This is a genomic window from Prauserella halophila (assembly GCF_024171895.1).
GTDB lineage: Bacteria > Actinomycetota > Actinomycetes > Mycobacteriales > Pseudonocardiaceae > Prauserella > Prauserella halophila.
The window spans coordinates 1,203,306-1,260,976 of record NZ_JAMTCQ010000008.1 but is presented as its reverse complement, the minus strand read 5'-3'; the positions used below and the strand labels follow the sequence as shown (position 1 = coordinate 1,260,976).

At 69.8% G+C, this 57,671-nt stretch carries 36 protein-coding genes and 1 pseudogene (2 of these 37 cut by a window edge); 11 read left to right on the top strand and 26 right to left on the bottom strand.

What is annotated here, in order from left to right; all coding sequences use genetic code 11:
• On the bottom strand, positions 1-1,176 hold the 5' portion of the coding sequence (gene uxaC / locus LY41_RS05895; protein WP_253862763.1) for a glucuronate isomerase. It extends 369 nt beyond the left edge of the window; only the first 1,176 of its 1,545 coding nucleotides appear in the window; its start codon is at positions 1,174-1,176; its stop codon lies beyond the left edge, outside the window.
• A 71-nt stretch (positions 1,177-1,247) separates the two neighbouring features.
• Positions 1,248-2,252 (bottom strand): LacI family DNA-binding transcriptional regulator, encoded by a 1,005-nt coding sequence (locus LY41_RS05890; RefSeq protein WP_253862762.1) that lies wholly within the window; start codon positions 2,250-2,252, stop codon positions 1,248-1,250.
• Between the two features lie 171 nt (positions 2,253-2,423).
• Here LY41_RS05890 and manD point away from each other — a divergent pair, with 171 nt between their 5' ends.
• The 5 genes from manD (at position 2,424) to LY41_RS05865 (ending at position 9,186) form a co-directional block, all read left to right on the top strand.
• A complete protein-coding gene (manD, locus tag LY41_RS05885) occupies positions 2,424-3,671 on the top strand; it encodes a D-mannonate dehydratase ManD (protein ID WP_253862761.1) in 1,248 nt (415 codons plus the stop codon).
• A gap of 124 nt (positions 3,672-3,795) precedes the next feature.
• The gene (locus LY41_RS05880; RefSeq protein ID WP_253862760.1) at positions 3,796-6,315 is read left to right on the top strand and encodes a glycoside hydrolase family 31 protein; all 2,520 of its coding nucleotides are present in this window, start codon (positions 3,796-3,798) and stop codon (positions 6,313-6,315) included.
• An 11-nt stretch (positions 6,316-6,326) separates the two neighbouring features.
• Complete coding sequence (locus LY41_RS05875; RefSeq protein WP_253862759.1) at positions 6,327-7,361, top strand: TRAP transporter substrate-binding protein; 1,035 nt, start codon at positions 6,327-6,329, stop codon at positions 7,359-7,361.
• An 8-nt stretch (positions 7,362-7,369) separates the two neighbouring features.
• The gene (locus LY41_RS05870; protein ID WP_253862758.1) at positions 7,370-7,882 is read left to right on the top strand and encodes a TRAP transporter small permease; all 513 of its coding nucleotides are present in this window, start codon (positions 7,370-7,372) and stop codon (positions 7,880-7,882) included.
• The gene (locus LY41_RS05865; protein WP_253862757.1) at positions 7,882-9,186 is read left to right on the top strand and encodes a TRAP transporter large permease; all 1,305 of its coding nucleotides are present in this window, start codon (positions 7,882-7,884) and stop codon (positions 9,184-9,186) included. The genes LY41_RS05870 and LY41_RS05865 overlap by 1 nt, the downstream gene beginning before the upstream one ends.
• A gap of 28 nt (positions 9,187-9,214) precedes the next feature.
• Here the strand turns inward: LY41_RS05865 and LY41_RS05860 are convergent, their stop codons facing one another.
• Both LY41_RS05860 and LY41_RS05855 read right to left on the bottom strand, forming a co-directional pair.
• Positions 9,215-11,164: an arabinofuranosyltransferase gene (locus tag LY41_RS05860; RefSeq protein WP_253862756.1), complete on the bottom strand. Its 1,950-nt coding sequence runs from the start codon at positions 11,162-11,164 to the stop codon at positions 9,215-9,217.
• Positions 11,165-11,231: 67 nt separating this feature from the next.
• The gene (locus LY41_RS05855) at positions 11,232-12,281 is read right to left on the bottom strand and encodes an NAD(P)-dependent alcohol dehydrogenase (RefSeq protein WP_253862755.1); all 1,050 of its coding nucleotides are present in this window, start codon (positions 12,279-12,281) and stop codon (positions 11,232-11,234) included.
• A gap of 93 nt (positions 12,282-12,374) precedes the next feature.
• Between LY41_RS05855 and LY41_RS05850 the strand changes: the two genes are divergently transcribed.
• The 3 genes and pseudogenes from LY41_RS05850 to LY41_RS05840 form a co-directional block, all read left to right on the top strand.
• Positions 12,375-12,989 carry a TetR/AcrR family transcriptional regulator gene (locus LY41_RS05850; protein WP_253862754.1) on the top strand — a complete coding sequence of 205 codons (615 nt, stop codon included), beginning with the start codon at positions 12,375-12,377 and terminating at the stop codon, positions 12,987-12,989.
• Positions 12,990-13,087: 98 nt separating this feature from the next.
• Positions 13,088-14,137 carry a 2,3-diaminopropionate biosynthesis protein SbnB gene (gene sbnB / locus LY41_RS05845; protein WP_253862753.1) on the top strand — a complete coding sequence of 350 codons (1,050 nt, stop codon included), beginning with the start codon at positions 13,088-13,090 and terminating at the stop codon, positions 14,135-14,137.
• Between the two features lie 104 nt (positions 14,138-14,241).
• A pseudogene (locus LY41_RS05840) lies at positions 14,242-14,373 on the top strand (SigE family RNA polymerase sigma factor); the annotation flags it as partial.
• A gap of 172 nt (positions 14,374-14,545) precedes the next feature.
• Here the strand turns inward: LY41_RS05840 and LY41_RS05835 are convergent.
• The 22 genes from LY41_RS05835 to LY41_RS05730 form a co-directional block, all read right to left on the bottom strand.
• Positions 14,546-15,835, bottom strand: a complete 1,290-nt coding sequence (locus tag LY41_RS05835; RefSeq protein WP_253862752.1) for a DUF222 domain-containing protein — start codon at positions 15,833-15,835, stop codon at positions 14,546-14,548.
• 723 nt (positions 15,836-16,558) lie between these two features.
• Positions 16,559-17,455 (bottom strand): hypothetical protein, encoded by an 897-nt coding sequence (locus LY41_RS05830; protein ID WP_253862751.1) that lies wholly within the window; start codon positions 17,453-17,455, stop codon positions 16,559-16,561.
• Between the two features lie 6 nt (positions 17,456-17,461).
• Positions 17,462-18,823 carry a hypothetical protein gene (locus tag LY41_RS05825; protein ID WP_253862750.1) on the bottom strand — a complete coding sequence of 454 codons (1,362 nt, stop codon included), beginning with the start codon at positions 18,821-18,823 and terminating at the stop codon, positions 17,462-17,464.
• Positions 18,816-19,103 (bottom strand): DUF6403 family protein, encoded by a 288-nt coding sequence (locus LY41_RS05820; protein ID WP_301296757.1) that lies wholly within the window; start codon positions 19,101-19,103, stop codon positions 18,816-18,818. The genes LY41_RS05825 and LY41_RS05820 overlap by 8 nt, the downstream gene beginning before the upstream one ends.
• A gap of 93 nt (positions 19,104-19,196) precedes the next feature.
• Entirely contained in the window at positions 19,197-19,706 is a 510-nt protein-coding gene (locus tag LY41_RS05815) for a DUF3995 domain-containing protein (protein WP_253862748.1), read from the bottom strand.
• A 37-nt stretch (positions 19,707-19,743) separates the two neighbouring features.
• Positions 19,744-20,310, bottom strand: a complete 567-nt coding sequence (locus tag LY41_RS05810) for a hypothetical protein (RefSeq protein WP_253862747.1) — start codon at positions 20,308-20,310, stop codon at positions 19,744-19,746.
• On the bottom strand, positions 20,264-21,604 hold the full coding sequence (locus LY41_RS05805) for a methylaspartate mutase (RefSeq protein WP_253862746.1): 1,341 nt from the start codon (positions 21,602-21,604) through the stop codon (positions 20,264-20,266). Before LY41_RS05805 ends, LY41_RS05810 begins: the two co-directional genes overlap by 47 nt.
• A complete protein-coding gene (locus tag LY41_RS05800) occupies positions 21,601-22,050 on the bottom strand; it encodes a cobalamin B12-binding domain-containing protein (protein ID WP_253862745.1) in 450 nt (149 codons plus the stop codon). The genes LY41_RS05805 and LY41_RS05800 overlap by 4 nt, the downstream gene beginning before the upstream one ends.
• 19 nt (positions 22,051-22,069) lie before the next feature.
• On the bottom strand, positions 22,070-22,801 hold the full coding sequence (locus LY41_RS05795) for a 2-hydroxychromene-2-carboxylate isomerase (protein ID WP_253862744.1): 732 nt from the start codon (positions 22,799-22,801) through the stop codon (positions 22,070-22,072).
• Positions 22,798-23,751, bottom strand: coding sequence for a thioesterase family protein (locus tag LY41_RS05790; RefSeq protein WP_253862743.1), 954 nt, complete (start codon positions 23,749-23,751; stop codon positions 22,798-22,800). Before LY41_RS05790 ends, LY41_RS05795 begins: the two co-directional genes overlap by 4 nt.
• Complete coding sequence (locus LY41_RS05785) at positions 23,748-24,545, bottom strand: alpha/beta fold hydrolase (RefSeq protein ID WP_253862742.1); 798 nt, start codon at positions 24,543-24,545, stop codon at positions 23,748-23,750. The genes LY41_RS05790 and LY41_RS05785 overlap by 4 nt, the downstream gene beginning before the upstream one ends.
• On the bottom strand, positions 24,542-25,360 hold the full coding sequence (locus tag LY41_RS05780; RefSeq protein WP_253862741.1) for a beta-ketoacyl synthase N-terminal-like domain-containing protein: 819 nt from the start codon (positions 25,358-25,360) through the stop codon (positions 24,542-24,544). Before LY41_RS05780 ends, LY41_RS05785 begins: the two co-directional genes overlap by 4 nt.
• Positions 25,360-26,433 carry a beta-ketoacyl synthase N-terminal-like domain-containing protein gene (locus tag LY41_RS05775; protein WP_253862740.1) on the bottom strand — a complete coding sequence of 358 codons (1,074 nt, stop codon included), beginning with the start codon at positions 26,431-26,433 and terminating at the stop codon, positions 25,360-25,362. The genes LY41_RS05780 and LY41_RS05775 overlap by 1 nt, the downstream gene beginning before the upstream one ends.
• A gap of 34 nt (positions 26,434-26,467) precedes the next feature.
• The gene (locus tag LY41_RS05770) at positions 26,468-27,619 is read right to left on the bottom strand and encodes a beta-ketoacyl synthase N-terminal-like domain-containing protein (protein ID WP_253862739.1); all 1,152 of its coding nucleotides are present in this window, start codon (positions 27,617-27,619) and stop codon (positions 26,468-26,470) included.
• The gene (locus LY41_RS05765; protein WP_253862738.1) at positions 27,616-28,824 is read right to left on the bottom strand and encodes a beta-ketoacyl-[acyl-carrier-protein] synthase family protein; all 1,209 of its coding nucleotides are present in this window, start codon (positions 28,822-28,824) and stop codon (positions 27,616-27,618) included. The genes LY41_RS05770 and LY41_RS05765 overlap by 4 nt, the downstream gene beginning before the upstream one ends.
• Positions 28,825-28,827: 3 nt before the next feature.
• Positions 28,828-29,088, bottom strand: a complete 261-nt coding sequence (locus LY41_RS05760; RefSeq protein ID WP_253862737.1) for an acyl carrier protein — start codon at positions 29,086-29,088, stop codon at positions 28,828-28,830.
• A 52-nt stretch (positions 29,089-29,140) separates the two neighbouring features.
• Positions 29,141-29,653: a 3-hydroxyacyl-ACP dehydratase FabZ family protein gene (locus LY41_RS05755; RefSeq protein ID WP_253862736.1), complete on the bottom strand. Its 513-nt coding sequence runs from the start codon at positions 29,651-29,653 to the stop codon at positions 29,141-29,143.
• Positions 29,650-30,141, bottom strand: coding sequence for an ApeI family dehydratase (locus LY41_RS05750; RefSeq protein WP_253862735.1), 492 nt, complete (start codon positions 30,139-30,141; stop codon positions 29,650-29,652). The genes LY41_RS05755 and LY41_RS05750 overlap by 4 nt, the downstream gene beginning before the upstream one ends.
• Positions 30,141-30,881, bottom strand: coding sequence for a 3-oxoacyl-[acyl-carrier-protein] reductase (gene fabG, locus LY41_RS05745; RefSeq protein WP_253862734.1), 741 nt, complete (start codon positions 30,879-30,881; stop codon positions 30,141-30,143). The genes LY41_RS05750 and fabG overlap by 1 nt, the downstream gene beginning before the upstream one ends.
• 196 nt (positions 30,882-31,077) lie before the next feature.
• The gene (locus LY41_RS05740; protein WP_253862733.1) at positions 31,078-31,287 is read right to left on the bottom strand and encodes an MbtH family protein; all 210 of its coding nucleotides are present in this window, start codon (positions 31,285-31,287) and stop codon (positions 31,078-31,080) included.
• A complete protein-coding gene (locus tag LY41_RS05735; RefSeq protein WP_253862732.1) occupies positions 31,284-46,325 on the bottom strand; it encodes a non-ribosomal peptide synthetase in 15,042 nt (5,013 codons plus the stop codon). The genes LY41_RS05740 and LY41_RS05735 overlap by 4 nt, the downstream gene beginning before the upstream one ends.
• Before the next feature lie 2 nt (positions 46,326-46,327).
• Positions 46,328-55,492 carry a non-ribosomal peptide synthetase gene (locus LY41_RS05730; RefSeq protein ID WP_253862731.1) on the bottom strand — a complete coding sequence of 3,055 codons (9,165 nt, stop codon included), beginning with the start codon at positions 55,490-55,492 and terminating at the stop codon, positions 46,328-46,330.
• 228 nt (positions 55,493-55,720) lie between these two features.
• Between LY41_RS05730 and LY41_RS05725 the strand changes: the two genes are divergently transcribed.
• The 3 genes from LY41_RS05725 to LY41_RS05715 all read left to right on the top strand — a co-directional run.
• Entirely contained in the window at positions 55,721-56,674 is a 954-nt protein-coding gene (locus tag LY41_RS05725) for an ATP-binding cassette domain-containing protein (RefSeq protein WP_253862730.1), read from the top strand.
• Positions 56,671-57,489 (top strand): ABC transporter permease, encoded by an 819-nt coding sequence (locus LY41_RS05720; protein ID WP_253862729.1) that lies wholly within the window; start codon positions 56,671-56,673, stop codon positions 57,487-57,489. Before LY41_RS05725 ends, LY41_RS05720 begins: the two co-directional genes overlap by 4 nt.
• Before the next feature lie 113 nt (positions 57,490-57,602).
• Positions 57,603-57,671, top strand: partial view of a PLP-dependent aminotransferase family protein gene (locus tag LY41_RS05715; RefSeq protein ID WP_253862728.1) — the 5' portion only. It continues 1,131 nt past the right edge of the window; the window shows 69 of its 1,200 coding nt (coding positions 1-69); the start codon lies at positions 57,603-57,605; the stop codon falls past the right edge of the window.

The following is a 57,671-nucleotide window of genomic DNA, read 5'->3' as shown; positions in this document are numbered from 1 at the left end:
GCCGAACCGTTCCAGCATCGGCTGCAGCGCCTGCGTGAACTCGGCCTGCAACGGGATGTCGTGGCCGGTGTCGGGACCGAAGCGGCGCAACGTCTCGGGGTGGTGGTTCCGCCTGCTTCCGGTGTGCAGCGCCATGACCATGCCGTCCTCACTGGACATTCGCGCCATCTCGCCGAGCAGCTGCTGCGACAGCAATCGCGCGTCGTCGGCGCTGCCGGTGCCGGACCGGACCCGCTGGAACAGTCGCTGCGCCTCGTCGGCGTCCAGGAACGCCATGCGGGCGTCGGGCGCACTGTGATCGGTGGCCGTGGCTCCGTGCGCGCGGAAGTACTCGCGGCGATTCTCCAGCGCCCGGACGAGTCCGATGTAGTCACCCGTGTCGATGCCACTCGCCGCTGCGAGATCGGCCAGCGCCGCGGCCCAACCCGCGCCGGTGGCGTCGAGGTGGCGGTCGGGACGGAAAGTGGGAACGACGCGGCCCTGCCACGACGGGTCCTCGGTCAGGGCGCGGTGGTGAGCGAGGTCGTCGGCGGGATCGTCCGTGGTGGCCAGCGCTTCGAGGGCGAACGAGTCGTACAGCGCGCGCGGCCGGAACTCGGGCCGCTGCAGCCGCTCGGTGAGCTCGTCGAAGAGCTCGTCGGCCGTCCCGGCCGACGGCTGCACCGTCACGCCGAGCACGTCGTGCAGCTGCGCCTCCAGCCACTGCCGCGACGCGGTGCCGAGGAACAGGTGCCAGTGTTCGCAGAAGGCCCGCCAGACCTCGCGCGGTGCGGCCGGTTCGGCACCGTCGCCGTCGGGATCGTCGCGGTCGCGCAGGCCGAGGTCGTTCATGGACACGCCGTGGGCGTGCAGCAGCCGCGTGACGTAATGGTCCGGCGTGACCAGCAGTGACGCCGGATCGGTGAACGCCGCGTTCTCGGCGAGCAGGCGGGCCTCGACGTGGCCGTGCGGACTGATCAGCGGCAGGTCACGGACGTTCTCGTAGAGCCGTCGTGCGATGGCGCGCTGCGTGGGCTCCGGCGGCAGCAGCCGGTCCGGGTGCGGAGCCAGCGGCGCCCGCCCGCCGCGTGCGGCGTCGCGTGGAGTGGTCGCCGACCCGAGGTCCCGGGGCGCGTGGCCGGGACGGGGTGCCGGACCTGATTCGGATGCGGAAGTGTCTGCCGTGCCGCCGTGCATGCGGGCAGCCTCGCCGTCGCACGCAGCCTATGCAACTTGTTGCCGTCAGTTGTCGTCGTGAGCTCGCGCTGTCACCGGGTGGTGTCGTCGGCCGGCGGGGGAGCGGTGGACCCACGGGTCACGAGGTGTGCGTCGAAGAGCGCCGATTCCGGCACGGTGTGATGGGCGAGCTGCGCGTGCAGTACGTCCACGGCCGACCTGCCGAGCCGCTCGGTGGGTCCCGAGATCGTGGTCAGCGCGGGCACGGTCAGATCGGCGCCGAAGATGTCGTCGCATCCGATGAGGCTGAAGTCCGCGGGCACACTGACCCCGGCGGCCTGCAGCCGTTGCAGGGTGCCGATCGCGATCAGGTCGTTGTAGGCGATCGCCGCGGTGGCGTGCTGCAGCATCAGCGCGTCGGCGGCCTCGTGGCCACCCTGGCGGGTCGGCGGGTGCGGCCCCAGGAACGCCGCGTCGAGCCCGAGTGCGGTCGACTCCTCGCGCACGGCCTGCCAGCGGGCGCCGTTGATCCAGGAGTTGCGCGGACCGGACAGATACGCGATGCGGCGATGACCGACGGCGGCCAGGTGGCGGACGGCCTTGCGCATCCCGCCCGCCGTGTCGACCACGAGGCCGGGAATGCCGTCGATCTCGCGGTTGACGATGGCCAGCGGGCGATGCTGGGCGAGTTGGCGGATGACCTCGTCGGACAGCCGGGAGGTGGCCAGGATCGCGCCGCTGGTGGTTGCCAGCAGTTGCCGCAGGTTGCTGACCTCGACGTGCGGCGACTCGTCGCTGTCGGTCAGCGCGAGCGTGTAGTCACTCGCCAGTGCCTGGGCCTGAGCAGCCTTGATCAGTGGCGCGTAGTACGGGTTGGCGATGTCGGTGACCACCAGGGTCATCGTCCGTGCCCGCCCCGGCGCCTCCGCGCGGGCGAGCGGCCGTGGCACGTAGCCGATCTCGTCGGCGGCGCCGCGGACCTTCTCGCGGGTGTCCGGGTTGACCCGGCTGGGATGCGAGAACGTGCGGGACACGGTCGACGCCGCGACCCCGCAGTGCCGCGCCACGTCGTAGATCGTCGGCCTGGGCTCGCCCACTGCTGGTACCTCCGCGGCGGTCGTGACTGGTGGCAACAAATGGCAACTGATTGCCAGTCTACGGGGCGGCTCTTACGTTGAACCGATCACGAGCCCTCCGGAACACCGCACCGGCCGATACGAGCCCGGTGGACCGGCGGCCACCTCGTCGTCTGCTGTCAAGGAGGACCAGTGCTCATCGAGCGCGCGGACGTGATCGTCACCAGCCCTGGGCGTAACTTCGTCACGCTCAAGATCACCACGGATGACGGGGTGATCGGCTACGGCGACGGCACGCTGAACGGCCGGGAGCTGGCCGTGGCCGGCTATCTCACCGACCACGTCGTGCCGCTGTTGACCGGGCGCGACGCGCACGCCATCGAGGACACCTGGCAGTACCTGTACCGCGGTGCGTACTGGCGGCGCGGTCCGGTGACCATGGCGGCGATCGCGGCCGTGGACACGGCCCTGTGGGACATCAAGGCCAAGGTCGCCGGGCTGCCGCTCTACCAGCTGCTCGGCGGGGCCAGCCGCGAGCGGTGCCTGGTCTACGGCCACGCCAGTGGCACGGACATCCCCGAACTGTTCGACTCCGTCCGCAGGCACCTCGACGAGGGGTTCCGCGCGATCCGCATCCAGACCGGCGTGCCGGGGTTGGACTCGGTGTACGGCGTCGCCTCCAGTGCGGCCGCCTCGGTCGGCGGTGCCGGCAGCAACACCCGCTACGACTACGAACCCGCCCGCCGCTCGGCTCTGCCCGCCGAGGAGACGTGGGACACCCGTGCCTACCTGCGGCACGTGCCGTCGGTGTTCGAGGCCGTGCGCGGTGAGTTCGGTGACGACATCGCGCTGCTGCACGACGCGCACCACCGCCTCACCCCGATCCAGGCGGCGAAACTCGGCAAGTCGCTGGAGCCCTACGACCTGTTCTGGCTCGAGGACGTCACACCCGCCGAGAACCAGGAAGCACTGCGCTGGGTGCGCCATCACACGACCACGCCGCTGGCGATCGGCGAAGTGTTCAACTCCGTCTGGGACTACCAGCACCTGATCCGCGAGCAGCTCATCGACTACGTGCGCTCACCGATCACGCACGCGGGTGGCATCACCAGCGTGCGCCGGATCATGGACTACGCGGCCATGTATCAGATCAAGTCCGGCATGCACGGCCCGACGGACGTCTCGCCGGTCGGACTGGCCGCCGCGGTGCACCTCGGCCTGGCACTGCACAACTTCGGCATCCAGGAGTACATGGTCCACAGTGAACAGACCAGGGAGGTTTTCGGCCCTGCGTACGAGTTCGCCCACGGCGGCCTGCGCCCGGGCGAGGAGCCCGGTCTCGGTGTTCACCTCGACGAGGACCTGGCGGCGACGTACCCGTACGAGCGGGCGTACCTGCCGGTGAACCGCCTGCGGGACGGAACCGTTCACGATTGGTGAGGCGTGCCGTGCTCGGTGAGCGCGTCATGATGAACGAGGCGAACCCGCGTGCCGCCGTTGCCGCGGCGGCACGCGGCACCGTCTGCCGAACAGTAATCAATTCGTCGGATCGAGAGAAGTTCCCGTGCGTGTCACATCACGAGTCGAACGAGTACAGCGGGCAGGCGAGTGGGTCCGCATTCACACCGACGGCGTCGAAATCCGCCTCATCATCGTGGCCGACGGAATTCTGCGCATTCGCGCCGGTTTCGACGGCGAGTTCGCCGAGGAATCGTACACGCTGACCACGACGGCGTGGCCGGACCGGCTCGACGCGTTCTTCGGGGCCGAGCGCACCCGGGTGGGCCCGCCGTCGTTCGAGCTCGACGACCGGGGCGAGACCGTCCGGATGACCGGCGGGAACCTGCGGGTGGACATCGAGAAGGAGCCGTTCCGGATCCGTGTCCACGACGACGAGGGCAGCCTGTTGCATTCCGATGTGGCCGGCCTCGGTTATCTGGAGGACGCGAACGGCCGCCGCAGTCACACGAGCGAGATCTCCGGCGGTGACGCGTTCTACGGTTTCGGCGAGACCACGGGACCGTTGAACAAGGCGCAGCAGCTCATCAGGATGAGCCCGAAGGACGCCCTCGGTTACGACCCGCGCGAAACCGATCCGCTGTACAAACACATCCCGTTCCATCTCAAACTGAACCGGGAGAACCGGAAAGCGGTCGGCTACTTCTACCACAACACCTACGACTGCGAATTCGATCTCGGCAGGCAGCGGAGCAACTACTGGCCCCCGCACAGTCGCTACCGCGCCGACGGCGGCGACATCGACCTCTTCCTGATCGCAGGCCCGCGCATGCGCGACGTCGTGCAGCGTTACACCACACTGACCGGCAGGCCGCCGCTGCTGCCCAAGTACGCGCTGGGCTATCTGGCCTCGTCGATGTACTACTCCGAAGTGGACTCCGGCAGCGACCGCGCGATCACCGAGTTCATCGACATCGCCAGGGAAGAGGACATTCCCGTAGACGGGTTCCAGCTCTCGTCGGGTTACACCACCCGCGACACCGAGGCCGGGCCGAAGCGGTGCGTCTTCACGTGGAACGAGCGCCGATTCCCCGACCCGGAGGGATTCTTCGCCGCGATGGCCGAGCGCGGCGTCACGGTCTCGCCCAACGTCAAACCCGGCGTACTCGACGTCCATCCCGGACTCGACGAGTTCCACGGTGAGGACGTGTTCGTCACCCGCAGCGCCGACGCCGCCGCGACCTCCGGCGAGGGCCCCGCGGCCGGGGCCTGGTGGGGCGGGCCGGGCCGGTTCGTCGACTTCACCAAGCCCGCCGCGCGGGAGGCGTGGCGGCGGTGGCTCACCGAGGCGGTGCTGGCCAAGGGCACCACGTCGGTCTGGAACGACAACTGCGAGTACGACGGCATCGTCGACACCGATTCCGGCGTCGACTTCGAGGGCGCGGGCGCGACGATCGGCAGGCTGCGCAGCGTCATGGCGAACCTCATGTGCCACGTGGCCCGCGACGCCGTCGCCGAGGCGGCTCCGAACGCCCGCCCCTACATCGTCTGCCGCTCCGGTCACGCCGGCATCCAGCGCTACGCGCAGAGCTGGGCGGGCGACAATTCGACGTCGTGGGAGTCGTTGCGGCACAACGTCGCCACGATCCTCGGGATGGGCCTGTCCGGCTTCCCGCACCACGGCTGCGACGTCGGCGGATTCCACGGACCCGCACCCGATCCCGAGCTGCTGGTCCGCTGGGTGCAGCACGGCGTGTTCCAGCCGCGGTTCTCGATCCACTCGGTCAACTCCGACAACACGGTGACCGAGCCATGGATGTACCCCGGCCACACGCACTACGTCCGGGACGCCATCAAACTGCGCTACCGGTTGTCCCCCTACCTGTACTCGCTCACGGCACGGGCTGCGGCGACGGGCGAGCCGATCATGGAACCGCTGGTCAGCGCCTTCCAGCACGATCCGGACGTCGACGAGATCTTCGAGGACTTCATGCTCGGCGACGCGCTGCTCGTCGCGACCGTGCTCGACCCGGGAGCCCGATCGCGCGCCGTGCGCCTGCCCGCGGGCGAGACGTTCTACGACTTCTGGACCCGTGAACGTCACGAGGGCGGCCGGGTCGTGGACACGGCGGTGGACCTCGGCTCGATCCCGCTGCTGCTGCGCGGCGGCGGCATCGTGCCGCTCGCGGAGAACCGGGTGGACAGCCTCACCCGGGACGCGGTGACGGACCTGCGGCTGATCTGCGTCCCGGACCGGGACGGCCGGTTCACGCTCTACGAGGACGACGGTCTCACCCGGGACCACGAACACGGCGCGTTCCGCGAGACCGAGGTCCGCATGAGCGCGGGGGAGCGAGTGCGGCTGCAGCTGTCCCGGCGCGGGGAGTACGACAGCCCCGTCGAGCGGCTGCTGTTCGACGTCGTCCGGCCGGGGCAGTGCCCGCACCGGGTCGAGCTCGACGGCCGGCGCCTCCCGCAGTACCTGCATCGCGGCCGGTTCGACGCCGCGGAGGAGGGCTGGCACTACGACATCGGGCTCGGCTCCGTGCTCGTCAAGACTCCCGACCCCGGCGGCGATCTCGCCGTCGACATCTCGTTCGAGCCCGTCGACATGATCGGCATGTGAGGAAGGCAGGCATGAGGAACCGACTGATCAGCGGTATCAGTGGAATTGTCGCCCTGATCCTCGTCGCGGCCGTGGGCGCGTGCGCGCCCGCGTCGGGCGCGCGGACGAGCGCCGAGGCGACGCCGGAGAACCCGCTGGTGCTGACGTTGGCGAACAACCTCGGAGACGACCACGTCACCTCCCGGGCGCTCGCCTCGTTCGCCGAGGACGTCGAGCGGCGCAGCGGCGGCCGCATCGTGGTGAAGATCTACGGCAGCGGCCAGTTGGGTGCCGAACCGGACGTGCTCGGCCAGCTCCACGAGGGCATCGTGGACATGACGCGGGTCAGCGCTCCGGGTCTGGCGACCTACGACCCGGGTTATCACACCTTCGGCCTGCCGTACCTGTTCGACTCCGAGCAGGAGTTCTACGAGGTGATGGATTCGGCGGAGATGGCGGAGTACTTCCGCTCGACCGCCGACGAGGGCTTCCTCGGTCTCACCTACTACAGCTCGGGGGCACGGTCGTTCTACACGCGGAACACGCCGGTGCGGACCCCGGCGGACCTGCGCGGACTGAAGACCCGGGTGCAGGACATGCGTTCACAGACGGACTTCGTCGGTGCGCTGGGAGCGGCGCCGGTCGTGATGGCCTTCGGCGACACCTACACCTCGCTGCAGACCGGTCTGATCGACGGCGCCGAGAGCAACGAAACGGTGCTGACCGACGGCGCACACGGTGAGGTGGCCCACGTGTTCTCGATGACCGAGCACACCTGGATCCCCGACGTCCTCGTGATCAGTACCGAGACCTGGGACCGGCTCGGTCCTGCCGACGAGAAGCTGCTCTCCGAGGCCGCCCGCGCCTCGACCGAGCGGCAGAAGGCCGCGTGGGCGCAGCGCATCGACGATTCGGTGGCCGAGGCGAAGGAGATGGGCGTCCGGTTCGTCACCGACGTCGACACCGAGGCCTTCCGCAACGCCACCCGGCCGGTCGTGGACCGGTACGCCGAGGAGTACCCGGAGGTCGCGCAGCTCCTCTCCGTCATCGAGTCGGGAAGGAGCTGAGGATCGCTATGACCACACACGATCGTCTGAACCGGGTGCGACGGGTACTCGGCGGCGTCCTCGCCGCCCTCGCAGGCGCTCTGCTCGTCGTCATGACCCTGCTGGTGCTGTACCAGGTGTTCACCCGCTACGTGCTGGGAACGCCCGCGGCCTTCACCGAGGAACTCGTGCGCTACGCGCTCATCTGGACGTCGATGATCAGTGCCGCGTACGCCTTCCTCCACCGCAAACACATGGCGCTGCTGTTCCTGCGGGACCGGTTCCCGCAGGCGGCGCAGCGCACGCTGATCATCGGCACGGACGTCCTCGTGCTCGTGTTCGCGGTCGTCGTGCTGGTGATCGGCGGCACCATGCTGGCGCTGAGCGCGGCCACCAACTATTCGGCGCTGCTGGGGATCTCCCGCGGGCTGGTCTACACGATCGGTCCGGTCGCAGGGCTCGCGATCGCGTTCGCGCAGGTGCTCAACATCTGGGAGGACCTCACCGGTGAGGTCCCGATCGAGACGGAGAGGACAGACTGATGGGCGCTCTGATCGCCGCCGCCATCCTGTTCGGCGCCTTCTTCATCCTGCTGTTCTCCGGTGTGCCGATCGCGGTCTCGCTCGGCGTCGCCTCGCTGGCCACCGCGTTGATGTTCCTGCCGGTCGACGACGCCACCTACATCGTCGGCCAGCAGATGAACGTCGGCATCGAGAGTTTCTCGTTGCTGGCCGTCCCGCTGTTCGTCTTCGCGGGCAACATCATGAACACCGGTGGCATCGCCCGCAGGCTCGTCGACCTCGCGCTCGTGGCGGTGGGCCGCGTGCCCGGCGCGCTCGCGCACACCAACGTGCTGGCCAACACCCTGTTCGGTTCGTTGTCCGGCTCGGCAGTGGCGTCGGCCGCCGCGGTCGGCAGCACGCTGCACGACCGGCAGAAGGAGGCGGGTTACGACCCGGCGTTCGGGGCCGCGGTGAACGTTGCGTCGGCTCCGACCGGGCTGCTCATCCCGCCGACGACGGCCGCGATCGTCTACTCGAGCGTCGCGGGCAGCGTGTCGGTCTCGGCGCTGTTCGTGGCCGGCTACGTACCGGGCATCCTCATGGGCCTCGTGATCATGGCGATCGCGTACGTGTTCACGCGGCGGCAGGGGTACCCGAAGCTGGGCCGCGTCGGAGTGGCCGAGGCTGCACGGGTGTTTCTCCGGGCGGTGCCGGGGCTGCTGCTGATCGTCGTCGTGGTGGGCGGCATCGTGTTCGGTGTTTTCACCGCGACCGAGGGTGCCGGCATCGCGGTGCTGTACACCCTGGCGCTGGCGCTGGCGTATCGCAGCATGCCGTGGCGGGCCTTCAAGGAAGTCGTGACCCGCACGGTCGTCGCGACCGGCATCGTCATGTTCCTCATCGCGGCGTCCGCGGGCATGTCGTGGGTGATGGCCTACACCGGTATCCCGGGCGCGATCACGGACACGTTGCTGTCGGTCGCGGACTCGAAGGCGGTCATCCTGCTGCTGATGCTGGTCGTGCTGCTGGTGGTGGGCACGTTCATGGACATCACGCCGGCGATCCTCATCTTCACGCCCATCCTGCTGCCGATCTCCGCCGAGCTCGGCATGGACCCGGTCCACTTCGGCATGGTGCTCGTCCTCGCGATGTGCATCGGCACCATGACGCCGCCGGTGGGCTCGGTCCTGTTCGTCGGGTCCGGCGTGAGCGGGGTGTCGATCGAGCGGATCGTGCCGAAACTGCTGCCGTACTTCGCCGGGCTCATCCTGGTGCTGCTGGCCGTCACGTTCGTGCCCGCGCTGTCGCTCGGGCTGCCGGGCATGTTGGGTCTGCTCGAGTGACGCCCGTTCGCCGTGCGGATCCCGTGGCTCACGGGGTCCGCACGGCGAGCACGAGGTCGGCGGGGAGGTCGTCGACGATGTCGAACGCGCCGCCGCGGAAGGAGTCGGGCTCGAAGGTGATGCGGTTGTCGAACAGCCATCCGTCCTCGTTCTTGCGCAGCACGAACACGTCGATGCCGCCGAATCGGGTGTTCGCCGAGGCGCGTGCGAACTGCTGCGGATCCTCGATCGCGGCGAGCTCCGTCAGCTCGGCCGAGCGCTCGGTGTAGCGCATGAGGCTGTTCGCCGAGTAGTGCCCGCGCTGCAGATAGCCCCACCAGAGCTCGTAGGCGTAGAGCCGCATGTCCGTCGACAGCGACATCGGCCTCGCATCGGCACCCAGCCGCGTCTCGACCTCGGCGGCGAGCCGGTCCGCGGGCACCGGTGTCGCCACCAGGCCGGGCGGGACGAACTCGGTACGTTCGCCGTCGGGGCCGGGCTGCATGTGGGCACGCAGGGCGGGGTTCGGCTCGACGGCGGAATGCGGCACGTGCGGTTCGATGTCGGCGAATCCCTTGGGGTTGCCCGGGGTCCACTTGTCCCACGCCGTGAGCCCCGACGACACCAGCAGCACGGCCAGCGCGGCGACACCCACGCTGCGCGGTGGTGTCAACCGGAGTCTCGTGGCAAGGGCCCCGGCCGTGCGTGCGAGCGTGAGCACGCCCGCGGTCACCAGGACCATGGTCACCATGCGCGGCGTCTTCACGAGGAACCCGGTGTGCCCGTCGGCCACCAGTTGCAGCATGTAACCGGCCCAGTACAGGTAGATGCCACCGACCAGCAGGAGCGTGGGCTGTGCCCACCACTCCCGCGTGCGGTACCAGAACACCCCGAAGAGCCCCGCCAGTGCGAGCAGCCCGATCGGGGTGGCCTCCAGGAACGGCAGCGGCACCGGATCCTCGGTGATCACGGCGTTCGGGTAGGTGTCGGCAACGACGTTGCGCGTCTCGGTCAGGTACGCCCACACCAGCGGGACGACGTACCACGAGGACACGACCACCGACGTCACCAGCACACCGAGAAGGTGGAGCAGGTACGGGCGCCGGTCCGGCCGCAGCAACCGCGCGACGATGATCGCCAGCCCGCCGATCACGCCGAACATCAGGTAACCGGTGTAGGTGCAGACGAACAGGCCACCGACGATGCCGGCGGGCAGCCAGTGCAGCCCGCCCGCCTTGCGGGGCAGGCCCGCGAAGGTCGCCAGCGCCCACGGCACGAACACCGCGAGCGTGAGGATCTCGTAGCTCTTGTGGCCGTGCATGAACACGATCGGCGCGACCGCGGCCATGGCGAGCGCGATCGGCGGGCTCGTCAACCGCCGCCACAGCAGGAAGGCCACGAGGGCCGAGGCGGAGATGAACAGCACCTCCATGTCCCCGATCAGGGTCCACGTCGGCCGATCGAGGAGTTCGGAGGCCCGTGCGACCAGCCACGGGTACAGCACCGGGTATTCCGAGGGCAGCCCCGGAAGGAACGCGTCGGTGCTGCCCCATGTCGTGGTCAACCGGTTGGCCAGCGCCGACATCCGGAGGGTGTCCCAGTTGTGCAGCTCGTTGTGCCCGAACGGCGTGCCGTTCAGCGCGTTCATGAGCATCATGCCGATCCAGCCCGCGTACACGCCGGCGATCGCGCCCACGAGGCGGTCGGAGGCGAAGCGCACCGCGAGGGCGATCGCGATGACGGCGACCGCCGCGCCGACCGCGACCGGGGTGACCGCACCCCGGAGGGTGAGCGGGTCGAGCCCCACGGCGTCGATCACCAGCCACGACAACACCATCGCGGCGAGGTAGCACGCCACTGCCGTGGTGGAGGGTCCGATGTGGCGCGTCAGCCGCCGCAGGACACCCGGTCCGGCCACGGTGCCCGTCGAGGGACGTGCGTCGAGGTCCTCGTCGGCGACGTCCTCGTTCACGTCGGTTCCCGGTCCGGTGGTACTCACGCCGGGCACTCTATAGGCGCCCGGCACCGCGGCCCGGCGGACGACTCGCCGGGCCGCGGTGGCGCGATCAGGCGCCGATCGTGGCGGTGTCGATCACGAAGCGGTAGCGCACGTCGCTGGCCGCCACGCGCTCGTAGGCGTCGTTGACGTCCGCCGCCGAGATCGTCTCGATGTCGGCGCCGATCCCGTGCTCGGCACAGAAGTCCAGCATCTCCTGGGTTTCCGCGATGCCGCCGATCATCGAACCCGCCAGCGCCTTGTTGCCCGCGATCAGCGAGAACGCGTTGTAGGACAACGGTTCGCCGGGCGCGCCGACGTTCACCATCGCTCCGCCGACCCGCAGCAGGCCGAGGTAGGCGTCGACGGGGATCTGCGCCGACACCGTGTTGAGGATCAGGTCGAACCGCCCGCGCAGCACGTCGAAGGTCGCCTCGTCGGCGGTGGCGTGGTACTCGGCCGCGCCGAGCCGCTTGCCGTCCTCCTGCTTCTTCAGGCTCTGGCTCAGCACCGTCACCTCGGCGCCCATCGCGGCCGCCAGCTTCACGGCTACGTGGCCGAGCCCGCCCAGGCCGACCACCGCCACCTTCTTGCCGGGTCCTGCGCCCCACTGGCGCAGCGGCGAGTACGTGGTGATGCCGGCGCAGAGCAGCGGCGCGGCGACGTCGAGGCCGATGCCCTCCGGGATGCGGCAGACGAAGGCATCCTTGACCACGACCTGCCTGCTGTAGCCGCCGTAGGTGTTCTCACCGTCGAAGCCCACGCCGTTGTAGGTCTGGACATTGCCCTTGACGCAGAACTGCTCGGTGTCGGCGAGGCAGTAATCGCACTCGCCGCACGAGTCGACCATGCAGCCGACCCCGACCCGGTCGCCGACCTGGTACTCGGTCACGGCGGATCCCACCGCGGCGACCGTGCCGGCGATCTCGTGTCCCGGCACCATCGGGAAGATCGCCTCGCCCCATTCACCCCGCGCCTGGTGGATGTCGCTGTGGCAGATACCGGCGTAGGCGATGTCGATCAGAACGTCGTCGGGGCGCAGGTCACGCCGCTGGATCGTCGTCTGCTCGAGCGGTGCGCCCGGGCCCGGTGCAGCGATGGCGTGCGCCGTTGTGCTCATCAGAACTCCTGCGATAATCGATCACGTGCCCCGCTGTAAGAGGCCTCTTACACGTCTACGTGAGAGGGCTCTTACATATTCCGACCGAGAGACGTGATCCAGGCCATGGGCGAGCGGTATCACCGCGGCGAGCTGCGCGACGAACTCGTGCGCGTCGCGCTCGACCTGATCGCGGAGGAGGGGGTCGCCGCCTTCTCGGTGGCCGAGGTGGCCCGGCGCGCACAGGTCAGTCCCGGCGCCCCGTACCGGCACTTTCCCGAGCGGGAGAGTCTGCTCGCCGCCGTCGCCACGGCCGTCGCGAGCCAGCTCGCGGACCGGGTCGCCGCGGCCGCCGAGGGTGTGTCCGACCCGGTCGACGCGCTCTCCGCGGCGGCGGGCGCCTACACCGAGTACGTCATCGAACGCCGTGCGGGGATGAACGTCATCTATGCCGACCGGCTGCAGGTCCGCGACTACCCGGAACTGAGTGACCAGACCCGGCGCCTGACGGACCAGTTCCTCATGTTGTGCCTGGCGGTGTCGGATCGGCCCGAGAGTGCGCTCGAACTCATGGAGCAGCTGTTCACCCAGGCGCACGGCTACGGCATGTTCTGGCTCGACGGGGTGTTCTCGAAACACGGCTATGCGCCCGAGCTGGTGGTACGCAAATCCGTCGCCGCCGCCCGGCTCGCCATCGAGGGGCACCGGCAGCAGTCCGGCGGCCACTGAGTCCCGGCGCCGGTCCGGTCTCGCCTGTCCGCAGTGGGTCGCCGCTGCCAGGGCAGGATGGCTCCCGGCCACATCCCGATCCACGAGGAGGACCGCACGTGTCTGAACAGCCGCCCGCACACGCCGCACCCGCACCGCCCGAAGGGCTGCGCGTCATCGGCGCCGCGGACGTGATCGCGATGATCGAGGGGAACCGCGAAGGCGTGCTTGAGGTCGTTCGCGAGGCCTATCTGGCGCATGCCGACGGTGCGAGCGCCAACCCGCATTCGAGTTTCCTGCGTTTTCCCGGCAGGCCCGACGACCGGATCATCGCGTTGCCCGCGTTCCTCGATGCCGCTTCCGACGGTGGCACACCGCGTTCCGGCATCAAATGGGTCGCCAGCTACCCCGGCAACGTCGCCCACGGTTTTCCCCGTGCCTCGGCGGCGATGCTGCTCAACGACTACGACACCGGCTATCCGTACGCCGTGCTCGAGGCGTCGATCATCTCCGCGACCCGCACTGCGGCCTCCGCGGTGCTGGGTGCGCAGGAACTGCTCGGCGCGCGCAGGGCAGGGAAGGTCGGGTTCGTCGGAACGGGGCTGATCAGCGACCACGTGCGGATGTTCCTGCGCGACCTGTCGTGGGACATCGGCGAGTTCGCCCTGTTCGACACCGACCGCGGCAACGCCGAGAGGTTCTCCGGGGTGCTCGCCGCCGACGGGCCCGCGGCGCCGGTGACGGTGGTCGACGACGTGTCCGGCGCGTTCGACGGTGCGGACCTCGTCGTCGTCGCCACGGTGGCCGGCACGCCGCACCTGGCCGACCCCGCGCTGGTGGCCGATGCTCCGGTCGTGCTGCACCTCTCGCTGCGTGACTTCGCGCCCGAACTCGTGCTGGCCGCCACCAATGTCACCGACGACGTCGAGCACGCCGTGCGGGAGCGGACGTCGCTGCATCTGGCCGAACAGCAGGCCGGTCACCGGGAGTTCGTCGACGGCACGATCGCCGACGTCGTGCGCGGCGACCTCGCGCGGGATCCGGGGAAGGCGGCGATCTTCGCGCCGTTCGGTCTCGGGGTACTGGACGTCGCGGTCGGTGGTTGGGTCCACGACGAGGTCGCCGCGCGCGGCGGCGGGCAGGTCGTCGGGGACTTCTTCGCCGTGTGACGCCGTGCTCCCGATCGCCCGGTCACCGATTCCGTTTCGGCGGAAGTGAGCAACCGTCCCGGACCCCTGTCCGTATGCAGTAGTGGTGTTGGAAGGGAGCACGGATGCGGAAGTCTGATGAGGAACGGTTTCGCTAGTTCGCCCACGCCCATTCTGCGGCGCTGCGTCGTAGCGCGTACCTGCTGTGCGGCGACTGGCATCTCGCCGAGGACCTCGTACAGACGACGCTGGTGAAGACCTGCTGGTGGACGTGAGTCGGAGCGGCCGGGTGCGGCCGGGCGCTGTTTTGGGTGTGGTCAGAACGCCGGGCGCGCGCGGGTGGAACTCGGCCCGACGTGCCGGACGGGAAACCGTGGTACGCCGGGCGCGTGCCACGAGTGCACCGGGGCGGTCGGTGTTCGAGCGTGGTCAGAACGGTGGCGGTTCGTCAGGTTCGGATGGTGGTGCCGGTCGTTCGTCGTGGGGCGGCGACTGCGCCGGTGGTTCCTTCGGTTCGAATCGCGGCGATCGTGCTGGTCGTGCTGGTCGTGCTGGTTGTGGGGTGAGGATGGGTTCGCGTCGGCCGGTGTAGGTGGCGCCGGTGGGTGTGGTGATGTGGGTGGTGCCGCGGGTGGGGTCGTAGCGGCTGGTCCAGCCGGGTGTGTTCTTCATCGTGTGGTGGCGTCGGCAGCGGGGTCCGGTGTTGTCCACCGCGGTCGCGCCGTGGTGTGCGGCCCATTCGTGTTCGTGGTCGAGATCGCACTGCCGGGCGGGCCGGTGGCACCACGGGACGACACACTCGCGATCGCGTACGCGGACGAGTTCGCGCATGGTGGCGGTGGGCCGTCGCCGGGTGCGGCCGAGGTCGACCGGGTCACCGGTGGCCGGGTCGCACAGCACCGCCCGCCACACGCTCTTCTCGCCGGTCATGATCTCCCGGGCGATGGGGGCGGGGATGGGCCCGTACCCGTCGAGTTCGCAGCCGGTATCAGACATGGACAGGGCGGCGTCGATGGGCAGGTGCACATACACCCTGGCGGCGGCCTCCGGCACGGTCACGCCGGGCTGGTTGCCGAGCAACAGGTCGGCGGTGAGGTCGGCCCGCAACTGGTCCAGGGTGCGTTGCTCTCCGCCGCGGCGCAGCCGGCGGGCCATCGCATCCACCCGCGAGTAACAGGCCGAGGCCACCTCGCTGCGCAGATCGATCGTCAGGCGGGAGTGGGCGTGTTCACCGTGGTCGAGCTGCACCAGGCGGCCCTGGTGGGCGGTGCGGGCGCGGGCGGTCTGCCCACCCGGATCGACCCGCTGCACCAGGCGGGCCACCTGCCGGGCCAGGGTGGCCGGCTGCCACGACGACACCGGCGCCTCGGCCAGTTTGTCGGCCAGCAGCTCATCGACCTGGCGGGCGTGCTCGTCGGACAGGGGTGCGATCCCCCGCAGTACTCGGCGGGCCCCGTAGCCATCCATCCACCCGCTCCGCATCGCCGCCAACACCCGCGGCATCCGCCGGGTCAGGTCCATCGCGGCCGGCCTGGATGCGGGTCTCGACCTCTCGCGGTGACAAGCGCAGTTCGGGCGCGAGCGTTTCGGCCAGTCCGCGTCGTTCGGCCGGGGGCCGGTGTCGACCGAGGCGAGGAACGCGACCTCGGCCGCATCGGCCCGCGCCCGCCACTCCCGCACCGTCCGCGCGGTCGCCACCACATCCCCAGCATCATTCACGCCACTCATAATACCGAACAGGGGTGCGAATCAAATCACTCACACGTGCCCATCCCGAAACGACCAGAAATGACGCCGAGTGCAGTGCCGCCCGGCTTCCTTTTCCCTGGCGGCAGCGCTGCAAGAGCGCCCACCCGGCCGCGGCTCCGCAGTGTCCACTCGGCCACGACCCCGAACTGCCCACTCCCCGCAGCGTCGACCGGGAAACGACCAGGAGCAACGCGACGCCGGTCGCAATGCCATCCGGGAAACGACCAGGAGCGCCGCGACGCCGGCCGCAGTGCTACCCCGAGAGGCCCGCCCACCCGGCAGCAGCACCCCAGCAGTGGCCACCCCGTGGAGTGTCCTCTCGTCGACCTGACCCCCCACCGATCACGCCGAACCAGGTCGACGAAAGGACACGACACCGGTGTCCATCCCGGATACCTGCCCGCCCGGCGAGGGCACCCCAACCCCGACAACCGCAGCCACCCCGAAACCCACCCACACGGCGAACCCCGCAACCCGAACACCGAGAGACCCGGCACAGACCGAACCGACCAACGAGGGCACGACCCCACGACGAACCCCGGAACGCACAACACGAACCCCGGAATCCGCAACACGGCCCCCGGAATCCGCAACACGGGCCCCGGAATCCGCAACACGGGCCCCGGAAAGCACAACACGCGCCCCGGAATACACAACACGCGCGTCCGAGCGCGTTGCTTTGCGCGGCGGTGGTCACGTCGCGTGTACGCCGGGAACCTCGTCCTCCAGCTGCGTGGCCTTCCGGTGCAGTTCGCGTGCCCGTTCGACCAGGCTGTCCAGGTCGTCCTCGCCCGCCGCCGCGACCTCGCCGGTGAGTGCGACGTATTCGTCGATCAGCCGGCGGTAGCGTGTGACGAAGTTCCGCTGCGGTGTCGCCGATCCGCGGGCCGCACGTGCGTAGGCCTTGTCCAGGTCGATGATCGTCCGGGACACCGCGCCGGTCTCGGCATTGAGCACGCTGCGGGCGTCGTCGCCGGTCTCGGCCTCGATCCGGTGCCTTGCCGCCCGTCTGCCGATCGCCCGCGCGACCAGGTAGGCCACTGCCGAGCCTGCCGCGACGGCACCGAGCAACGCGCCCGCGAGCAGGTACCGCGGCAGCGGCGGGTCGATCGTCCGCGCGCCGTCGGGCACGGTCCCGGAGCGGACGAGCTGGTCGAAGTTCACGACCATGACCTTCAGCGCTTCGACGGGACGGTCGGTGAACGTGTCGGTGCCGCGCGCGATGACCGACTCGGCGACCATGGCCTGTCCGATCTCGTCGGTGTGGTGGCTGCACCCGTACGACGACCACTCGCCGCCCTCCCTGGTCATGGCGACGAAGAGGGTGCCGTCTGCGGCGCCGGCCACGTCGTCGCAGACCTCGCTCGCGTCGTCGCCGGGGGAGAGGAACCCGACGGTGAGTTTGCGGTTCCCGATCACTCGTTCCGCCGCGGCGACGTCGAGGTCGTAGTCCGCGGCGGCGTAGACCGACGAACCGCGGAGCTTGCTGGCGACGGCGCCGTCGAAGAGCCCGCCGGTGATGGCCGCCCAGGCCGCGAACGCGACGGCGACGAGCACGGCCAGTGCGAACGGCTTCTTGAACACGGTCATCGCCGATCACACTCCCCAGCCTGCGGTGTAGTGCCGCGGCTCGTAGTCACTGCGCTCGATCAGCCGTGCCGTCTCGGCCAGTTCGTGCTCGGCCTTGTCGAGGAGGTTGTGGGCGGCCCGTCTGCCCACTGCGGATCCGTCCCGTTCCCGCGCCGCGTCGAGATGGGTGATCGCGCGGGTCAGTGACGGGTTGCTCGCCTCGGTCGTCAGGCCGGACACCTCGACCGACAAGGCCGACAGCGCGGCCAGGCGCACCGTCGGCGGCCTGCCGTGCGAGGGCCTGCGGCGCAGCGCCGTCACCGACAGGACGATGACGCCGAGCACGCACGCGGCGAACACGAACGGCAGCGCAGGCAACGTGACCTTCAGCGGGTCGAACGGCTGGTACGGCAACGGGCGGTCGAACAGGCCCGCGTACCGGATGTCGGTCACCTTGTTCAGCCATGCGAACAGGACGTTGTCCTGCGGGTAGTCGTAGCGGCTGATCCGGTCGCCCAGCATGCCGTAGACCCCGGCGGTGGCCACCTCGTAGAACTGGTCGCGGTACGGACCCGCGTAGTCGACGTAGTTGCCGTACAGCACGACGACCGGCGTGTCCGGGAACCGCTCGGCGAGGGCCGGTGCGTAGTCCGGTACCGGGCGGCCGGTGTCCTGTTGCGGCAGCGCCACGATCATCGGCTCGGTGTCGGGGAAGGCGTTCGCCGCGTTGCCGGGCACGTCGGACAGCGTCGCCCCGTCGGCCACGTGCAGCCGGTCGCGTTCGAGGTCGGCGGTCACGGTGCCGAGTTCGGCCGAGGTCGGTTCGCGCCAGGTCAGGCCGGGCGCCGTCGGCGGGTCTCCCGCGTCCCGCATGCCGGTGATCACCGCGGCGAGCAGCCCCGTGACGTCGCCTGCGGCGAACTGCCGCTGGAACCCGTCGATGTCGTCGGCCGCAGCCGTGTACGGGCCGCCTCTGACCTTCGTGCCGGTGACCGTGACCAGGTCGAACGGTGCGTCGGCGATGCTGTCGTCCTCGACCACGGCGAGTACGCGTTCGGTTTCCTGCTCGTCCAGTCCGGGTGGGGCGAACAGCAGCCGGACGCCCGCGGTGTCGACGTGCTCGCGCAGCCACTGCCGGTTCCACTTCGCGCTCGCTCCCGGCAGGCGGACGACCGGTTCGGCCTGCACCTGCCGCACCATCTCGTCGGTGGAGGGCACGGTGTGGTCGCTCAGCTCGCCCGATTCGCCCTCCTCGTAGTCCGAGGACGGCGACTCGCCGTAGCTGACATCGATGTCGCCCTGGCGCTGCTGCAGCAGGAAGATCACCGCGACGGCGATCGCGACGCCTGCCAGCACCCATCGTGCGATGCCGAACGTGTTCTTACTCATCGCACGCTTCCTGCCACAGCCTGTCGGCGCGTTCGGCCAGTTCGGTCGCGGTCCGTGCGGCGTCCGGGCCACCGCTGAGCGCCTCGGCCTCGGCGAGCAGTCGCCGCGCCTCGGGAACGTCGGCGGCGCAGGCGTCGCGGCTCACGCCGGCGGCGGCGATCGCCGCCTTCGCCGTCGCCCAGGCCGCGCGCTTCCGCGCCGCGTGGGCGCGCAGCCGTGGCAGGTAGGCGCTCACCACGCCGGCGCCGATCAGCACGAGGCCGCCGATGAGCCAGATCATCCAGGTCACCGCAGGAGTATCGCCGATACGGTGCCGGCTCCGCGGCCGGACCTGACATCTCGGGCACAAGTCACAGTCCGCGCCCGCGGAGTGTCACCGTGCGGTTCCGGGGCGTCGCGTTGCGCGCTGGTAATGAACCACGGCGATCCCCAACAGGATTCCCCAGAGCACGAACCACGGATCCCACAGTGCGAGGTGCCAGTAGAAGGCGTACCAGTCGATCGCGGCGGGGGCGTCCAGCACGCCGGTGGCGACGAGCAGTTCGGTACCGACCGTCACGCCCCCGTAGCCGAGCAGCAGCACGGTGGCGGCCCATCCGCTCGCCAGCATCAGCATGCGCGGGAAAATCCGCCCCCAGCGCTGCACCAGAGCGAGGGAGTAGACCACGCCGGCGGTCTTGACGATCGTCGCGCCCCACGCGAGCAGGCCCGCTTCACCGGCGCGGGCCATCTTCTCGATCTCGCCGCCCACGGTCTCGATCCCGATGAGGCCGCCGAGGGCCCAGTAGAGGCTGATCGCGGCGAAGAGACCACCCCAGACCGCCGAGGCGTAGGCGGCCCACACGGGCCGGCCACGTTCGGGTCGCGCGGCCGGCTCGGTCATGCTCGTCATTGTTCCCCGCTTCCGTTCGTTCGTCCGGTCAGATTCCGGGCCGTGTTCTCTCCGCCGCAGCCGAGCGGACCGCGGACAGGATGTCGCGCCGGATCAGTCCACTTCCCGCGCGCACGAGCAGCCAGTACTTCGCGAACGCCTTCCGTGCGCCCTCGTCGGTCGCCAGCACCCTGGTTTCCGTGGACAGCCGGGTTTCCCGGCCGTCGGCGGCGAACCTGAAGTTCATCGCGACCTTGGTCCATCCTGGCTCGTCGAACCTGAGAAAACTCTCCAGGTCTCCGCGGGGCACGTCCGGTCGGGTCGGGCCACTGCCGGTGTAGTCGGCGATGTCACCCAGGATCAGTTCCCTCGGCGGGTCGGCGCAGAGCTCGCGCGGCGGCACGTTGTCGAGCGCGCGCCCGTCACCGCCGTCGAACGGGGCGAACCACGCCTTCGGCCCGCCCCGCAGTCTGCTGAGCAGGGTGCTGAGGGGAAGGTCCCGCACGCGCAGGTCGGTCAGCGCGGCCCACGCGATCTCCGGCGGGCCCGGAACGCGCGTCTCGTGGTATTCACGCCGGTCGTGATCGGGGAGCAGCTGTTCCAGCCGGTAGGTCATAGGTCTCCTCGGGTTCGGCCGCGTCGTAGCGGTGGCGGACGTGGTTCAGCGCGCCGAGCAGCTCCGCACTGCCGACGTGTCGCGGCCGGAGATCGGCACCGGGACGGACGGGCAACGAGCCCACGTCCGACCAGCACACGCGACCGCTCTCGTCGACGTAGCTGCGGGTTCGGCCCGCGTTGTCGGTGTGCAGGCAGTACGGAACGTCGAGCAGCCCCAGTTCGAAGGCCTTGACCAGTGCCGCGCCGATGTCGTCGTCCAACGCCAGCACGGCCTCGATGAGCGTGTCCGCATCGGCGCGGATCCCGGTGTCCGGTACTGCCTCGCCGTCGGGGACGTCGTGCCGGGCGGTCGCCGCCGCCTGCTCCAGCGCAATGACGTTCTCCTCGATCGTGGGGATCCGGAACGCCTCGGCCGCGGTCTTCACGATCAGCCGTTCCGCTCCGCCGAGGACCGCCAGCCTCGCGGAGTCGGTGAGCAGGGTGACCGCTCCGGATGCCGATCGCGGATACACACCCATGTACGCGTACACCACGATGTGGCGGTCGAGCCCGGTGAGATGACGATCGGCGATCGCGCGCAGAGCGTGCAGGGCCTCGAGGTCCTGGTGCATGCTGGTCTGCTGGGTCAGCGACAGCGACACCGAGCGGATCCCGTGCTGGGCGAAGAACATGCCTTCCAGCACCGAGACCGCGATCAGTAGTGCGGGCGGGCAGAGCTGGCCGAGCATGCAGCCGCCGAAGGTCTCGACATGCGCGCGTGGTCCGACGGTGGCGAACCGTGCGGTCGCCGAGGCCCAAGCGCCGACCGATTCGCGCAGCGGCACCCGTCCGTAAGGCAGACAGTACGACACCGGACCGCCTTCCGTGGCGTCGATGCCGAGCTCGATGAGCGTGTCGACGATCGGCCCGGGACGGGCACTGCCGTGCCGCACTTGAACGGGGAACCGGGCGGTGCGGACGTCGTCCAGCATCGTCGTGGTGACCGTCTTGTCCGCGGTGACGAGCGGGTAGCCGTTGAGGTCGGTCCCGTCGGCATCGGCACGGCGGAGCGCGGCGAAATCCCCGACGCGGGTGTAACTGTCCAGGGTGATCGTGCCGACCGTCGCCGCGTCCGCATCCCGGGTGGCCGACAGTCCGGCCCGCATCCGCTCGGGTGCGGAGAAGCCCATCCGCGGCTGGACGACCAGTTCGCCGGTGTCCGCCGCATCGCGTACGACGGCGGCGAACGAGCCGTTCGGCTCGGGTACCGGTGCGGTGTCGCGGCACTGCACCGGGGCGGGGTCACGACTCATCCGGCGTCCCGTACCAGTCTCGGCGGGGCGACGGATTCGAGATACCGCACGAAGCTCGCGGGGTCGGCGTTGTCGGCGAACACGGCGTTGAAGCCGCGCTGCACGAGGCCTGCGGCGAGTGCGGTGTCGTCCTCGTCGCCCACCCCCAATTTCCCGCCGATGACCACCGGCAGGTCCGACAGTCGCTCGTCGGCACGGACCCGGTCGATGAGCCGCTGCCCGTCGACGTGTCCGTGCCCGTTGACGGTGCTGATGACCACCGCGTCGGGCCGATGGGCCGCGCACTCGGACACCAGCAGTTCGTCGGGCACACAGGCACCCAGGTTCACGACCTCGTGCCCCGTCTCCTCCAGCAGCAGTTGCAGAAACACCAGGTTCCAGGTGTGCGAATCGGACGAGACACTGGACACGAGCACGAGCGGCCGTCTCCGGCTCACTTCGGACATCAACTCTCCGATCCCGGGCTCAGCCGCAGCCGCCCGCGGTGTCGTGATCGAAGGCTCCGACGGCCGCGGTGACTGCTGACGGCACATCCGCCAACGGGTCCTCGGAAGGTCCCGCGGGCAGGCCCTGGTCGAGCGCCGGCTCGAACACGGCGAGGAAGTCGTCGAGGCGATCAAGGCCCCAGAACTTCTGCGAGCCCCAGCGGAAGTACGGCACACCGAAGACGTCGTCGTCGTAGACCTTCATCAGCGCGTCCACGCCGGCGGCACGGATGTCGGGATCGGACGGAGTCTCGAGCAGCGGATCCGTGGGAAGGTCGGCCTCGACGAGGATCGCGCGCAGATTCTCGGTGTCGCAGATGTTCTCGCCGCGTTCCCACCGCGCCGCGGTCACCGCACGGTAGAACTCCCGGTGCACACCCATTTCCCTGGCCTTGATCCAGGCCAGGTGCGGCAGCTCCCACCACGGGTCGTCGTCCACCGGCCACTGCATCCGATAGCCGAACTTGGCGGCGAGCCGCTTGGTGTCGTTGAGGATGTACAGGTGCTTGGCCTTGCTCATGTGGACGTAGTGGAACTCACCGCCCCGCTGCGCCAGTGCGCGTGCCGATTCCTCGTCCGGTTCGAAGAACGGAATGTAGTCGATCTTCTCGTCGGCGTTCGGCACCCGCTGCTCGAGCTGTCGAACGGCCATCCAGCTGAACGGACTGCGCAGCGAGAAGTACAGGCGGGGTTTGCGTTTCGGCGTGCTCATGCCCGGTCTCCCGTCAGCGCCTTCTTGGTGTCCTCGTCGAGCAGGGCGACGGTGCCGGCCTTCTCGCCGCGGCTGATGGCGTACCCGTGCATGATCGTTCCGGTTGCGGTGCGGACCAGCCGGTCACCCCGTCGTACGTAGCAGTCGAAGGTGGCGGTGTAGGACATGTCCTTGATGAAGTCCTGCACCGTGAACACGGTGTGCACGATCTCTTCCATGTGCGCGTCCGCCGTCAGCCGGACCCGTGCGCGTGAGACCACCGGGATCCAGGCGCGTTCCTCCAGCATCTTGCCGACGCCGAGTCCGCGGTCGTGCAGGAAGTGGTCCACGACCTCCTCCATCGCCCGCACGTAGGCGGAGTGCTGCACGCGATCCGAGTAGTGGCAGTAGAAGTACGGTGCCCGCCACGACCACAGGTAGGCACCCGAGCCCTGCGGTGCCAGGACATCGGCGGCGTCCTGCCCGTCGGAGATGGGAAGTGCGGTCTCGTCCGCGTCGGCGAGTGCGGCGACCTCGTCCAGGACGAGTCCGGAGACCGCCGAGGGAGCCGGTTCGGAGGCGGGCGCATCCTTCTCCGCGATCAGCGCCACGCGCACCTTTCCTTTGAGAGCCAATACCTTGTCGTCGGACTTGCGGATCAGGATGCGCGCGGTGAACGCCGCGCCGTGACCCGGCTTCTGCCGCGTCGCGGGCTCGACGACGACCTCGAGGTCGTCGTCGACCTCCAGTACGTGCGGCAGCTGCACCGACGAGTCGACGATCTCCAGCCCGACACCGTGGCGGTGATACAGCTCGCGCGCCCCGAGCTCGTTGTCCCGGAAATGTTCGAGAACGGCCGCCTCGACCAGGTACATGAAGTGCTTGAACCCGATCCAGGTGCGGATGTTCGCGCCCTCGTAGGAGGGTGTCGCCTCCAGCGTGGTCGCCTCGGTGTCGGTGATGGTGGTCATGCGTGTCCTCCGGTCGGTGCGTGACGTGCCAGGAACTCCGCCGCTTCGGCGGCGATGCCTGCGGGCTGTTCCTGATGGCAGAAGTGGGTGTAGTGGTCGTACATCGACACCGTGGTGTGCGGCATCTGCTCGGCGAGCGCGTCCGCGCGTTCACGCGTCAACGCGATGTCGTGGGTTCCCGCGACCACGAGTGTGGGAACGTCCACATCGGACAGATCAAGGTAGCCGGTTCTCGTGAAGAAGTCGAAGAACACCGGGAAGACCTGTGGCATCAGCCGGTCCTCCAGCCCCTGCTGCATGATGGTGAACACGTCGGGGTCGACGGAGCGTCCTTCGAGCCCGACACGGAGGCCGGTGCGGATGGTGGCGCGCAGTGCTTCCCTGCACGGTTCCCGCAGGCTCTCGACCGGAGTGTGCGGGGCGCGGTAGCACGGGGCGAGCAGGACGATGCTGGTCGGACGGTGGCCGTGGGCAAGGAGTTCGAACGTCGCGGTGGCACCGAACGAATGACTCAGCAACCGGTGCTGCCGGTCGCCGACCGCCTCCAGCGCGACGTCGACGGCATGGCCCAGCCATTCGCCCGGCGTGCCGTCGCCGGCCCAGCGGTAGTCGTTGCCGGGCCGCCACGGAAGATCGAGGGCGACCACCCGGTAATCACGGGCGAGGCGCTCGGCGATCGGTGTCCAGATGCGCCAGCTGTCCTCGATGCCGTGTGCGGTGAGCACGGTCGGACCGGTGCCCATCGCCCACGCGCCGACCCCGTCCCGTTCGGCGATCCTGTGCCACTCGGTCACCGTGACTCCACGGTCAGTGTCGCGTAGCCGTCCTGGTGGTCTCCGCAGCTCACCGACCCGGGAACGGCGTCCCCGGAGACTGCGGTCGCCAGTTCGACGACCCCCTCGGCGCCGTAGGTCTCCCCGGCGTGGCCGGTTACCGTCCCGGTCGTGGGTGCGTCGGCGGACCGTGTGAGCGTGCCGAGCCGGGGGCCGTCCGCGTCGGGTTCGAGGACCACGGCGGCGGCCGCCGCGCGGATGCCGGGGCGCAGTGCGGTGGCGATGTCGTCGTCGGGTTCGGCCCCGACGACGACACAGCGGTGGGTGCGTCCCGCGCGCACGAGCAGTGAGCCCAGCCGCACCGCGTCGAGCCCGGCCGTGGCGCCGCTGGAGACGAGGAAGTTCGGCCCGGTGAAGCCGAAGCGCAGCGCGATGCTGCTGGCGACGACGTTGCTGGAGGCGTTGGGCCCCTCCATGATGCTCACCCCGTCCTTGCCCTCGGTGCGTACGGTGTCGACCAGGTTGCACACGGTCGCGACGTTGCCCAGGTTCGAGGCGACCACGACGCCCGTCCCCTCGGCGCCCGCGACGGGCCCGGCGACTTTGCCGATGCCCAGCCCGAGCGCGGTCTGCGCGGCGCACATCGCCAGCCGTGTGGCCGGTTCCTTGGCGAGCAGACCCTTGCGGCCGAGTACCCGGTACGCCTCGGCGGGCGCCACCGCAGGTTCGGCCGGTCCGCCGGGAATGTCCGCGGCCGACAATCCGGGAAGGTGCACGGCCGCACCCGTGACGGAAACCGGGGGAACCGGCAGCTGTCCGGACGCTGGTGCGCTCATCACGCCACCTCCACAACGGTCACCGCGTTGACACCGCCGAATCCGAATGCGTCGACCTGCGCGAGTGTCGCCGTGGTCGGTGCGGCGTCGCCGACGACGAGGTTCAACCCGGCCGCCTGTTCGATGGGGGTCCGCAGGCCGGTGACGGCGGGGATCGTGCCCGTGCGCATCGCGGTGAGTGCGACGATCGTGTTCATCAGCGACGCGCCGCCCGACGTGTGTCCCGTGGCGCCCTTGATCGCGGTGATCTGCGGGCGGGACGTCCCGAACGTCTCGGTGAGCGCGCCTGCCTCGGTGGGGTCGTTCAGCGCCGTTCCGGTGCCGTGCGCGACGACCAGTCCGATGTCGGCGGGAGTGACACCCGCCCGTTCGTGCGCGTCCCGCATCGCGCCGACGACGCCTGCCTGGTCGGGCGCCGTCTCGTGGTGGGCGTCGCAGGTCAAGCCGACGGAGCGGATCCACCCCAGTGGGGTGCGGGCCTCACGTTCGATCACCACCGCCGCGGCCCCCTCGCCGAGCAGCACGCCCGTCCTGTCGACGTCGAACGGCTCGACGGCGGCCGTCAGCTCGTCGCCGATCTTTCCGATCATGGTGAGCATGCTCTCGGTCCTCGAGTCGGTGCCCGCGGCCACGACGACGTCCGCCTCGTCGGCGGAGAGCAGGTCCATGCCGACCGCGAGCGCGTATCCGGACGCCGAGCAGGCGTTGGACACCGTGAGTACCTCGGCCACGCCCGGCAGGGCCGCCCGTACCGCCTCGTCGAAGTGCAGCTGCCGCACGCCGAACGCGGCGCCGTCGCGGTGCCACCGTTCGAGGCTCCGGAGCTCCCGCAGGCCCGAGCCCACGACGACGGCGACCCGCCTGCCGTCGAGTTCCAGGCCCGCGGTCGCGTCGCGGATCACGCCGGTCAGCCAGCCGGAGGCGCGGCTCTGCGACTCGTCGCCGTCGGCGATCGGGTAGCCGTAGACGACACCCATCGCCTCGGTGTCCATTCCCCGAAGCGGGGCGACACCGCTCTCTCCGGCGAGGAGCGCGTCGACGGTGCGGTCGGTGTCACCGAAGCACGTGGTCATCGCCGCACCGGTGACGGCGGCGGAAGTTCCGGTCTCACTCGGAGGCGCGTGCACGTCCCCTCCAGCCTCGAAGCACCGCGGCGCCCACGACGCCGTCGGGGGTGTGTGCGGTCAGTAGGGAGACCTCGCCGTCGCGGCTCTCGCCGCTCCGGTGGCCCGCGAGCAGTGCGGCGAGCTGCAGTGCTCCCGACGCGGACATGGCCTCACCCAACTGCTGCTTGACCCGGATCCGGTGGGCGGCGGTGCCGACCGTGGACGTGATGGCGGAGTCCTCGTAACGGTCCGTGGCGGGCATGGTGTTCTCCGCCGACGCGACGGTGGACACCTCGTCCGGGGTGATTCCCGCACGAGTCAGTGCACGATCGATGCATCGTGCGAGGGATGCCGAGAAATCGGGCGACAGGTCGCTCTCGGTGTCGGGGACGTGCGTGGCGACCTCGACGGCAAGTACCTCTGCGTCGGGCACCCGGCCCTGATCACGGACTCGTGCGGCGTCCTCGACGACGAACATCGCCGCGCCCTCACCGGCGGAGAGCTCGCCGCCGCCCGCACGCATGGCGAACTCGTTCGCCCACGCGGTCTGGGGACCGAACTCCTCGGTGGCTCCGACCACGAGCGTCTCCACGCGGTCGAGTCCGATCTGGGTGCGCGCGTAGCGCAGTCCGGACAGCATGGCCGCGGGGCCGCCCGCGAGCGTGGCGTTGACGCCCTTGAGCCGGTACCGGATGGCCGACTGTCCCGCGGCACAGTTCATCACCGCGTTGGGGAAGATCAGCGGATTCACCAGGTACGGCTTGTCCTCGACGAACGTCGCCCTGCCGTAGTCGCTCGTCGACTTGACGCTGCCTGCCGTGGTGCCGAGCGCGACCCCGACCCGTTCCGCGTTGTCCTCGTCGATCACGAGTTCGGCATCCGCGAGCGCACCGCCGCAGGCCACCATCGCCAGCGCGGTGCTCCGGTCGAGGAAGGACGTGCCTTTGCGGCCGAGGTGGTCCTTGGCCTTGAAGTCGGGCATCGCGAACGCGTCGGAGCGGGGGAGGGGTTCGTCGTCGAACATCTCGGTGACGTCGGTGTTGCCGCGGGCACCGGTGTTGAAGGACTCGGTGAATGTGTCCGGGCCGATGCCGATCGGGCTCACGGCGCTCCACCCCGTGATCGCCAGCGTCTGCTGGGCCTGCGTGCTCATGCGTACCGTCCGAAGATCGTGATGGCGTTGTTGCCGCCGAAGGCGAACCCGTTGACCTGGGCGATGTTCACGGTCTGTTCCCTGGCTCTGTTCGGAACCGGGTCGATGTGCGGAATGTCGGGGTCCAGCATGGCGAAGTTGATGGTGGGCGGCAGGAAAGACCGGTGCATGCCGAGCACCGTTGCGATCGCGCTGAACCCGGAGGCCGCACCCATCGTGTGCCCGAGCATCGACTTCACGGAACTGATCGGCGGGGTGTTCGCGTCGAACGCCTCCGTCATCGCGGTCGCCTCGGTGAGGTCGTTCGCCGGCGTTCCGGTGCCGTGGGCGCAGATGTAGTCCACATCGGACTGATCGATACCGGCATTGCCGTGGGCGATTCGCGTGCACTGCACAATGCTGTCCTTGTTGGGAGCGGTCATGTGGTCGGCGTCGCAGTTGAGCCCGTAGCCGAGAACCTCGGCGTAGATCCGCGCCCCGCGGCCCAGCGCGGACTCCAGGCTCTCCAGGAAGACCACGGCGCCGCCTTCGCCGGTGATGATGCCGGTCCGGTCCTTGTCGAACGGCCTGCAGTCGCGTTCGGCCACTGCGCCGAGGCGGTAGAACCCCGCGTGGCTCCAGCGGTTCACCGAATCGGCCCCGCCCGCGAGCATGTAGTCCTGTTCGCCGGTGTGGATCTGGTCGTAGGCGTGCCCGATGGCGTAGTTGCTCGCCGAACACGCGGTGGAAAGGGTGAGTGCTTCGCCGGTCAGGCCGAGCTCCCGGTTGGCCGCGACGGCCAGCCGGGAGCTCGGGATCTGACCCATGCGGTCGCGGTCGACGCCCTCGAAGCCGACGGTGAGCGCGTGCTCGGTGAGCGCTTCGAGGACCTGCGACTCGCCGCCGGTCGTTCCCATGCACGAGCCGGCGGCCGACCGGGACAGCTCCGTCGGGTCGATACCGGCATCGGTGACGGCGAGCCGGGACGCCGAGGCCGCGAAAAGGCTGGTCCGGCCCCAGTCCTGCGGGGAAATGCGTTCCAGCAGGCCCTTGGGGTCGAAGTCGTCGACCTCGCCCGCATGGATGTGCGGGAAGCCGGTGGGGTCGAAACCCGTGATCGGGCTGATCCCGCTGCGACCGGCCTTCAGGCTCTCGGTGAACGCGTCGGCGCCGGTACCGATGCTCGATACCGGGCCGACACCGGTGATGACGACTCGACGGTTCATGTCTCAGTCCTGCCAGTCCGCGTACTGCGCGACGACGTTGTAGACCTCCTGCAGATTCACCATCTTCGGCAGCTCGCTCTGCGGGATGTCGACCTTGTACTTCTTCTCGATGCGGGCGAGGATCTCGATGGCACGCAGCGAATCCGCCTCGTGGTCGTCGATGAACAGGCTCGTGTCGGTGAGTTCGTCGTCCTCGATCTCGAGAACCTCCACCACGATTTCCTTCAGTTCTTCCATCTTGGACCGGTCGATGGCCGTGCTCATGTGTTTCTCCTTGGGGTTCGGGGAAAACCGCCCGGATCGGTTCGGGCGGGGGTCAGGTGAGTGTCATGTCGTCGCGCAGGGCGACGAGCATCGAGTCGGCGGTGACGATCCGCCGGTCGCCGGCCCAGGTCTCGCCGTGCATGAAGGCGTTGTCGCCCTTCGTGCTGTCGAGTTCGACGATGTGGCGCAGCACGTCGCCGGGGTAGGCGGCGCCTTCGATGGTGAACTCGCGTGCGGAACCGAACACGAGCGTGCCGCGGGGCTGCTCGCCGGCGAGGATCGCCGAGTGGAGCCAGAGCGCCGCGCTCGCCTGTCCCATCGACTCCATGAGCAACGAGGCGGGGTAGGCGTGGTCGGCGTGCACGGCGTCGTCGCTGAGACCGCCGTAGCAGGGCTCAGTGCCGGTCACGGCTTTGATCGCGACGATCCTCCTGCCCGGTTCGAACTCCACCACGCGGTCGAGCTGCAGAATGGGGTGCCGGTGAGCGAGAATGCGTTTCAGGTCGGCGTGCTCGAGGGGCGCCTGTGTCGTGTGGACGGTCGTGTCCGGAGTTTCGACGGTCATCGCAACTGCGCCTCCCGGGTTCGGAGTCGCAGCGTGATCCGGGCGCAGTTGCGTCCGTCCTGTCGGTGGCACCGTGCCTTCACCACGAGGGAACCGTCGTCGTCAGGTGTCCCGATGGTGAGCGTCGTCGTCATGGTGTCCCCGGGCACGAGGGTTCCCGTGAAGCGCACCGACGTGACGTCCGTGAGCATCGCATCGATCCCGCCGGCCGCCAGAGCCGCCCGTGCGGCCTGCTGGACCGTCTCGATCGTGAACACGCCGGGGTAGATGGTGAGGTGCGGATAGTGCCCGGACAGGTAGTCGTCCTCGGCGACGATCTCCTTCACCGCCACGGCGGTGCCCGGTTCCGGAACGTCCAGCGTGTCGAACGCCCTGATGGGTGCCGCGTAGGACTTTCCGGCGTTGTCGACGCCGCTCCGGCCCTCATCGGGGCGTTCGGCTGAGTGTGGCGTCCGTGTGCGGTCCGTGGTCTCCGTGTCGACGGTCATCAGATCACGATCCCGCCGTCGACCTGGAACACCTGTCCGGTGATGTAGCCGGCGCGGTCCGATGACAGGAAGGCGACCATGTCCGCGACGTCGTCGACGCTGCCCAACCGGTTGAGCGGGATGCTCGACAGCGCTGCCGCGCGGGCCTTGTCGTCCAACGCGTCGGTCATGTCGGTCTCGATGAACCCGGGCGCCACGACGTTCACCCGCACGCCGTACGGTCCGAGCTCTTTCGCCAACGACTTGCTCATGCCGTTGATTCCGGCCTTGGCCGCCGAATAGTTGGTCTGGGTGCGGTTGCCGTACACGCCGGCGACCGACGACATGTTGATGATCGTTCCCTGCTTGCGCTTCATGAAGCCGAACGACATCAGGCGACAGAACGTGAAAGTGCCCGACAGGTTCGTGTCGATGACGGCGTTCCAGTCCTCGGCGGGCATGAGAACGGCCGGATTGTCCCGAGTGATGCCCGCGGAGTTGACCAGCGTGTCGATGGTGCCGATCTCGGCCTCGGCGGCTTTGACGAACGCTTCCACATCCGCGGCGTCGGCCACGTCGCACGGCGCGTGATACGTGGCCGCGCCGCGCTCGTCCAGTTGGCGGGCGGTCTCCTCGGCGGCTGCGGATTCCGACCGGTAACAGAACGCCACGTCGAATCCGTCGTCGGCCAGCCGCAGGGCGACTCCCTTTCCGATTCCCCGGGATGCCCCGGTGACCAGTGCTCGACGCTGTTCAGACATCGTCAACCTCATCGCCTTCGCGTCTCGTGTGGACTCGAGTGACTTTCATTGCGTCCCAGTTGAAAACTATCGATGCAGCACCGGGGCGCCAATCGTTCTTCCACTTCCTGCAGCGCGGGCGCGCGGTCCGGCGCGCGCGGACCGGCGTGCGCCCGCGCCGAGACAGGCGGGCCGTCCCGGCGCGGGCGCGGCATGCTCAGTCCATCGCCGCGGCAAGGCTCGCGGGGCGCATGTCGGTCCAGTGTTCGGTGATGTAGTCCAGTGCCTCCTGCCGGCCGGCTTCGGCGAGCGCCACCGTCCAGCCCGAGGGCACCTCGGCGAAGGACGGCCACAGCGAGTGCTGGCCTTCGTCGTTGACCAGCACCGAGTACGTGCCGTCCGGATTCTCGAAGGGATTGGTGCTCATCGGGGATTCCTTTCGTTGTCGTTGCGCAGCCGAGTGGCCAGTTCGGAGCCGATCAGGGCGAGCTGCGCGGGACGGGTCATGTCGTTGTGCCGGCTCGGCACGTCGATGCGAGTGACCGTTCCGGTGATGTGGCCGGTCCAGCGGTGTTGCATGTCCGGTTCGGTCTCGTCGTCGGTCGCCACGAACAGGACGACGTCCGAGGAGATCGTGCTGGGGACGAATTCCCGCGCCAGTGCGGTGTTGTTCCCGTAGACGTGATACAAGGCGCCGAGTTCCCGCTCGGTGATTTCACCGAGGATGCCGCCCTGTTCGCGGAGCATCTCGGTGATGCGTGCCCGATCGAGTACACCCTCGCCGACGATCGACGGGTCGTACCCGGCCAGGTCGAGCAGGGCTTCGTACAGCTCTCGCTCGTCGATGTCGGTCGTGTCCGCGCGTTCGGCGTCCGACTTCGGGAACGAGTCGAGCATCGCGAGCAGTTCCACCCGCTCACCGGCTCGTTCCAGTTGGTACGCCATTTCGTGGGCCACGATCCCGCCGAACGACCAGCCGAGGATGCGATACGGGCCTTCCGGCCGGACCCGGCGTATCTCGTCGACGTAGCGGGCTGCCATGTCGGGCACGGTCGGTGGCAGCGGTTCGTCGGCGGCGAGGCCGGCGGACTGGAGACCGTAGAGAGGCACGGCCGGGTCGATGTGCCGGATCAGGCCCGCGTAGGACCAGCTGAACCCGCTCGCCGGATGGATGCAGAACAGCGGGTTCTCGTCGCCGCCGCTCCGCAGTGGCAGCACCACGTCGAACGCGCCCGCCTCCGCGGTGTCCGGATCGTCCAGGCGCGGCACCAGCTGTGCCACGGTCGGTGCCTCGAAGAGGGTGCGGATCGCGATGTCCACTCCGAGCGTCGCACGCACACGGGTGATGAGTTTCGTTGCCAGGAGCGAGTGCCCGCCGAGGTCGAAGAAGCCGTCGTCGATGCCGACCCGGTCGAGCCCGAGCGACTCGGCGAACAGTTCGCACAGCAGCTGTTCCCGCTGCCCGCGTGGGCCTCGCCCACCGGTGCTCACGGTCGGGGCAGGGAGCTTGCCACGGTCGAGCTTGCCGTTCGGCGTGAGCGGCAACCGGTCCAGCACCACGACGGCGTTCGGGACCATGTACTCCGGCAGCGTGTCCGCCGCGTGCGAGCGCAGTTCCGCGGGATCCGCCCGGCCGTCGGCCGCGGCGGTGACGTAGCCGACCAGGCGCTGATCGCCCGGCTGGTCCTCGCGGACGACGACAGCCGCACGGTCCACCGCGGGGTGGCCGTCCAGCACCGCCTCGACCTCGCCCAGTTCGATCCGGAAGCCGCGGAGCTTGACCTGGTCGTCGACGCGCCGCAGGAACGACAGGGTGCCGTCGCCGTTCCAGCGCACCACGTCGCCCGTGCGATACATCCGCTCGCCCGGCTCGCCGAACGGGTCGGCGACGAACTTGGCGGAGGTCGACTCCGGCCGGTTCAGGTACCCGCGTGCCAGGCCGTCGCCCGCGACGTAGAGCTCACCAGGGGAACCGGCAGGTACCAGCCGCAGGCGTTCGTCCAGCACGTACAGCCGCGTGTTGTCGAGCGGTGTGCCGATCGGCAACGGTCCGTGCGGGATCGGATCGCCGGGTTCGATGCGGAACTCGGTGCAGTTGACCGTGGTTTCCGTCGGCCCGTACATATTCAGCACGGTCACGCCGGGGTGTTCGGTGCGCCATCGGTCGACGAGTTCGCCGAGGAGCAGCTCCCCGCCGAGCAGCAGCTCGGTGTCGGGGGAGTACTCCGGCGGCAGCGATTCCAGCAGCGGCAGGTGGCTCGGCGTCGCCTTCACGAAGTTCGCGGGGCTGCGCCGCAGCTGTTCGACCGTGTCCGGATCGGCTTCGTCGAACGAGGCGACACGCACGGTTCCGCCGACGGTGAGGGGCACGAACATCGCGGTGACCGTCAGGTCGAACGAGATCGGCGAGTGCAACAGCGTCTGCCCGCGCACGCCCGCGTAGTCGTCGCCCGCGAACGTCAGGTAGTCGACGAGCGCGCGGTGCTCGATCACGACGCCCTTCGGCCTGCCCGTCGAGCCGGACGTGTAGATCACGTACGCCGGGTTGCAGGGACGCACCGTCTCCGTAAGCACTGTGTCCTCGGAAGCCGGATCGCCGCCTGTCTCCTCCAGTTCCGGCACGGTGATCCGTTCGACCGCCGTGGCGGGCAGGTCCCGCGCGACGGCGTCGTCGGTGATCAGCAGTGCCGGGCCGGTGTCCGCGAGCATGAACTCGATGCGCTCGGGCGGGTATCCCGGGTCGACCGGAACGTAGGCCGCCCCGGACCTGAGGACACCGAGCAGCGCGACGAGCAGGCCGGGTGAGCGCGGCAGGGACACGGCCACGAAGTGCTCCGGCCCGGCGCCGCGGGCCTGCAACGCGGCGGCGACCCGGACGGCCCGCCGGTCGAGTTCGGAGTAGGTCAACTCCGTGTGCCCGTCGGTGACCGCTATCGCGTCCGGCGTGCGGCGGGCCTGCCGGGTGAACAGTTCGGGCGCGGTGACGTCGGGAACGTCGGTCGCGGTGTCGTTCCATTCCGTCAGCAACCGCGTGCGTTCGGCCGGGTCGGTGAGATCGATGTCGCCGACCGGTGCGGCCGGTTCGGAGGCCGCAGCCCGCAGCAGCCGTTCCAGCCTGGTGGCGATGCCTGCCACCGATTCGGCGTCGAACAGGTCGGTGCGGAATTCGATGAGCCCGGTGATGCCCTGCGGGGTGGCGTCCGCGCCGCGTTGTTCGCCGAGCTTGAACGACAGGTCGACCTTGGCGCCACCGGTCGTCACCGGCACCGGCTGCACCCGGAGCCCGGGCAGGTCCAGGCCGACCGCTTCGTGGTTGGCGAAGGACAGGATGACCTGGAACAGCGGATGCCTGCTGAGCGACCGTGGCGGGTTGAGTTCCTCGACCAGCCGCTCGAACGGCACGTCCTGGTTGGCGAACGCCTCCAGATCGGTCTCGCGTACCCGTGCAAGCAGGTCGGTGAACGACGGGTCGCCCGAGGTGTCGGTGCGCAGCACGAGCGTGTTGACGAAGAAGCCGATCAGGTCGTCGAGCGCCTCGTCGGTGCGCCCCGCCACGGGGGACCCGATCGGCACGTCCGTGCCCGCCCCCAGCCGGCAGAGCAGTGCCGCCACCCCGGCCTGCACCACCATGGCCAGGCTCACGGAGTGCTCGGCCGCCAGTGCTTCCAGCCGAGCGTGCAGGTCGGCGTCCAGCTGCATCGGCACCGTGTCACCCGCGAAGTCCGACGACGCGGGCCGCGGCCGGTCGGTGGGCAGTTCGATGCCCTCGGGAATGCCCGCGAGCGCGTCGGTCCAGTAGGTGAGTTGCCGGGCGATCGGTGAGCGGCCGCCGGCCTCGTCGACGTCGCTGCCGAGCACCTGCCGTTGCCAGAGGGCGTAGTCCGCGTACTGCACCGGCAGATCGCTCCACTGCGGCGGTTGCCCGTCGCGCCGCGCGGTGTAGGCCCGGGCCAGGTCGGTGGCCAATGGCTTGGCTGAGCCGCCGTCGCTCGCGATGTGGTGCATGACGACGACCAGGACGTGCTCCCGCGGCGAGAGTGAGAGCAGCGTGACGCGCACCGGAAGCTCGTGGGTGAGGTCGAAACCGGTGCGGGTGGCGTTCCGGATCTCCTCGTCGAGTTGCTCCGGATCGGCGGTCACCGTGCGGAACTCGGGAACGGCGACGTCGGCGGGGATGATCTTCTGGTAAGGCTCACCGTCGATCTCGGTGAAGACCGTCCTGAGCACCTCGTGCCTGGTGACGACGTCGGTCACTGCCGACCGCAGCGCGGGCTCGCCCAGTTCCCCGGACAACCGCAGCACCACCGGGACGTTGTAGGTGCCGCCCGATCCTTCGAGCCGGTTGAGGAACCACATCCGCCGCTGCGCGTACGACAGCGGAACGTGCTCACCGCGTGGCATCGGCCGCAACGGGGGCCGCTGCGCGTCGCCGGCGCCTTCGGCGTCGAGGCGCCCGCCGAGTGCCTGGATGGTCGGGGAGTCGAACACGGTCCGGACCGGCAGCTCCACCCCGAACACCGAGCGGATCCGGTTCACCAGCCGAGTGGCCAGAAGGGAGTGGCCGCCGAGGTCGAAGAAGTCGTCGGTGGCTCCGACGCCGTACACGCCGAGTACCTCGGTGAAGATCGACGCCAGGATGCTTTCGGTGGGGGTGCTCGGCTCGCGGCCTTCGCCGTCGAAGCCGAACTCCGGGGCGGGCAACGCCTTGCGGTCGATCTTCCCGTTGCGGGTCAGCGGGAACGTGTCGAGTCCGATGAGGACGGCGGGGATCATGGCGTCGGGCAGTGCGGCCGACAGCCGCTCCCGCGCGACCGTCGGATCGGCGTCCCCGACCACGTAGCCGACAAGCCGCTGCTGGCCCGAAGGGTCGGGGTGCACCACGACCAGCGCGTCCGACACGCTCTCGAGCTCCCGGATCGCTGCTTCGACCTCGCCGAGTTCGATGCGCTGCCCGCGGATCTTGACCTGGTGGTCGATCCGGCCGAGAAACTCCAGCTGTCCGTCCGGTCGGTATCGCACGCGGTCGCCCGTGCGATAGAGCCGCGCCCCTTCGACGCCGGAGAACGGGTCGGGGACGAACGCGCGTGCGGTCTTCGCCGGATCGGCGAGGTAGCCGTGGCCGACACCGGCGCCGCCGACACAGAGCTCACCGACCACGCCGATGGGCAACGGTTCGAGTTGTTCGTCGAGCACGTACAGCTGAGTGTTGCGCACGGCCCGGCCGATCGGGATCCTGCCGCTCAGATCGGTCCGCTCGGTGATCACGGCGTGCGTGACGTCGTCCGAACACTCCGTGGGCCCGTAGGCGTTGACCAGTGGAATGTCCGGGAAGCGGTCGAACCACCGTCGGCACACCGACTCCGGCAACGCCTCGCCGGTGACCATCAGCCACCGCAACGCCGTCAGGTCCTGCACCGCGGATCCGTTGTCCCACGAGTCGAGCGCTGTGCGCAGCAGTGACGGGACCACCTCGAGCATGGTGATGCGCTCGGACGCCGTGAGGTCGAACAGGGCCGCCGGGTCCAGCGCCGTGTCGTCGTTGACGATCCGGGTGGTGCCGCCGACCACGAACGCGGCGAGCATCTGCCACACCGAGATGTCGAACGACAGCGGCGCGTTCTGCACCAGGCTGTCGGACTCGGTCAGTTCGAGATCCTCCACCTTGGCGAGCAGATGGTTCACCATGCCGCCGTGGTGCACCATCGCGCCCTTGGGCCTACCGGTGGAGCCGGACGTGAAGATGACGTAGGCGAGGTCTTCCGGTTCACTTCGAGGTGGGTGGCTGGGTCCGGTGTCGGCGTCCAGCGCCTCGTCGGACAGCGCCTCGTCGGACAGCGCCTCGTCGGACAGCGCCTCGTCGGACAGCGCCTCGTCGGACAGCGCCTCGTCGGACAGCGCCTCGTCGGACAGTGTCTCGTCGGACAGGGTCACGACGGTCACACCGGTGCCCGCCGCCGTGGCGAGCTCGGCCGCCTCCGCGGTCCGCGACGGTTCGACCAGCAACCACCGCGCGCCGCTGTCGCGCAGCAACGCGACCTGTCTCGCCCGCGGTGCCCGGGGGTCGAGCGGGGTGTAGGCCGCGCCGGCACCGAGGATGCCCAGTACGGCGGTCGGGACGAGCGTGCTGCGGTCGGCGAGTACCGCGGCGATCGCGCCGGGTTCAGAGCCGCTCCGCGTCAGCAGACGCGACAGCGCACCGGCGCGGCGATCCAGCGCCGCGTAACTCACGGTCCCGTGCTCGTCGGCCAGCGCGGTCGCGTCCGGCCGCACTTCGGCGTGCCTGCGGACCTTCTCGACGACGCCCTCGCGGTCGACGGGCGCATCCGTGGCGTTGAACTCGGCCAGCAGCCGCCGCTCTTCGTCGTCGGAGAGGATCGGCATCGTGGCGATGTGCTGGTTCGGATCGGCCACGATCGCCTGCAGCAACCGGGTGAAGCGGTCGAGCAGACCACGGGCGGTGTCGTCGTCGAACAGCTCCGCGCTGTAGTCGAGCCTGCCGCCGATCCCGGCTTCCGTGCTGTCGACGTGGCGTTCGGTCAGGTCGACCGAGAGGTCGAACTGGGCGGCGTGGACATCCGCGGGTTCGACCTCGACGTCGACGCCCGGCAGCTCCAGCGTGGTGCTCGCGTTGTTCTGCAACACCAGCAGTACCTGGAACAACGGGTTCCGCCCGGTGACCCTGGCGGGTTTGAGGATCTCGACGAGCCGTTCGAACGGTAGGTCCTGGTGTGCGTACGCGGCGAGCAGCGTGTCGCGGACCCTGCCGAGCAGTTCGGCGAAGGTCGGATCCCCGGCGGTGTCCGTGCGCAGCACGAGGGTGTTGATGAAGAATCCGACGAGGTCGTCGAGTGCGTCGTCGGTACGTCCGGCGATGGGAGAGCCGATGGGGATGTCCGTGCCCGCGCCCACCCGGGTCAGGAGCGTGGCCAGCGCGGACTGGAACACCATGAACAGGCTGGTGCCGTGCTCGCGCGCCAGAGCAGTCAGTCCGGCGTGCAGCTGGGCGTCCAGCTCGAACATGACGGTGCCGCCCGCGTAGGTCGGGTCCGTCGGGCGCGGCCGGTCGGTCGGCAGGTCCAGTTCCTCGGGCAGGTCGGCGAGCGTGTCACGCCAGAACTCCACCTGGCGTGCGATGCCCGATTCGGGGTCGTCCTCCGTGCCCATCACGTCGTGCTGCCACAGGCTGTAATCGGCGTACTGAACGGGCAGTTCGGTCCATTCGGGACTCTCGCCGGACACGCGTGCGGCGTAGGCACGGCCGAGATCCCGGCCCATCGGCGCCATCGACCAGCCGTCGGCGGCGATGTGGTGGAGCACGAGCAGCAGGAAGAAATCGGCTTCGCCCGTCTGGAAGACGGTGGCGCGCACGGGCGGGTCGACGGCCAGATCGAAGCCGGCGGCGACGTCGCGGTGCACTGCGTCCCGCAGGTCGTCCTCGGTGATCGGTACGTGGCGGATGGTCGGGGTGGCGGGGTCGGCGTCCAGAACTCGTTGGACCGGTTCGCCGTCGACCTCCGGATAGACCGTGCGCAGCACTTCGTGCCGTTCGAGCACATCCTGCAGGGCCGCACGTAACGCACCGCGGTCGAGGTCGCCGCGCAACCGGAGCCCGATCGGGATCTTGTAGGGCGAGGCGTCCCCTTCGAACTTGTTCAGGAACCACAGCCTGCGCTGGCCGTACGACGCGGGCACGACCTCCGGACGGTCGTAGCGCACGAGTGCGGTGCGGGCGCTCTGAGCCGAATCGAATCGCCCGGCGAGCGTGGCCACCGTGGGCGCTTCGAACAGGGCACGGATGGGCAACTCCACACCGAAGGACGAACGGATCTTGCTGACCAACCTGGTGGCCAGCAGCGAATGCCCGCCCAGCGCGAAGAAGCCGTCGTCGATACCGACCTCGGCCACGCCCAGGACCTCGGCGAACAGGCCGCAGAGGATCTCCTCCCGCGGCGTCCGCGGCTCGCGGAACGTCGCGGCTGCCGTGAGGTCGGGTTCGGGCAGCGCTCGGCGATCCAGTTTGCCGTTGGTGGTCAACGGAAGCGTGTCCAGCGCGACGAATGCCGACGGCACCATGTACTCGGGCAACGCGGTGGTGCACCGGTCCCGGACGGCGTCGATGTCGGGATCGCCCACCAGATAGGCGACGATCCGCTTGTCGCCGGGCCGGTCCTCCCGGATGATCACCGCCACCTGCGCGACATCCGGCTGCGCCGAGATCACCGCCTCGATCTCGCCGATCTCGATGCGGAAGCCACGGATCTTGACCTGTTCGTCCGCACGGCCGACGAACTCGAGCACCGCGGGTGCCTCGCCGTCGGCGGGGCGGATCCAGCGGACGAGGTCGCCGGTGCGGTACATCCGTGCGCCGGGCGGGCCGTACGGGTCGCCGACGAACCGCTCGGCCGTCAGCTCCGGACGGTCGAGGTAGCCGCGGGCCACGCCGGCGCCGGCGATGTACAACTCGCCGGCGCTACCGGGCGGTACCAAGCGCAACCGGTCGTCGAGGACGTATGTCCGCATGTTGTCCAGCGGACGACCGATCGGCACGGTCGAACCGATCTCGGTGCCGGCGCTCATCAGGTGGTACGTGGCGAAGGTGGTGACCTCGGTCGGGCCGTAGCCGTCGCCCACGACGAGTTCCGGGTTGACCTCGAGTACCTTCCGCACCAGCGCGGGCGGTACGACGTCGCCGCCGGACCACACCTCCCGCACACCTGCGAAACAGTCGGGATGCTCCTCGGCGAGAAGCCGGAACAGCCCGGCGGTGAGCCACAGGCCGGTGATCCCGGTGCCGGTGATGACGTCGGCGAGTTCGGCCATGTCGAGCTCGCCCGCCGGGGCGACGACGAGTCGGCGGCCGGTGAGCAGCGGAACCCACAGTTCGTAGGTGGAGGCATCGAAGGCGTGCGGCGAGTGCAGCAGCACCCGTTCCTGGTTCGCTCCGTCCCATGCGCGGTCGAAGGCCAGGCTGAGCACGTCGTGATGGGTCACGGCGACGCCCTTCGGCACCCCCGTGGACCCGGATGTGTACATCACGTAGGCCAGGCTCGAGGGATGGCAGGCGACGTCCGGGGCCGTGACCGGTTCCTCCGCGACCGCACCGTCGGTGTCGACGTCGATGACGGTCGCGTGGTGTTCGAGCTCCCGGTCGACGGCGGAACCGTCGGTGAGCAGTACCGGCGCCGCCGTCTGAGCCAGGACCCGCTCCAGCCGGCCGTCCGGGCTCCTGCCGTCCAACGGGACGTACGACCCGCCCGCCTTCAGCACCGCCAGCGTGGACACGACGAGTTCGACGGAGCGCTGTTGCAGGATGGCGACCTTGTCCTCCGGGCGGACGCCGAGCCGGAGCAGTTGGTGCGCTCGCTGATTCGCGCGTCGGTCGAGTTCGGCGTAGGTCACCTCGGTGCCGCTCGCCGACACCGCGACCGTGTTCGGTGTGGCCGCGGCCTGGTGGGCGAACCGGTCCTGGACCGAGCCCTTGGTCGCGGGCACCTCGACGGCGGTGCCGTTCCACTGCGACAGCAGCAGTTCACGCTCGTCGGCCAGCAGCGTCTCCATCCGGCCGACCGGCAGTGCGGGGTCGTCGGTGATGCGCGTCAGCAGGGTGACGAGTCGGTCGGCCAACCGCTCCACGTCCGAGGGATCGAACACGTCGTCGCGGTAGGTCATCGTCAGGTGCAGTTCGTCGCCCGGCAACGCGACGAGCGTCAGCGGATAGTGGGTCGCGTCGTCGACCTCGGCGTTCGATATGGACACCCCGCTGCCCGGCGCCACCATGCGATCGGGGTCGAGCGGGTAGTTCTCGAACACCATCAACGTGTCGAACAGCTCGCCGGTGCCGAGGAGGCGCTGGATGTCGGTCAACCCGACGTACGAGTGGTCGGTGACGTCGAGGCGTTGCCGCTGCAGGCGATCCAGCAGTCCGGCCACCGTCTCGTGGGGGTCGAGCCGGACCCGGACGGGGAGCGTGTTGATGAACAGGCCGATCATGCTTTCCACGCCCGGCAGTTCCGGGGGACGCCCCGAGGTGGTGGCGCCGAACAGCACGTCCGACCTGCCGGTCACGCCCGCCAGCACCAGGCCCCACGCTGCCTGCAGCACGGTGTTGACGGTGACCGCGGAATCACGCGCGGTGCTCGTCAGCGCTTGGGTCAGGCTCTCGGGGATGCGGACGGTGTGGCGGCCGCTCGTGGCGGGGTCGGCAGGCGGATCGCCACCGGCCAGCAGCGTCGGTTCGGTGACGCCGTCGAGCACGTCGAGCCACGTGCGCTCGGCCGCAGCGCGGTCCTGGGACGCGCACCAGGCGAGGTAGTCCCGGTAGGGCGAGACCGGCGGCAGCGGCGCGCCCGCGTAGGCCGTGAACAGCTCGGCGGCCAGCAGCGGCATCGACCATCCGTCGAGCAGGATGTGGTGGTTGGTCAGCACCAGCGTGTACCGGTCGGCGGCGAGGCGCACGAGCGCGAACCGCAACAGCGGCGGCTGCGACAGGTCGAACCGGCGCTTCTCCTCGGCGCGGACGTCGGCGAGTGCGGTCAAGGGGTCGGCGTGTGCCGACAGGTCGACATCTCGCCACGGCAGCGGAACCTCGGGCGGCACGAACGCGACGGGGTGGGACAGGCCGTCGACCCGGAATCCCGTGCGCAGCCCCGCCTGGCGGTGCAGGAGGGATTCGGCCGCGCCGCGCAATGCCCCGGAGTCCACGGCGCCGGACAGTTCGATGGCCAGTTGCACGGTGTAGATGTCCGGTGCCGCGGCGTCGAATCCCGCGTGGAACAGCAGGCCCTCCTGCAGCGAGGACAGCGGCTGCAGGTCGGATCCCGCAGGCAGCGCGGGCATCAGTTCATCTACTTCGGACTGCGTGAGGTCGACCAGCTCGAAGTCGGACGGGGTGTGCCCGCCTGCACCGGGATCCGCCGTGTGCGCCACCAACCCGCGCAGCGTGTCGAACCATTCCCGGGAGAGCTCCGCCACGTCGGCGTGGTCGAACATCTCGCCCGGCCACGACCAGTCCGCCCGGAGAGTGGGGCCGTCGTGGCCGTCGCGGGTCAGTGCCGTGATCTCCAGCGCGTGCGGCACCGGCGTGTCCCCGGCCGTACCGCCACCGAGCGTGGCGGCTTCGGCGGCGGGCGCGAAGTCGGCGTTCTCGGAGGCGTCGGCGAATCTGCCGAGGTAGTTGAATCCGATCTGCGGGGTGGCCAGGCTCGCCAGCGCAGGGCCGGTCTGGGGGTTGAGGTAACGCAGCAGCCCGAAGCCGATGCCGTGGTCCGGCAGTGCGCGCAGCTGTTCCTTGACCGCCTTGAGCGCGGCACCCGCATGCCGCCCACCCGACACGGCGTCGGCCATGTCGCTGCGGTCGTCACTGTCGGCGCCGACCACCCCGTCGAGGTCGAGTCGCACCGGATACATCGACGTGAGCCATCCGACGGTGCGGGACAGGTCGCTCGCGTCGTCGGGTCCCACACCGTGCCTGCCGTGGCTCTCCAGGTGCAGCAGCGTCGTCCGGTCGGTGTGGCCCTTCGCGGAGCGCCAGCGCGCGACGGCCACGGCGAGTGCGGTGAGCAGAACGTCGTTGACGTCGGCGTGGAACGCGGCAGGGACCCGCGTCAACAGTGCTCCGGTGATGCCGGGAGGAAGTTCGCCTCCCACGGTCCGCACCGTCGAGACCGTGTCGTGGGCAGGGTCGAGGGGACGTGGGGTGATCGGCTCGGCAGGGCGCAGGACGTGCGACCACACCTCGAGTTCGTGCAGCCGGGCGGGTTCGTGGGCGAGGGCGCCGAGGCGCTGCGCCCAGTGCCGCAGCGGCGTACCGATCGGTGGCAGGTCCGGGGTGGCACCGGCGGCGACGGCCCGCCATGCCGCAGCGAGGTCGGGCAGCAGGATGCGCCAGGACACGCCGTCCACGGCCAGATGGTGGACAGCCAGCAGGAGCCGCCCCGGTTCGTCACCGGCGTCGAACCGTACGGCGGCGGCCATGATGCCCGCCTCCGGATCCAGCCGGGTTCCGATCGCGTCCGACTCGACGGCTACCGCGGCGCGGATCTCGTCGCTGGACATGCCGCGGATGTCCACCGTCGACACCGGGACTGTCCGGTTCCCGCGTTCCCGCGCCTCGAGCGCCCACACGGGCCCGGTGCCCGTCAGCTTCAGCCGCAGTGCGTCGTGGCGGTCTGCCAGAGCGGCGAGTACTGCGCTGACACCCTCGTCGTTCAGGCCGGCGGGGACGCGTACCAGCATCGACTGGTGGAACGCCGAGATCGGCCCGCCCTGCTCGCGCAGCCAGTGCATGATCGGGGTCAACGGCACGGCGCCGACACCCGCGTCGGGGTCGTCCGGTTCGGTTCCGGCCGCATCCGGTGCAGTCTTGCCTGCGAGTGTGGCGGGGGTGCGCAGGGTGAACACGTCCTTGGGCGTGAATGCGAACCCGGCCCTGCGAGCGCGGCTCACCAGCTGGATGGAGATGATGGAATCGCCGCCGAGGTCGAAGAAGCTGTCGTCGGCGCCGATCTCCGGTACGCCGAGCACCTCGCCGAACAACTCGACCATCGCCCGTTCTGCCTCTGTGGCCGGAGCGCGGCCCGGCGCCGCCGACGTGAGCTGAGGAGCCGGCAGCGCCTTGCGGTCCAGCTTGCTCCCGTTGGCCGTCATCGGCAGCCCGTCCAGCGTGACGTAGGCCGCCGGGCACATGTGATCCGGGAGTGATGCGGCCACGTGGGTCCGGAGTTCGGCATGCTCGGCCGTGCCGACGACGTACGCCACCAGTTGCTTCACACCGGGACGGTCCTCGCGGGCCACGACCGCGACCTGGTCGACCCGGGCGCAGGACAGCAGCACGGATTCGATCTCGCCGAGTTCGATGCGGAAGCCGCGGATCTTGACCTGGTCGTCGCTACGACCGTGGAAATCCAGTTCGCCCGACTCCCGCCACGACACGAGATCGCCGGTGCGGTACATCCGGTCGCCCGGGTCCCCGAACGGGTCGGCGACGAACCGTTCGGCGGTCAATGCGGCGCGCCCGTGGTACCCGCGTGCGAGCGATTCGCCCGCCAGATACAGCTCGCCCGGACTGTCGGGTGCGACGGGCCGGAGTGCGTCGTCGAGCACGTAGACCCGCGTGTTCCACAGTGGAGTCCCGATCGGCGGAGTGCCCTCGTCCGGAGCGAGTGGAGCGCTGGTGGTGGCGACGACGGTGGATTCGGTCGGACCGTAGGCGTTCACCATGCAGCGACCGGGCGCCCAGCGTGCGACGAGGTCCGCCGTGGTGGCGTCGCCGCCGACGATCAACGACGTGAGATCGTCGACGGTGGTCGACGGCAGGCTCGCCAGTGCGACGGGCGGGATGAGTGCGTGCGTGACGCGCTGGCCGACGAGTGTGTCGATGAGGATCTCGCCGGCAAGCGGGAGGTTGTCCGGCACCACGAGGGTCGCTCCGGAGCGGAACGCGAGGCACAGCTCCAGGACGAACGCGTCGAAACTCGGCGACGAGTACTGCAGCACGCGGGCGTCCGGTGAGCCGGCGAACCGTTCCCGTTCGGATTCTGCGAAGGAGGCGATACCGCGATGGGTCACCACCACACCCTTCGGTGTCCCGGTCGAACCGGAGGTGTAGATCAGGTACGCCGGATGGTCGTGCAGCAGGGGAGACGTGCGGTCGGTGTCCGTGAGGTTCCCGGAGCCGCCGTCGGTGGGCAGGTCGCCGGGACCGTCGATCACGAGCATCGCCGTTTCCACGTCGCCGGGGACCGCGCCGGGAGCGGCGATCACGAGAACCGGGTCGGCATCGGCGAGAGTGAAGGAGATGCGTTCGTCCGGGTAGTCCGGATCGATCGGCAGGTAGGCGCCGCCGGCTTTGGTGACCGCGAGCGCAGCGATCACCAGTTCGGGCGATCGGGGGAGTACGAGGGCGACAGCTTTCTCGGGGCCGACGCCGCGCTCGCACAACGCGCGGGCGAGCCGGTTCGCCCGCGCATTGACCTCGTCGTACGACAGGACGTCGGCGCCGTGAACCAGGCAGGACGCCGACGGCGTGGCGGCAGCCGCGCGCTCGAACATGGCGGGCAGCGTCACCGGCGCGAGATCGGCCCGGGTGTCGTTCCAGGTGGTCAGTACCGCGGTCCGCTCGTCCTCGGTCAACAGGTCCAGTGTGGACAGACGTTCGTCCGGGCGGTCGGCGATCGCGTGGAGCGCCGCCGTCATCCGGTCCAGCAGCCGGCGGGCCGAGCGGTCGTCGAACAGATCGGTGCGGTAGTCCAGCCGCAGTGTCAGCTCGTCCCCTGGAAGGGCGACGAGCGTGAGCGGGTAGTGCGTGTTGTCCCTGGCTTCGATGTCGGTGACCGCGAGGTCTGCGCCGGGCAGCTCGAGTGCGTCGGGATCGAGCGGGTAGTTCTCGAACACGACGAGCGTGTCGAACAGTTCGCCGGCTCCGGCGACGGCGGCGATGTCGGACAGCCTGGTGTGCTGATGATCGATGACCTCGCCCTGTGTGCGGGACAGCTCGGTGAGCACATCGTGGATCGTCGCGGCGGGGTCGAGCCGCATCCGGACGGGAATCGTGTTGATGAACAGTCCGACCATGGTTTCCACGCCGGGGAGGTCCGGCGGCCTGCCGGACACCGTCGACCCGAACACCACGTCATCGCGTCCGGTGTGCCTGCCGACGGTCATACCCCAGGCGGCCTGCACGAGCGTCGGAACGGTGACGTGGTGGCGTCGTGCGGACTCGGCGAGACGTTCGGCGAGCTCGGCCGGGCACGTGGTGGACGTCGTCGCGGGGCGGACCGGAGCGCGCGCGGGGTCGGCGGGAGACACCAGCGTCGGCTCGGCGACGCCGTCCAGCACCCGTCGCCACGCCTCTCGGCCCGCGTCGTGGTCCTGCTCGGCGAGCCAGCCGATGTAGTCGCGGTACGGCGTGACGCGGGGGAGCGTGCCGGCATCCGCACCGGCCGCGTACAGCGCGAACAGCTCCTGCACCAGCACGGGCATCGACCAGCCGTCGAGCACCACGTGGTGGTTGGTCACGACGAGCCGGTGCCGTCGCTCGCCCAGGTGCACCACGGAGAACCGCAGCAGCGGCGGGCGTTTGAGATCGAACGGCCGCGCCCGGTCGTCGTCGGCGATCGCGTCGGCCTCGGTCTCCGGGGCGGACTCGGTGGAGGCGTCGTGCACCCGCAGCGGTGTCGGCACGCTCGTGGCGATCACCTGGACCGTTGTGCCCGATTTGGTCTGCCGGAACGCGGCGCGCAGGTTGGCGTGCCGCTCGAGCAGGGCTGCGATCGAGCGGGCGAGCAGATCGGTGTCCAGGTCACCGGTGAGGCCGAGGGAGAACTGCACCGTGTAGACATCGGAGCGCTCCGCGTCGTCGTCACCGGTGCTGTCGTAGAGGCTGTGGAACAGCAGGCCCTCTTGCAACGGTGACAGCGCGAGAACGTCGGCTATCCGTGAACTCGGTTTGCTGCCTCGGGTACTCACCGCTACATCTCCCAGTCTGTGTTCGGGTCGATATCGAGCTCGTCTTCGAAGGACTCGAGGTCCTCCTGGCTGAGCGAAGCCATGACGTCGGACGGAGTCAGCCCGCCCGCACCGCCGTCGTGGGCGTGTGCGGCGAGCGAGGACAGCGCGGCCACCCAGCGGTCCGCGATGCCCCGCACCTGGTGTTCCTCCAGCACTCCCGCCGGGTACAGCCACGTGGCCGACAGTCTCGGGCCGTCGGCGGCGTCCCGCGTGACGGCCGTGATCTCCAGCGCGTGCGGCAGGCACATGCCCTCGCCCGCGCCGCCGCCGATCCCCGCGTTCTCCGGCGCCGGTTCCCATGCGGTGGGTTCACCCGGTGCCGGGATACGGCCGAGGTAGTTGAACCCCACCTGCGGCTGCGGGCAGTTCGCCAGCGTCGGTGCCGTGTCGGGGTTGAGCCTGCGCAGCAGGCCGTATCCGAGGCCCTCGCCGGGCAGGGCCCGTAGCTGTTCCTTGACCCGCTTCAGCGCCGTGTCCGCGAGCCGCCCGCCCGCGTGCGGATCCCCGTCGGGCGGGAGCGGGTCCAGCCGCACCGGGTAGCTCGTGGTGAACCAGCCGACGGTGCGGGACGTGTCGGTACCGGCCGGATCGGCGCGCCCGTGTCCTTCGACGTCGACGACGGTCGGCCCGGTCTCACCGCGCCAGTCCGCGATCGCGAGGCCGAGCGCGGTCAGCAGGACGTCCTGCACACCGGCGCGGTACAGGGCCGGCAGTTCGGTGAGCACCATCTCGGTGTCCGATGTGGATGCCTCGACCGTGACCGACCGTGCCGAAGCGGTCGTGTCGGTGTCCGGATCCACGGCACGCGCGCCCAGTCGCCGGTCCGGTGTGGCGACCTGGTCGAGCCACACCGGCAGTTCGGAGGCGCGCACGACGGCTTGCTCGGTCAGCACGGCGCCCCACGAGCGGTAGGACGTGCCGACGGGAAGCGGGTCCCGACCGGACCACAGGCGGGCGAGGTCCTCGGTGAGGATCCGCCAGGACACGCCGTCGACCACGAGGTGGTGCAGCACCAGCAGCAGTCGCCCCGGAAGGTCCGCTCCGGCGTCGAACCACACCACCCTCGCCATCCGGCCGGAGTCCGGATCGAGCTCGTCGCGGGCCGTTCTCGCGTACTCGGCGAGGGCGGTCGCCGCATCGGCCGGATCGTGCTCGCCTGCTGCGACGTGAGTGAGCACGTTCGCCGCGGACACGGTGCCGCGTGGTGTGATCTCGGCATGCCAGACCGTGTCGTCCGGATCGTCGTCGAGGTCGGTGAGCTCGTTGCGGTGGATCCGCATCCGCAGCGCGTCGTGGTGGTCGAGCAGCGCCGCGATCATGGATGTCAGCGTGTCGACGGTCAGGCCCGCGGGCGTGGTGAGCACCATCGACTGGTGGAACCCCGCGATGTCTCCGGCCTCGTCGAGCAGCCAGTGGGCGAACGGGGTGGGAACCACGTCACCGACGCCCGCGTCGGCGGGCTCGGACATCGCCGTGGTGTCGAGCTCGCGTGCGAGGGCGGCGATGTCGGCGACGGTGCGGGCCTGGAACACCTCACGTGGCGTGATGCCGATTCCGGCCTGTTTCGCCCGGCTGGCCAATTGGATCGACATGATCGAATCGCCGCCGCGATCGAAGAAATTGTCCTCGGCGCTCACCTCGGGAACACCCAGAACCTCGGCGAACAACGTCGCCAGCGCCGTCTCCATGGGCGTTCCGGCGCCGCGGCCACCGCCGCCCGCCGCGAAGTCCGGAGCAGGCAACGCCTTCCGGTCGAGTTTGCCGTTGGGCGTGAGCGGCAGCTCCGGCAGCGGCACGAACCCGGTCGGGACCATGTGCTCGGGAAGCCGCGCGTCGGCGAACTTGCGGAGGTCGTCGGTCTCGGCCGGACCGACGACGTAGGCGACGAGCCGCCTGCCGCCAGGTGCGTCCTCGCGCGTGAGCACGGTGACCGCGGTGACGTCGTCGTGTTCGGCGAGTACCTCTTCGATCTCGCCCGGTTCGATCCGGAGCCCGCGGATCTTCACCTGGTCGTCGCCGCGCCCGAGGTATTCGAGCGCACCGTCGGGGCGCCACCGCGCGAGGTCACCGGTCCGGTACATCCGCTCACCGGGCTGTCCGTGGGGATCGGGAACGAAGCGTTCGGCCGTGAGCCCCGGGCGGCCGAGGTAACCGGAGGCGAGCTGATCGCCCGCGATGTAGAGCTCGCCGGACACACCCGGGGGCATGTGGCGCAGCCCGCCGTCGAGCACGTACAGCCGCGTGTTCCACACCGGCCGTCCGATCGGCACGGTCGGCTCGTCGGCCGAGCACACCCACGACGTGACGTCGACCGAAGCCTCCGTCGGCCCGTACAGGTTGTGCAGTCCGGCGTCGATGCGTTTCGACAGTCGCCGCACGAGTTCGGGCTGGAGCGCCTCACCGGAACACAGGACCCGGCGCAGACCGAGGCACGAATCCGGTGGCAACGACTCGAGGAACGCATGCAGCATCGACGGGACGAAGTGGACGGTCGTGACCCGTGCGCTGTCGATCAGCTCGGCCAGGTAGAGCGGATCCCGGTGCCCCTCCGGCTCGGCGACGACCAGTGCGGCGCCGGTCTGCAGCGGCCAGAAGAACTCCCATACCGACACGTCGAAGCCTGCGGGCGTCTTCTGCAGCACCCGGTCGCTCTCGTCGAGCCGGTAGGTGTGCTGCATCCACCGCAACCGATTGACGATTCCCCGGTGGCCGACCATGACGCCCTTCGGACGGCCGGTGGAGCCGGAGGTGTAAATGACGTAGGCCGGATGGTGCGGGGTCAGCGGTTCCGTCCGGTCGGCATCGCTGACCGGATCCGGCGAGTACCGCTCGCGGGCCGCTGCGGCGTCCTCGCCGTCCATCAGCAGCGTGGGCAGGTCGGTCGCGGGGAGTTCGGTGTCGGCCGTGGTGATCAGCAGCGCGGGCCGGGCGTCGTCGAGCATGAACGCGATCCGCTCGCTCGGGTAGTCGGTGTCGACGGGCAGGTACGCGCCGCCCGCCTTGTGGATCGCGTACATCGCCACGACGAGCTCCACCGAGCGCGGGACGGCGAGCGCAACCAGCTCGCCGGGGGAGACCCCGCTCTCGATCAGGTGACGTGCCAACCGGTTGGCGGCGGCGTCCAGCTCGGCGTAACTCACCGAACGTTCGTCGAACATCAGGGCCGGCCGGTCCGGGGTGCGGGCCGCCTGCTCCGCGAAGATCGCGGGCAGTGTCGTCGGTGTGACCGGGCGGTCGGTGTCGTTGAACTCGTGCACTACGAGCCGCCGTTCGTCGGCCGACAGCACGTCGATGGTCCCGATCCGCGCGTGGGAGTCACGGGCGAAGGCCGACAGCACCCGCCGGAAGCGGTCCATGATCATCCCGGCGTCGTCGCCGCCGAACAGATCCGGCTGGTAGTCAAGGCGCAGCTCGAGCACGTCGCCGTCGGTGACCACGAGGGTCAGCGGATAGTGGGTGGCGTCGTTGCCGTCGATGTCCGTGACGCCGAGGCCGCTGCCCTCGGCGCGCAGCTGCGCCGGGTCCCTCGGGTAGTTCTCGAACACCGTCAGCGTGTCGAACAGTTCCTCCATCCCGACCGCGCGCTGGATCTCGGCCAGACCGAGATGCTGATGACTCATCAGCCCGGCCTGCCGAGACTGCAGCCGGGTCAGCACGTCCGTGATCGATTCGTCGTGGCCCGCTTCGACTCGGACGGGCACCGTGTTGATGAGCAGCCCGACCATGGTTTCCACGCCGGCGAGGTCGGCGGGACGGCCGGAGACGGTGGCACCGAAGCAGACGTCGGTGCGGCCGGTCAGCGCGGCGAGCAGCACGCCCCAGGCGCCTTGCACGACCGTGTTGAGGGTCAGCCCGTGTGTCCGGGCCAGCTCGGTGAGCGCCGCCATGTCGTCGGTGCCGAGTGTCGTGGTGATCCGGCCCGGACGCCGCGCGTGGGGCGTCCCGCGCGCCGGTGCCAGCAGGGTCGGTTCCTCGAGGCCCGCGAGTTCCTCGGTCCAGGCCCGCTCCGACCGGCCGGGGTCCTGGTCGAGGAGCCAGCCGAGGTAATCGGCGTACCGTGCGGCGGGTGGCAGACCGGGGGTGTCCGTGCTGTACAGGGCGAACAGTTCCCGGGCGACGATCGGCATGGACCAGCCGTCGAGCAGGATGTGGTGGTTGGTCAGCACGAGGGTCGAACGCCGGCCGCCGGTATGGACCACCATCATGCGCAGCAGGGGAGGCCGGGTCAGGTCGAACCGCCTCGCACGGTCGTCGGCGAGTACGCGTTCGAGTTCGGCGTCACGGTCGGCCGCGTCGTGAGCGCTCAGGTCGATCTCGGTGAACTCCGCATCCGGGAGCGCGCCGGTGGGAACGACCTGCAGATCCGGTCTCGGGAACGCGGCCAGCATGTTCGGATGCCTGCGAGTCACCTCGCGCAAGGCGGTGCGGAGCGCGGGCACGTCCACGTCACCGGTCAGGTCGAACGTGAACTGCATCGTATAGACGTCCGACCCTTCGGTGTCGAAGAGCGCGTGGAAGCGCAGTCCCCGTTGCAGCGGGGTGACCGGCAGGATGTCGATCCGGGGGCCGTACTCGTTCTCGAGTTCCTCGACGGTGCTCTGGTCGAGCCGCACCAGCGGGAAGTCCGAGGGGGTGTGGACCGCGGAGCCGCCGTACGACTCGGCGTGCAGCGCCAGGCCGGACATCGCCGTCTGCCACACGTCCATCAGGGCGTCGGATTCGTCGTCGGCCAGCACTCCGCGGGCGGAGGTGACGCCGACGACGACGCGGTCGTCCGGCGTGGCGAAGGTGTTGATCTCGACCGCGTGCGCCAGCCGGGTGTCGGGCGCGGTCGGCGCGTCGGGGATCCGGTCGGCCAGGCCCCATTCCTCGTCGCCGACGTCGAGGCGGCCGAGGAAGTTGAACCCGACCTGGGGCGGGCGGTGTTCGGCGAGTGCGGCGCCGCGGTCGTCGAGGTAGCGGAGCGCGCCGAAACCGGCTCCGTTGTCCGGTAGATCCGCCAGTGCCTGCTTGACTCGTTTCAGCGCGGTCCCCGCGGCAGGGCCGCCCGCGATCGCCTCGGTGACATCGATGCCGTCCAGGTCGATGCCGAACGGGAACAGCGCGGTGAACCAGCCGACCGTGCGGGAGAGATCGGCGCCGGGAACGAGTTGTTCGCGCCCGTGGCCCTCCACATCGACGAGTACGCCGCCCGCGGCGCCGCCGCGGCTCGCCCGCCAGTGTTCGAGCGCGAGCGCGAGCGCGGTGAGCAGCACTTCCCTGGGCCCGGTGGCGAACGTGGCGGGCACGGTCTGCAACACCGCCGCGGACTGCCGCCCGGGAACGGTGAACGTCCACTGCCGAGCGGTGCCTGCCGTGTCGACGGCCGGGTCGAACCGGCGGGATCCGAGATCGGGATCCGGGGTGGCCAGCTGCCGGTGCCACAGGCTCAGCTCGGCCGACCTGTCCGTGTCCTGCAGGGCGGTCGCGAAGGCGCGGAGCGACGTGCCGACGGGCAGCGGGTCCTCACCGCGCCAGGCGTGGCCCAGATCGTCGAGCAGAATGCGCCACGACACCCCGTCGACCAGCAGGTGGTGCGCGACGAGGAGTAGCAGGCCCGTCCGGTCGGTGCCCGCGTCGAACCACACCGCGCGAAGCAGGACGCCGTCGGCGAGCGAGAGCTCGCGCCACACCGCGGAGTGCTCGTCGAGCAGTGCAGCCGGATCGGTGCCCGAGGGGACGTCCACGTGACGCAGGACCTCCCGCACCGATGCGGTGCCGGGCGGGTCGACGGTCGGCCGCCAGTCCGGCGACATCCGGAGTCGCAACGCGTCGTGGTGCTCCAGCACGTCCTGCAACGTCCGTGACATGTCCCTCTCGGTGGCGCCGGCCGGGGTGTTGACGACGACGGCCTGGTGCACGCTGTCGATCGGCCCTCCCCGCTCCCGCAGCCAGTGGGCGATGGGCAGCAGCGGCAGGTCACCGACCGCGGAGACGTCCTCGACCGCCGCGGTCTCCTCGACGCTCGCGGTGGTGGCGAGCGTGGCCAGCTCCGCGGCGGTCTTCGTGGTGAAAACCTGCCGTGGTGTCAGGGTGAGCCCGGCCCGGCGTGCCTTGCCGACGAGCTGGATGGCAATGATGCTGTCGCCGCCGCGATCGAAGAAGCTGTCGTCGGCGCCGACCTCGTCGACGCCGAGTACGGACGCGAACAGCTCGCACAGGACCCGCTCGGTTTCCGTGGCGGGGGCCCTGCCGCCGCCGGCGGACCGGTACTCCGGTACGGGCAGCGCCTTGCGGTCCAGTTTGCCGTTGGGATCGAGAGGCAGGCGGGTGAGAGCGGTGAAGGCGGCGGGCACCATGTACTCGGGCAGCGAGTCCGCGACGTGCCGTCGCAGCTCGTCGGAGTCCACAACGGCCTCGTCGGACTCGTCGTGCGGTACGACGTAGGCAACCAGCTGCCGGACCCCCGGTTGATCCTCTCGGACCAGCACCGCCACCTCGGCGATCTCGTCGCGGCGGGCCAACACCGTCTCGATCTCACTCGGCTCGATCCGGAAACCGCGCACCTTCACCTGGTGATCGGACCGCCCGAGGTACTCGATGTCGCCGTGAGCGTTCCATCGCACCACGTCCCCGGTGCGGTACATGCGCGATCCGGGCGGTCCGTACGGATCGGCGACGAACCGCTCGGCGGTGAGTGCGGACCGGTTCAGATACCCGCGGGCCAGGCCCTCGCCGGCCAGATACAACTCTCCCGTCTCGCCGGGCGGGACGGGGCGCAGCGCGCCGTCGAGGACGTAGGTCCGCGTGTTGCGGATCGGCTTTCCGATGGGAGGCGCCGCGTCCACCGGACCGTCGGCGTACCAGGCGGTCGAATACACCGTCGCCTCGGTCGGCCCGTAGATGTTGGCCAGCCGTCCGCTCGGGATCGCCTCCTGGATCCGCCCGGCGACCCCGAGCGAGAGCCCTTCACCCGCGAGCACCAGGTCGTCGGCGTGGATCTCGGTGTCGCCGTGCGTGAGGAGCTGGGCGAGCGCCGACGGGACGCCGGAGAGCAGCGTGCCCGACCAGCCGTCCGGCCGATCGGCGAGAGCCAGCAGATCACGGACGAGCTCGATATGTCCGCCGCAGCACAGTGGCCCGAACATCTCGAACACCGACACGTCGAAGTTGAGCGAGGTCGATGCCAGCACCTCGGACAGGCGATCCGGGCCGAAATCCGACTTCGCCCACAGCATCAGCTCGGCGACGGCGGCATGGCCGACGACGACTCCCTTCGGCCGTCCCGTGGAGCCCGACGTGTAGATCACGTAGGCCGCGTGCTCGGGACGCAGCGGAGCGAGCAGCTCGCTCTGCGACAGCGGTCCGGACTCGAGGTCGCCGTCCTGTTCGGTGATCTCGTCGAGGTCCAGCCACGGCATGCCCGCCCGGGCCACCGTGTGGTCGACGCCGGTGCTCGTCAGGCCGAGGACGGGTCGGGCGTCGTCGAGCATCAGCTCGATCCGGTCGTCCGGGTAACCCGGGTCGACGGGCAGGTAGGCACCGCCCGCCTTGAGGACGCCGAGCAACGCGACCATGAGCGGCGCGGTCCGGGGCAGGCAGACCGCCACGAAGGTTTCCGGCCCGACGCCGCGGCGTACCAGTGCGCGGGCGAGCCGTTCCGCGCGGGCATGGAGCAGGCCGTAGCTGAGCCGGGTATCGCCCGAGGTGACCGCGATCGCGTCGGGAGTGGCCGCCGCCTGCGTTTCCAGCAGCTCCACCAGCGTCGTCGCCGGATCCGGGCGCGCGGTGTCGTTCCACGCGGACAGGACCAGTTCGCGTTCCTCGTCGGTGGCGACGGTCAGGTTCGCCACCGGGTCCGTCACCTCATGTTCCACGAGACGGCGCACGAGCGCGGTGAACCGTTCGGCGTGCGCCGCGACCGCGTCGGGCGAGTACAGCTCGGGGTTGGCGTCGAAAACGAGCTTGACCCCGCCGTCCTCGCACCGCGCGTCGACCGCCAGCGACAGGTCGTCGACCGGCCCGCCCGCAAGGCTCGTCATCGTCGCCGGCACGCCCGCGAACTCGAGCGTGTAGTCGCCGAGTACCAGGTTCACGTGTGGCCCGGTCAGCCGTGCATCGTCGGTGAGTAGCTTGCGGCTCCGGCGCAGATCCTCGTACCGGTACCGCTGGTGCCGGCCGACGTCACGCAGCTGCCGCGCCGTATGGGTCAACAGGTCGCCGACCGTGAGCGTCATCGGCAGGCGCAGTCGCAGTGGCACGATGTTGGAGGCCATGCCCGGGACGTCACGCGTGTGACGGCTCGGCCGCGCGGCCGCCGGAATGCCGAGTACCATGTCGTCGGCGCCCGTCAATCGGGACAGGTAGGTTCCGAGCGCGCCGACCAGCACGCTCGGCCAGCCCACCTCGGCTTCCCTGGCCAGATCCCGGATGCGGGCGAGTTCCTCCGGTCCGAGGCGCACCGTGTGCCTCTCGAGCCGGTTGGGCACGCTGGGGTGGCCCGCTCCCAGTGTCGTGGGCTCGGGGGCTCGGGCGAGTTCCCCGGCCCAGTACTCCTCGTCCGCGGTGAGTGCCGCGCTCGCGCGATAGTCGGCTTCGCCCTCGAGCAGTGTGGTCAGCGGTGCGGGCTCGGTGTCTGTTCCCGCGGGCTCGCCACCGGCCAGCTCGCTGTAAACGGCGGCCACCCGGCGTTCGATCACCGTCATGCCGACCCCGTCGAGAACGGAGTGGTGGTAGCGCTGGTACCAGATCGACCGCCGGGGTCCGAGTCGCAGCAGTGCGAACTCGAAAGTTGCGCCGGATCCCGGATCCAGCGGGCGCTCCTGCCTGCGCCGCATCCATGCGAGCGCACGGTCGGGGGCATCGTCGGTGTCTCCGATGTCGACGACCTCAAGGTCGAAGTCCACTTCGGACCGAACGACCTGTTTCGTGGCCCCGTCGGAATCCTCGAACCGGACGCGCAGCGCGTCGGCCTCGGCCACCACACGGTGCAGTGCACGTTCGAGCACGGCCGGGTCGATCGCGCCCGCGATGTCGACGTACTCGGCGATCGTGTAGATCGGGTTCGTCGGGTCGAGGCGTTGAGCGATCCAAACCCCAGACTGTGCCTGGGTGAGCGGCAAAGCCGTGGGTTCTGTCGAGCGCATCGTATCGATCACCTTCGCCTGGTCGAATAGGGCGACGGAGGCGAGTCTGTTGAGCGAGTCGGTCCCGCGGCAACCTGGTTGCAGTTAGCTGCACGCCCTGCGAGTGCCCCGCGGCGGGAACGCGGTCGACGGCCGCAGCAGGTTGTTGCAACGCGATGGCGTGCTGGCCGAATCGCATGCTTGAGTCGCCACCGACGCCGCGACCGGCAGGCTTTCGAAGGTGGGCAATTGGGTATCGCGATACAGGCGGAAGGGCTCCGTAAACGCTACGGCGAGAACGAAGCGCTCCGTGGCGTGGACTTGTCCGTGCCGACCGGAACGGTGCTTGGGGTGCTCGGTCCCAACGGGGCGGGGAAGACGACGACAGTGCGCATCCTCGCCACGTTGTTGTCCGCCGACGCCGGCCATGCGTCGGTGGCGGGATTCGACGTCGCAGGCCGTGCTCGTGAGGTCCGGCGCAGGATCGGCCTCACCGGCCAGTACGCCGCGGTGGACGAGCGGCTGACGGGGCGCGAGAACCTGCGCCTCGTCGGCACCCTTTATCACCTCGGGCGCCGCACCGCGAAGCGGGTGGCGGACGACTTGCTGGAACGGTTCGACCTGACGGAGGCCGCCGACCGTGCGGTGAAGGGATATTCGGGCGGTATGCGCAGGCGACTCGATCTCGCCGCGAGCCTCGTCGCACGACCGGAGGTGCTGTTCCTCGACGAGCCGACCACCGGTCTGGACCCCCACAGCAGGAACACATTGTGGGAGACGATCAGAGGTGAGGTCGCGGCGGGCGTGACGGTGCTGCTGACCACGCAGTACCTCGAGGAAGCCGACCAACTGGCCGACCGGATCCTGGTGATCGACAGTGGCTCGGTGATCGCGGAAGGCACCGCCGACGAGCTCAAGCGCAAGGTCGGCGGCGAACGCCTCGCGGTGCGGCTCACGACACCGGAATCGGCCGAACGTGCGGCACGGGCGCTCACCGGAATCGGCACCGCGCCCGCGACCCTGGACGACGACGGACTCACCGTGACCGTGGCGATGGCACCCGGAATCGGGGCGGTCGCCGAGGCCGCGGGCGCCCTCGACTCGCTCGGCCTCGACGTCGACGACTTCGGTGTGCGGCGACCGTCGCTCGACGACGTATTCCTGTCACTGACGGGAAAGAACACGCAGGTGGAAACCGGATGACCACGCCGACCAAGCCCATGAACCCGGCCGTCGAACTCGGCAGCGACACCGCCGCTCTCTTCGGGCGGCATCTGCGCCACCTGATCCGCATGCCGGAGAAGCTGCTCGGCGCCACACTCATGCCCGTCGCGTACGTGGTGCTGTTCGGCGTCCTGTTCGGCAGCGCGATGAGGGCTCCTGGCGGTAACTACCAGGAATATCTGATGGCCGGCATTCTCGCGCAGACGATGCTCACCAACGTGTCGAGCACGGCCCTCGGCATCGCGAGCGATCTGAACAACGGTCTGGTCGATCGGTTCCGATCGCTTCCGATGACGAACCTCTCGGTGCCGTTGGCCCGGACGTGTTCCAACATGGTGATTGCGCTGCTGTCCATCGTGGTGATGTCGGCGGTCGGGTACATCATCGGGTGGCGACTCGACAACGGCATCGGCGCCGCGCTCGCCGGCTACGGCCTGCTGCTGCTGCTGGGGTTCGCGATGTCGTGGTTCGGCGCGCTGATCGGGCTGGTGCTTCGTGACGTGGAGGCCATCAACTCGGTGACCATCCTCATCGTGTTGCCGGTGACCTTCCTTTCCAACGCGTTCATTCCCTTGGGCGGGCTACCGGATTGGCTGCGTGCGATCTGCGAGTGGAATCCGTTGTCGGCCGTCGTGACGGCCTGTCGCGAACTGTTCGGCAACCCCACCGGAGAGTTGGGCGATTCGGTGCTCGTCGAGCATGCGGCGCCGATGTCCCTGTTGCTGACCGGGCTGATGCTCCTGGTGTTCATACCTCTCGCGGTCCGCGCCTACCGGCGTGCGGTAACCCGCTGACCTCCGTGCGCGGACCCGAGCGGAGAGACGAGGACCAGGTGATGTCACTACCGATCACGGCTCGTATCACGAGGCCGGCGAACGCGAGTTCGCCGTTGACGGGGTTTCTCGCCGTGGGAGCCGAGCTTCTGGCCGGAGAGGATCCGCAGCTGCACGGTGCGATGCAGGCCGAACACGCCGAC

Excerpts from the sequence above, each read along its gene's own strand:
- LY41_RS05775 (WP_253862740.1), bottom strand. The coding sequence starts at position 26,433 with ATGACCACGTGCTTCGGTGACACCGACCGCACCGTCGACGCGCTCCTC.
- LY41_RS05770 (WP_253862739.1), bottom strand. The coding sequence starts at position 27,619 with ATGAGCACGCAGGCCCAGCAGACGCTGGCGATCACGGGGTGGAGCGCC.
- LY41_RS05720 (WP_253862729.1), top strand. The coding sequence starts at position 56,671 with ATGACCACGCCGACCAAGCCCATGAACCCGGCCGTCGAACTCGGCAGC.
- LY41_RS05870 (WP_253862758.1), top strand. The coding sequence starts at position 7,370 with ATGACCACACACGATCGTCTGAACCGGGTGCGACGGGTACTCGGCGGC.
- LY41_RS05815 (WP_253862748.1), bottom strand. The coding sequence starts at position 19,706 with ATGACCGAGCCGGCCGCGCGACCCGAACGTGGCCGGCCCGTGTGGGCC.
- fabG (WP_253862734.1), bottom strand. The coding sequence starts at position 30,881 with ATGTCTGAACAGCGTCGAGCACTGGTCACCGGGGCATCCCGGGGAATC.
- LY41_RS05820 (WP_301296757.1), bottom strand. The coding sequence starts at position 19,103 with ATGATCTGGCTCATCGGCGGCCTCGTGCTGATCGGCGCCGGCGTGGTG.
- LY41_RS05765 (WP_253862738.1), bottom strand. The coding sequence starts at position 28,824 with ATGAACCGTCGAGTCGTCATCACCGGTGTCGGCCCGGTATCGAGCATC.
- LY41_RS05760 (WP_253862737.1), bottom strand. The coding sequence starts at position 29,088 with ATGAGCACGGCCATCGACCGGTCCAAGATGGAAGAACTGAAGGAAATC.
- LY41_RS05730 (WP_253862731.1), bottom strand. The coding sequence starts at position 55,492 with ATGCGCTCGACAGAACCCACGGCTTTGCCGCTCACCCAGGCACAGTCT.
- LY41_RS05750 (WP_253862735.1), bottom strand. The coding sequence starts at position 30,141 with ATGACCGTCGACACGGAGACCACGGACCGCACACGGACGCCACACTCA.
- LY41_RS05875 (WP_253862759.1), top strand. The coding sequence starts at position 6,327 with ATGAGGAACCGACTGATCAGCGGTATCAGTGGAATTGTCGCCCTGATC.
- LY41_RS05780 (WP_253862741.1), bottom strand. The coding sequence starts at position 25,360 with ATGAGCGCACCAGCGTCCGGACAGCTGCCGGTTCCCCCGGTTTCCGTC.
- LY41_RS05790 (WP_253862743.1), bottom strand. The coding sequence starts at position 23,751 with ATGACCACCATCACCGACACCGAGGCGACCACGCTGGAGGCGACACCC.
- LY41_RS05795 (WP_253862744.1), bottom strand. The coding sequence starts at position 22,801 with ATGAGCACGCCGAAACGCAAACCCCGCCTGTACTTCTCGCTGCGCAGT.
- LY41_RS05825 (WP_253862750.1), bottom strand. The coding sequence starts at position 18,823 with ATGAGTAAGAACACGTTCGGCATCGCACGATGGGTGCTGGCAGGCGTC.
- LY41_RS05855 (WP_253862755.1), bottom strand. The coding sequence starts at position 12,281 with ATGAGCACAACGGCGCACGCCATCGCTGCACCGGGCCCGGGCGCACCG.
- LY41_RS05865 (WP_253862757.1), top strand. The coding sequence starts at position 7,882 with ATGGGCGCTCTGATCGCCGCCGCCATCCTGTTCGGCGCCTTCTTCATC.
- LY41_RS05830 (WP_253862751.1), bottom strand. The coding sequence starts at position 17,455 with ATGACCGTGTTCAAGAAGCCGTTCGCACTGGCCGTGCTCGTCGCCGTC.
- LY41_RS05755 (WP_253862736.1), bottom strand. The coding sequence starts at position 29,653 with ATGACCGTCGAAACTCCGGACACGACCGTCCACACGACACAGGCGCCC.
- LY41_RS05810 (WP_253862747.1), bottom strand. The coding sequence starts at position 20,310 with ATGACCTACCGGCTGGAACAGCTGCTCCCCGATCACGACCGGCGTGAA.
- LY41_RS05800 (WP_253862745.1), bottom strand. The coding sequence starts at position 22,050 with ATGTCCGAAGTGAGCCGGAGACGGCCGCTCGTGCTCGTGTCCAGTGTC.
- LY41_RS05805 (WP_253862746.1), bottom strand. The coding sequence starts at position 21,604 with ATGAGTCGTGACCCCGCCCCGGTGCAGTGCCGCGACACCGCACCGGTA.
- LY41_RS05740 (WP_253862733.1), bottom strand. The coding sequence starts at position 31,287 with ATGAGCACCAATCCCTTCGAGAATCCGGACGGCACGTACTCGGTGCTG.